Annotated in this window: 34 protein-coding genes and 4 pseudogenes (1 of these 38 running past the window's edge); 25 read left to right on the forward strand and 13 right to left on the reverse strand. The window is 57.5% G+C overall.

Features of this window, described 5'->3' with window-relative positions; genetic code table 11:
* Window positions 1-25 precede the first annotated feature (25 nt).
* The 3 genes and pseudogenes from AC0V60_RS15080 to AC0V60_RS15090 all read left to right on the forward strand — a co-directional run bounded on the left by AC0V60_RS15080 (window position 26) and on the right by AC0V60_RS15090 (window position 2,862).
* Window positions 26-1,272: pseudogene (locus tag AC0V60_RS15080) on the forward strand (IS3 family transposase).
* Between the two features lie 143 nt (window positions 1,273-1,415).
* Window positions 1,416-2,492 (forward strand): MarR family transcriptional regulator, encoded by a 1,077-nt coding sequence (locus AC0V60_RS15085; protein WP_486179247.1) that lies wholly within the window; start codon window positions 1,416-1,418, stop codon window positions 2,490-2,492.
* A gap of 28 nt (window positions 2,493-2,520) precedes the next feature.
* A complete protein-coding gene (locus AC0V60_RS15090) occupies window positions 2,521-2,862 on the forward strand; it encodes a helix-turn-helix domain-containing protein (RefSeq protein WP_486179248.1) in 342 nt (113 codons plus the stop codon).
* A gap of 259 nt (window positions 2,863-3,121) precedes the next feature.
* Here AC0V60_RS15090 and AC0V60_RS15095 read toward each other — a convergent pair.
* The 3 genes and pseudogenes from AC0V60_RS15095 to radC all read right to left on the reverse strand — a co-directional run bounded on the left by AC0V60_RS15095 (window position 3,122) and on the right by radC (window position 5,659).
* Window positions 3,122-4,015, reverse strand: a pseudogene (locus tag AC0V60_RS15095) (IS5 family transposase).
* Between the two features lie 22 nt (window positions 4,016-4,037).
* Window positions 4,038-4,804 (reverse strand): IS5 family transposase gene (locus AC0V60_RS15100; RefSeq protein ID WP_486179515.1). Its coding sequence is split into 2 segments (ribosomal slippage): window positions 4,038-4,483 and window positions 4,483-4,804, totalling 768 coding nucleotides; the frame shifts between segments, so codons are not numbered across the junction.
* Between the two features lie 84 nt (window positions 4,805-4,888).
* The gene (radC, locus tag AC0V60_RS15105; protein WP_486179249.1) at window positions 4,889-5,659 is read right to left on the reverse strand and encodes a RadC family protein; all 771 of its coding nucleotides are present in this window, start codon (window positions 5,657-5,659) and stop codon (window positions 4,889-4,891) included.
* Window positions 5,660-6,107: 448 nt separating this feature from the next.
* Here radC and AC0V60_RS15110 point away from each other — a divergent pair.
* Window positions 6,108-6,865, forward strand: a pseudogene (locus AC0V60_RS15110) (IS5 family transposase).
* Window positions 6,866-7,248: 383 nt separating this feature from the next.
* Window positions 7,249-7,818, forward strand: coding sequence for a hypothetical protein (locus tag AC0V60_RS15115; protein WP_486179250.1), 570 nt, complete (start codon window positions 7,249-7,251; stop codon window positions 7,816-7,818).
* A gap of 620 nt (window positions 7,819-8,438) precedes the next feature.
* Here AC0V60_RS15115 and AC0V60_RS15120 read toward each other — a convergent pair.
* Window positions 8,439-8,684, reverse strand: coding sequence for a hypothetical protein (locus AC0V60_RS15120; RefSeq protein WP_486179251.1), 246 nt, complete (start codon window positions 8,682-8,684; stop codon window positions 8,439-8,441).
* Between the two features lie 381 nt (window positions 8,685-9,065).
* Between AC0V60_RS15120 and AC0V60_RS15125 the strand changes: the two genes are divergently transcribed.
* A protein-coding gene (locus tag AC0V60_RS15125; protein ID WP_486179252.1) for an IS5 family transposase occupies window positions 9,066-9,820 on the forward strand; the annotation gives its coding sequence in 2 pieces (ribosomal slippage) (window positions 9,066-9,384 and window positions 9,384-9,820; 756 coding nt in all).
* 618 nt (window positions 9,821-10,438) lie between these two features.
* Here the strand turns inward: AC0V60_RS15125 and AC0V60_RS15130 are convergent.
* Entirely contained in the window at window positions 10,439-10,954 is a 516-nt protein-coding gene (locus AC0V60_RS15130; protein WP_486179253.1) for a toxin-activating lysine-acyltransferase, read from the reverse strand.
* A gap of 20 nt (window positions 10,955-10,974) precedes the next feature.
* Window positions 10,975-32,046: a tandem-95 repeat protein gene (locus tag AC0V60_RS15135; RefSeq protein WP_486179254.1), complete on the reverse strand. Its 21,072-nt coding sequence runs from the start codon at window positions 32,044-32,046 to the stop codon at window positions 10,975-10,977.
* Here AC0V60_RS15135 and AC0V60_RS15140 point away from each other — a divergent pair.
* Complete coding sequence (locus AC0V60_RS15140) at window positions 32,038-32,259, forward strand: hypothetical protein (RefSeq protein ID WP_486179255.1); 222 nt, start codon at window positions 32,038-32,040, stop codon at window positions 32,257-32,259. The genes AC0V60_RS15135 and AC0V60_RS15140 overlap by 9 nt on opposite strands.
* Window positions 32,260-32,480: 221 nt before the next feature.
* Here AC0V60_RS15140 and AC0V60_RS15145 read toward each other — a convergent pair.
* The 7 genes and pseudogenes from AC0V60_RS15145 to AC0V60_RS15175 form a co-directional block, all read right to left on the reverse strand.
* Window positions 32,481-34,274: pseudogene (locus AC0V60_RS15145) on the reverse strand (Tle-like phospholipase domain-containing protein); the annotation flags it as partial.
* Window positions 34,275-34,289: 15 nt separating this feature from the next.
* Window positions 34,290-35,678 (reverse strand): hypothetical protein, encoded by a 1,389-nt coding sequence (locus AC0V60_RS15150; RefSeq protein WP_486179256.1) that lies wholly within the window; start codon window positions 35,676-35,678, stop codon window positions 34,290-34,292.
* A gap of 6 nt (window positions 35,679-35,684) precedes the next feature.
* Window positions 35,685-36,305 (reverse strand): toxin-activating lysine-acyltransferase, encoded by a 621-nt coding sequence (locus tag AC0V60_RS15155; protein ID WP_486179257.1) that lies wholly within the window; start codon window positions 36,303-36,305, stop codon window positions 35,685-35,687.
* A 298-nt stretch (window positions 36,306-36,603) separates the two neighbouring features.
* Entirely contained in the window at window positions 36,604-38,166 is a 1,563-nt protein-coding gene (locus AC0V60_RS15160) for an HlyD family type I secretion periplasmic adaptor subunit (protein WP_486179258.1), read from the reverse strand.
* Window positions 38,166-40,346, reverse strand: a complete 2,181-nt coding sequence (locus AC0V60_RS15165) for a type I secretion system permease/ATPase (protein WP_486179259.1) — start codon at window positions 40,344-40,346, stop codon at window positions 38,166-38,168. The genes AC0V60_RS15160 and AC0V60_RS15165 overlap by 1 nt, the downstream gene beginning before the upstream one ends.
* Window positions 40,347-40,545: 199 nt before the next feature.
* Window positions 40,546-40,761 carry a helix-turn-helix transcriptional regulator gene (locus AC0V60_RS15170; protein ID WP_486179260.1) on the reverse strand — a complete coding sequence of 72 codons (216 nt, stop codon included), beginning with the start codon at window positions 40,759-40,761 and terminating at the stop codon, window positions 40,546-40,548.
* Entirely contained in the window at window positions 40,745-41,245 is a 501-nt protein-coding gene (locus AC0V60_RS15175) for a hypothetical protein (protein ID WP_486179261.1), read from the reverse strand. The genes AC0V60_RS15170 and AC0V60_RS15175 overlap by 17 nt, the downstream gene beginning before the upstream one ends.
* A 368-nt stretch (window positions 41,246-41,613) precedes the next feature.
* On the opposite strand from AC0V60_RS15175, the gene AC0V60_RS15180 reads away from it, so the two are divergent.
* The 18 genes in view from AC0V60_RS15180 to AC0V60_RS15265 are tightly spaced (at most 34 nt apart) and all read left to right on the forward strand, a layout consistent with a single transcriptional unit that may run on beyond the window.
* Window positions 41,614-41,946: a hypothetical protein gene (locus AC0V60_RS15180; RefSeq protein ID WP_486179262.1), complete on the forward strand. Its 333-nt coding sequence runs from the start codon at window positions 41,614-41,616 to the stop codon at window positions 41,944-41,946.
* 34 nt (window positions 41,947-41,980) lie between these two features.
* Window positions 41,981-42,268, forward strand: coding sequence for a type IV conjugative transfer system protein TraL (traL, locus tag AC0V60_RS15185; protein ID WP_486179263.1), 288 nt, complete (start codon window positions 41,981-41,983; stop codon window positions 42,266-42,268).
* A gap of 12 nt (window positions 42,269-42,280) precedes the next feature.
* The gene (locus tag AC0V60_RS15190) at window positions 42,281-42,850 is read left to right on the forward strand and encodes a type IV conjugative transfer system protein TraE (protein ID WP_486179264.1); all 570 of its coding nucleotides are present in this window, start codon (window positions 42,281-42,283) and stop codon (window positions 42,848-42,850) included.
* A complete protein-coding gene (locus AC0V60_RS15195) occupies window positions 42,847-43,662 on the forward strand; it encodes a type-F conjugative transfer system secretin TraK (protein WP_486179265.1) in 816 nt (271 codons plus the stop codon). Before AC0V60_RS15190 ends, AC0V60_RS15195 begins: the two co-directional genes overlap by 4 nt.
* A complete protein-coding gene (locus AC0V60_RS15200) occupies window positions 43,662-44,984 on the forward strand; it encodes a TrbI/VirB10 family protein (RefSeq protein WP_486179266.1) in 1,323 nt (440 codons plus the stop codon). The genes AC0V60_RS15195 and AC0V60_RS15200 overlap by 1 nt, the downstream gene beginning before the upstream one ends.
* Window positions 44,981-45,850, forward strand: coding sequence for a DsbC family protein (locus tag AC0V60_RS15205; protein ID WP_486179267.1), 870 nt, complete (start codon window positions 44,981-44,983; stop codon window positions 45,848-45,850). Before AC0V60_RS15200 ends, AC0V60_RS15205 begins: the two co-directional genes overlap by 4 nt.
* On the forward strand, window positions 45,847-46,485 hold the full coding sequence (locus AC0V60_RS15210; RefSeq protein ID WP_486179268.1) for a hypothetical protein: 639 nt from the start codon (window positions 45,847-45,849) through the stop codon (window positions 46,483-46,485). The genes AC0V60_RS15205 and AC0V60_RS15210 overlap by 4 nt, the downstream gene beginning before the upstream one ends.
* On the forward strand, window positions 46,415-48,958 hold the full coding sequence (gene traC, locus AC0V60_RS15215) for a type IV secretion system protein TraC (protein WP_486179269.1): 2,544 nt from the start codon (window positions 46,415-46,417) through the stop codon (window positions 48,956-48,958). Before AC0V60_RS15210 ends, traC begins: the two co-directional genes overlap by 71 nt.
* Window positions 48,955-49,335 (forward strand): hypothetical protein, encoded by a 381-nt coding sequence (locus tag AC0V60_RS15220; protein ID WP_486179270.1) that lies wholly within the window; start codon window positions 48,955-48,957, stop codon window positions 49,333-49,335. The genes traC and AC0V60_RS15220 overlap by 4 nt, the downstream gene beginning before the upstream one ends.
* Complete coding sequence (locus AC0V60_RS15225) at window positions 49,328-49,714, forward strand: type-F conjugative transfer system protein TrbI (protein WP_486179271.1); 387 nt, start codon at window positions 49,328-49,330, stop codon at window positions 49,712-49,714. The genes AC0V60_RS15220 and AC0V60_RS15225 overlap by 8 nt, the downstream gene beginning before the upstream one ends.
* A complete protein-coding gene (locus AC0V60_RS15230; RefSeq protein ID WP_486179272.1) occupies window positions 49,711-50,232 on the forward strand; it encodes a S26 family signal peptidase in 522 nt (173 codons plus the stop codon). The genes AC0V60_RS15225 and AC0V60_RS15230 overlap by 4 nt, the downstream gene beginning before the upstream one ends.
* Entirely contained in the window at window positions 50,229-50,864 is a 636-nt protein-coding gene (gene traW / locus AC0V60_RS15235) for a type-F conjugative transfer system protein TraW (protein ID WP_486179273.1), read from the forward strand. Before AC0V60_RS15230 ends, traW begins: the two co-directional genes overlap by 4 nt.
* Entirely contained in the window at window positions 50,861-51,874 is a 1,014-nt protein-coding gene (traU, locus tag AC0V60_RS15240; RefSeq protein WP_486179274.1) for a conjugal transfer pilus assembly protein TraU, read from the forward strand. Before traW ends, traU begins: the two co-directional genes overlap by 4 nt.
* Window positions 51,871-52,620 (forward strand): type-F conjugative transfer system pilin assembly protein TrbC, encoded by a 750-nt coding sequence (gene trbC / locus AC0V60_RS15245; RefSeq protein WP_486179275.1) that lies wholly within the window; start codon window positions 51,871-51,873, stop codon window positions 52,618-52,620. Before traU ends, trbC begins: the two co-directional genes overlap by 4 nt.
* Window positions 52,617-54,338 carry a conjugal transfer protein TraN gene (locus AC0V60_RS15250; RefSeq protein ID WP_486179276.1) on the forward strand — a complete coding sequence of 574 codons (1,722 nt, stop codon included), beginning with the start codon at window positions 52,617-52,619 and terminating at the stop codon, window positions 54,336-54,338. The genes trbC and AC0V60_RS15250 overlap by 4 nt, the downstream gene beginning before the upstream one ends.
* Complete coding sequence (locus AC0V60_RS15255) at window positions 54,335-55,150, forward strand: conjugal transfer protein TraF (protein ID WP_486179277.1); 816 nt, start codon at window positions 54,335-54,337, stop codon at window positions 55,148-55,150. Before AC0V60_RS15250 ends, AC0V60_RS15255 begins: the two co-directional genes overlap by 4 nt.
* Window positions 55,140-56,588: a conjugal transfer protein TraH gene (locus tag AC0V60_RS15260; protein ID WP_486179278.1), complete on the forward strand. Its 1,449-nt coding sequence runs from the start codon at window positions 55,140-55,142 to the stop codon at window positions 56,586-56,588. The genes AC0V60_RS15255 and AC0V60_RS15260 overlap by 11 nt, the downstream gene beginning before the upstream one ends.
* 12 nt (window positions 56,589-56,600) lie before the next feature.
* Window positions 56,601-57,671, forward strand: the beginning of a protein-coding gene (locus tag AC0V60_RS15265) for a conjugal transfer protein TraG N-terminal domain-containing protein (RefSeq protein WP_486179279.1). It continues 1,632 nt past the right edge of the window; 1,071 of the gene's 2,703 nt are visible here — the first part of the coding sequence; its start codon is at window positions 56,601-56,603; its stop codon lies off the right edge, out of view.

The following is a 57,671-nucleotide window of genomic DNA, read 5'->3' on the forward strand; positions in this document are numbered from 1 at the left end:
TTTACGGCTTGAAAGGAGCTGATGGATGGCACGGAAGAGATACACACCAGAACAGGTTATCGGGATGCTGCGTGAGACCGAGGTTCGGCTGTCGCAAGGAGAGAAGGTTGGTGCGATCTGCCGGTCGCTCGGCGTGTCGGAGCAGAGCGACTACCGCTGGCGGCGTGAGTACGGCGGCTAAAGGTCAGTCAGGCGAGACGGTTGAAGGACCTTGAGAAGGAGAACCAGCGGCTCAGGAAGGCGGTGTCTGATCTGACGCTGGACGCTCTGACCCTGAAGGAGGTTGCCGAGGGAAAGTACTGAGCCCTTTACGACGACGGCTGGCCATCGACCACGTGCAGGAAGTGCTGGGCGTATCCCAGCGCCGGGCTTGCCGGGTCGTTGGTCAGCACCGTTCGACCCAGCGCAAGCTGCCAACGCCTCCGGTCGATGAGAAGCTGTTGACAACTGCGATCGTCCGGCTGGCTCAGCAATATGGCCGGTACGGCTATCGCCGGATCACGGCGTTGCTGCGCAATGAAGGTTGGTTGGTGAACGCCAAGCGGGCCGAGCGCATATGGCGCCGTGAAGGGCTCAAGGTGCCGCAGAAGCAGCCCAAGCGCGGGCGGCTTTGGTTTAACGAGGGGTCATGTGTATGACTTAGGCCGCAATATCCCGGTCACGTCTGGAGCTATGAGTTGGGCGCGCTGCGCTTGCCCTTCTCCGCTTCGCTCCGAATCCGTCATGGACCGCACGCATGATGGCAAGGCATTCCGCATGCTCACAGTGATCGACGAGCACTTCAGGCAGTGCTTGGCGATCCATATCCAACGCAAGCTGAAGAGCGATGATGTTCTGGCTGTCCTCACTGAGCTGTTCCAGCGCCGCGGTCCGCCCGATCACATCCGCAGCGACAATGGTGCGGAGTTTACCGCACACGCCCTGCGCGACTGGCTTGGCAGGATCGGTGTAAAGACGCTCTACATCGAGCCGGGATCACCACGGGAGAATGGCTACAACGAAAGCTTCAAAGGCAAGCTTAGAGATGAGCTTCTCAACGGCGAAATCTTCTACAGCCTCAAGAAAGCGGTCATCCTGATCGAGCGCTGGCGCATCCATTACAACACTGTTCGACCCCACTCATCGCTCGGCTACCAGCCGCCCGCACCGCAAACGATCTTGCCTCGCCCTGCTGGACTGCCTTACGCTACGCTTCAGGCCCCCCAGCAGGGCGACCATAACCGCCGGAACTCTAACTTAACCGGTGGATCACCCCGATGCGGCAGGTCATGAGCTTCCATTTGTGAGGGCACGACGTCCAAGATCACGCGAAGTTCAAGCTCAGGCCAGCCAAATCGAGAACTCGATTTCAATATCTTAATTGTCAAAACCTTTGCTTGACCGTTAACAGTTTTTAGCAAAGCAGGGGCGAATTGATGAAAAAAGATAACGAGGGCCCAAGAGGTTCCGGCTTTAACAGACTTGATCCGGATGATGTTATTGCTCCACTCGTCGACCCGGCATTTTCCGCTTCGATGGCGAGTTTCCCGGGACCTGCGACAAACACGGTTGGTCTTCCGACTACTGTTACGGTCGTTGCTGACGACTTTCGTACACGAGCTCAAATACAAGCAGACCTCCAAAGTGCTGGGTTTAGGGTCAAGGATGGCGGACAGCTTTCAAGCTTCATAAATGAAGCGGATCGTGATCTTGGTGATATGGTCATCGTCGAGTGTTTGCGAGCTGATGATCGGTCGCTCGGTGCATTAAGTCTCATTGATCAGCGCCTTGAGCGCCAAGGTGGGCATTTGATTGTTTCAACAGACCTTGAGGCTCTTGATAATGTTTTCTCTCTTGTCGGACTTCCAGAATCGCAAATCCTTGTCACGCCAAGCCGATCGGAGAGGATAATAGCTGTTGGAAGGACTATGGCCAATCTGACGGAAGATTGTGTTCGTGAAATTACGGCGCAAGATCGCCTAGCATTACTTTACCTGTCGCGTCAGGTGGAGAGCATTGCGAGCAAACTAGAAGATCTGTCCGCTCAAAAGTCTCAAAACTCATTCCGAAGAAATGAAGAGCGTTCGTATAATACGCAGAACGTCGAGGGAGAGCAGCGTTCGAACGACCATGGACCTTGTGAGATACCAATTCCGGGAGTAGTGCGACTAGCCATCTCCGCCCGCAAAGCTCGAACAAAATTCTTCGATGCTGAGCTCTTTTCCGATCCCGCATGGGACATGCTTCTAGACCTTGCCTTAGCGCACGGCGAAGGCCGAAAAGTTTCAGTGACGAGCTTATGCATTGCTGCACAAGTGCCCGCGACGACTGCGCTTCGCTGGGTCAAGGAGATGGTCCAAAATGGAATTTTCGAGCGGGATGCCGATCCAGCGGATGGAAGACGTACATTTATTAACTTGAGTCAAACATCTTTCGAAGGGCTATGTTCGTACTTTAGTGAATTTTCGAAGATGGTGTTATTGCAACATGACTTGATCGACAATCGAGGCTAGCATGCGAGTGACGACAAGGTCATCAGAATTGGAACAATTCGACGATCTCAATGGATTTCATAACTATGTCCCCCGGTTCTTAGCTGTGGGGGATGTAATGTTGGATTTTCTGGTTTGGGACGGGAGTGTTGCAAACGAAAGGCTTTGTCTTAGCAATGTAGAATTCGAGCTACTTTGGTTTCTCTCAACGCATCCTGGAACCGCCTTTTCGAAAGAGCAGATCGTTGAAACTGCTTGGCCAATTTCTGGCGAGGATCGTTTAAACAGCGTCTCGGCGCACGTTGCCGGGATCAGAGGGAAACTCGCCAAGTTTGGATTGGCTAGTTTGTTAGCGAGCCACAGCGCCTTGGGTTACTATTTGAAGGTCTAGAAGCTCCATGCTGCTTGTTGTCGTATGGTGCGTTTGGGTGTCATCCGGGTAAAGCCAATTGTCCTTCCTTTCTCAAACCAAACTCAGGCTTCCACCATAGGTCACTTGGGTGGATTTGGTTCATCGCTAAGCCTCCCATTGAACTAACAAACCCTTATAATCTTGTACGGGTCTGCAGCCAAATAATCGGTATCCGCCTTCGCTTTCATTAAACTTAATCAAAGGCGTTAGCCATAGCTGATATTTCATCAGAGGCCTCCTAGTCCCTATTGACATAAGCTTTTATCCATAGGCGAGCGCTGGCGAGGTTGAGGAAGCTTTCAAAGGATAGTGCAGTCTTGTCGTAGCGAGTGGCGATCCGGCGTGATTGTTTGAGTTTGTTGAACATTCGTTCGACGCGATTGCGGTCACGATAGCGGCGATAGTCGGGATGTTCTGGCACTTTGCGGTTAGCCTTAGGCGGGATGATCGGCAGGATACCGTGCATCAACAGGCTTTCACGGAACCTGTCACTATCATAGCCCTTATCCGCCAAGAGCGCCTTGGGTGTTGGGATGGGTAAGGCCATTAGCGGCTCAGCAGCCGTATGATCCGAAGCTTCACCGCCGCTTAAGAGGAAGCCAAGAGGCATTCCTTGATTGTCACATCGGGCGTGGATTTTGCTCGTAAAACCGCGTCTCCTTTAGGGTGATCCCCCGGATCACCCGTCGTCCACGCCGTGATCGATCAAGAGCTTCCTAATAGGTCCCCCTTTAGCGCCCGCAGCCTGTGAGTGACCCCGGACACTGGTGCTGTCGATCATGTGCTGCCAGTCGTCGGTTAGCCCCAGATCGACCAGTGTTTGCAATAGAGCATCCCATACGCCTTGCTCAGCCCATCGCCGGAAGCGGACATAAACAGAGTTCCACTTGCCATAGCGCTCATGCATATCGCGCCACGGGCAACCGACGCGCAGCACGTACAGCATGCCATTGAGAAAGCGTCTGTTATCCTCTGCCGGTCGCGCCCAGCGACCCCGCTCAGGTGGCAACAGCGGACCAATCAGCGCCCACTCTTCCTCCGTCAAATCACCGCGCGCAATAACCGCCCTCGCAAAAGGCAGCCTTGAATCAATGAATGACCCGCTTGGGAATCCCAAACGCGCTTTTGTCAACAGGACCTAGATCGAAAGAAAACTAGGCCCTGTTGACAAACTGATTGGTCCAGAGGCGCGCAGCGGCGATGTGTATGAAGCCGAGATAGCTTGCTGATGTTTTGTCGTATCGGGTTGCGAGGCGGCGAGAGCATTTGAGCTTGGCGAAGCATCTCTCGATGCGGTTTCTGAGGGCGTAAGTGACGGTGTCGTGCGGGATGGGTTCTTTGCGATTGGTCTTGGCCGGGATCACGGCTGTTCCGCCGCGCTCGTTGATCGTGTTGCGGATGTGGTCGCTGTCATAGCCCCGGTCGGCCAAGAACACGCGCGCGGTTGGCAGATCATCATCGACCAAAACGTCGAAGCCCTTGAAGTCGGAGACTTCACCGCCGGTCACTTCCGCCCGGACAGGGAGGCCGTGAGCGTTGGTAATGAGGTGGATTTTGGACGTGAAGCCACCTTTTGAACGGCCAAAACCCTGTCTTTGAGTCCCCCTTTTGCGCCCGCTGCCAAATGGTGCGCGCGGATCACGGTGCTGTCGATCATCTGGACGCTGTCTGGCGCTGCGCCGCTATCGTTGAGGGCATCGAGCACCAGCTCCCACAGCCCAGCCAAGGTCCATCGACGGAACTGGCGATAGACGCTCGACCACTTGCCGAACTCTTCAGGCAAATCGCGCCAGGCAGCACCCGTGCGGGCAATCCAGAATATCCCATCGAGAACAAGCCGATGGTTCGAGGCAGGCCGACCGCCTTGCCCACGCACCGCCATCAAAAAGGGTTCAAAGAACGCCCACTCGGCATCCTCCATCAGCAACCGCGCCAAGATAACCTCCGCAAAAGCTATCTTGAATCACATCTCGCCGCGCTTGTGAATCCAGTTTGTCAACAGGGCCTAGATTAGTCCATTCTTGCGGAAGCTAGTATGCTCGTTTTTGCAGATAATGATGTGATCATGCAGCTCAATCCCTATGATCCTACAAGCTTCCGATATCTTGTTGGTTACACGAATATCCTCGGTGCTTGGATGAGGACTTCCGCCCGGATGATTGTGAATTAAGATCAGGCCAGCCGCCTCTACTTCTATTGCCTTGCGAGCGATTTGTCGCAGGTCTACCGAGGCCACAGATGTCAACCCCTCAGATGCGTGAAAATCCTCTATCAAACGGCCCCTCCGGTCCAGGAATAATATTCTCAGTCTTTCGGCTGCCAAGTGAGCCATATCGCTCGAAAGATAGTCTAAGAGGTCTTGCCAAGTGGATAGAACAGGCCGTGCCGTGGTTAAGCTACCGTCAAAACGAGACGCAGCAATTTTCGCGATTCTCAAAGACGCGATACAAACTGGGCCGATGCCTCTAACACTTTCCAGCGCTTCGCCGTCGGCGGAAAGGACGCGAGAGAGCGTCCCGAACTTGTCGAGGAGGTCTGAAGCCATAGACCGAGTATCTCCTGCCATTGCCCCAGCAGAAAGTAGATACTCTAAAATCTCGCCATCGGACAGCATGTCTGACTGTTTACCGAGAATCTTCTGGCGCAGTAGAGACCGTCTTTTTAAAGTATCGGCGCCGGAATGAAGAGATTCCTCTACAATCAGTCGGGCTTGATCCCCGCGAAGCTCACTTTCATTTTGCTGCCCTCTAGATGTCACGTTGGTAGAGGATCGCACCGTTTCATCCTTATTTACTTGCCTTAGATAAGATACTTCAAGAGCGCACGACTCTATATCATTCTTTCTTCAGATTGGGTTAAACGCAGCGGTCTAGGATACCACTAGCCCTTTAAGTTTCTGCCATTAAAATCTCTTTATCCCACATTATCTCTACGTTTCAGACCGCGATGATTGAACTAATGGATCTACCCCGAGGTCGGTCCAAACAGTCTGCCGCGCGGATAATCAATGATAAAATCACCCTAGAAGCTCGCAACCGTTCATCCGAAAGTACACACTCACCTCAATATCGACCGCGACCTCAAGGAAATGGAGACTTGCATTATCAACTGCGCAGCCGCCCTGGCTGTGTAGGCGGCGTGGACAAATTGGTTGACGTAGCGCTGGCTGATTGATTCAAGGCTGCCTTTTGGAGGCAGGCTTGAGCCGAGGCGATCTGACAGAGGTGGAATGGCGTGTTTTGAGGGATTTGCTTCCGATTGAGGCATCGAACCGTGGGCGTGGCAGACGACCTGAACATAACCGCTCCATCATCAACGGCATGCTTTGGCGGCTTCGCTGTGGCACGCCCTGGCGCGATGTCCCGCCCAAGTACGGCAATTGGAACACGATCTATCGGCGGTTCAGGCGGTGGAGTGAGGCCGGGGTCTGGGAGGCCGTGTCCGTCACGCTGGCCGAGATCATGGCAGACAGCGGCCACTACAGCATCGATAGCACCACGGTTCGCGCCCATGTTTCGGCAGCGGGCGGAAAAGGGGGACTCGTCGAAGAGCTCTTGGCCGCTCGCGGGGCGGGTTCACCAGTAAACTTCACTGTCTGGCTGATCGACGAGGACGGCCACTCGCCTTCCACCTGACAGTCGGCGAAGCGGCGGATTGCAAGGCCTATGACACGCTGATCGCCCTGCCAGAGCGAGTGCCGCAGGCGTTCTTGGCCGACAAGGGATACGATGCCGATGCCATCCGGGCCGATCTTGCCAAGAGGAACATCGAAGCCGTTATTCCGGGACGTTCAAACCGCCGGGTGAGGATCGAATATGACCGGTCACTCTACAAGAAACGCAACCAGATTGAGCGCTTCTTCGGTCTTCTGAAAATCAACCGCGCCATCGCAACCCGATACGACCAACTCGCAGAAAGCTTCCTCTCCATGGTCCACATCGCATCAGCCAGATACTGGCTCAAATTTGTCCACGCCGCCTAGCCAACAAAGCTGCGGTGCATCAACCGCGCTGCATAATGTCAAATCACCGTCGATATCGCGCTTACGGGGACGTTCTGCAAAGAAGATCTTTCGGTTGGGCGGTGGGTACCTGCTAATTCCGAGTTGCTGTCAGCCTTGCACCTTTCATTAGTCGATCTCGAGAACTTGTAGACTTTTGCCCAAATCAGACCGGCAAAGGGGGAGTGGCGAACGCAGTCAGTCAAGTCTCGTTACTCTGACAACACCGCTGGTTTAATAGCGGGCACGTCGCAGGGGATTGTTAGAACTGTGCCCAGATGAACAGTCGATAAACTCGCAATCCTCCTTGATCAATTGTTTCGCTCGCATACAAGCAAGAGGCTAGTAAAGGGGAGCAACCAAGAATGAAGAAATTAACTACCGCAATCGCAATCTGCCTTTGCCCGACAATTGCGATGGCACAGGACGAAAGCGAACCTCCAGTCGAGTCTGTTGACGCTAGTACTGAAGTAACTGAGATCGGCGCAAACACGCCAGCCGATACTGTAGTTGAATTGGCTGAACCAAAGTCCGTTATCCTTCCAACAGACACGCTTATCCGTGTGGCCCCTGTTGAAGAGATTTCTTCTAAGAAGATGCGGGAAGGCACAACCAGAGACTTTCGGGTTGCCGAGGAAGTGCGCCGGGATGGCGTCACTATTGTCCCTCTCAACACTCCTGTAGTTGGCACAGTGACATGGCGAACAGGTAAGGGAATCTTTGGCAAGTCGGCCAAGTTTGAAATCACATTTACGAGTATGGAGCTCGAAGGCCAGACCTACGGGCTCACTGGCAAGCACCGTCAGGAGGGCCGTGGCAACACAGCGGCAGCGCTTCTTGTATCGGGCATCATCACAGGCAAGTCAGCGGTCATGCTTGCCGACCAAGTCGTTGAGGCACGCTTGGCCGAAGATATTAGCGTAACGGTTGACTAACCAAACCTCTGTTTCGATCCGCGCGAAACGCACCGCGAGAGCCCTGTCAGTTCATTCTGGCGGGGCTCCTCTTACGTCCAGATAGCATTTGACTGTGCCGAAGTAAGCTCACTCCAAACACTATGCTTTCTGTATGAAATCGATAGCCTATAGATTTTCTTAAGTGGCCAAGTTCTCCCTTCAAGTTAGATACTTGCGTAGTCTAAACGGGAAGGGACGACTAAATGAAGCTGTTACTAACGTCATTGGCGCTTTCGGCTACGACACTTCTTCCGGCAGCAGGCCCAATGTGTGGCACTGCTTACGCAGCCGAGGCGTGCTGCAAGGTTTGCAAAAAGGGAAAGGCCTGCGGCGATAGCTGCATTGCTCGGGATCGAAACTGCACCAAGCCTAAAGGCTGCGCTTGCAACGGGTGAAGTCTCGAAATGCGTAGACAAGATTCGTTGAAGCTCGAATTTGGGGCGTTACTGATTGCTTGGCTCGTTTCTGTTGGCTGGTCTCTTTGGGGTGTCTTGACTTACATTACTTCGAACTGAGTATTCGTGACATGAATCGGGGCCGAGAGGCACCGTTGCTAGAGTGCCAGGTGCGACGCTATTGGAGCAAGCTCGAGAACACTTTTAATCAATCACCGAGGTAGTGCAGACACGCGATGATCCTGACAAAGCCAAGCCGTATGCTTCTATGCAGGCGAGCGTGACTTCACGGCCCTGCGCGGTCAATCGCGCTTCAGGCCGATCTCGTACGGTCGCTCGTAACCGAGTTGCTATTGACTCCAATTCCGACACCGCTTTAGAAATCGTTGAGTTGGTTTCGCCCGTGTCTTCGTTAAACACATTGCTAATGACCCGCGAAATCATCTTCATATTTGCCCCCATATCGTACTTTGCCAACAGGCAGATCACTACTACGCTTGGCTAAATCCGAGAGCTCTCAACCTGTGGAATTGTTTATGAAGTCTCGGGGAGGCGAATGTGTACTTAAGAAAACTTCTACCCCCTGTTTATTCAACCTCTTCGTTACTGAAAAAGTTGAGATTAGGAGCTTTATTCTCTTTAAATCAAATATTTAATTATCACGATTAACTTGTGTTAATCGATGGGATAGAACCAATTTGGAGGTTTTTTGATTCGTTCAATGACGATGAATCAGTCTCTCTAGCTTTTTGACTAGACTCAGGACCTATTAAATCGTTTGCCAAGGGCGTGATTGGCTGATTCAAGGGCAGTATCGAGGAGGCGCTGTCGATGGATGTACCGTTTTTGCTGAGCAAGGTGCAGATGCGCCGGATCGAGCCATTTGTCCCGCTGTCGCATGGTATTCCCCGGGTCGATGACCGGCGTATCGTGTCAGGCATCATCTACGTCATCAAGCACGGACTGATGTGGCGCGATGCACCGGTTGGCTACGGTCCGCTCAAGACGATCTACAACCGCTTTATCCGCTGGAGCAAAATGGGCGTGTTCAATCGCATCTTCGCGGAGCTGGCAGACCGGGCGGGAGAGCCCGAGCACGTCATGATCGACGCCACCCATCTCAAAGCCCACCGCACCGCGGTCAGTCTATTAAAAGGGGGGCTCTTCCCCGACGTATCGGGCGCGCCAAGGGCGGGTTGAACTCCAAGCTTCATGCCGTTTGCGATGGGCTGGGCAGACCGATCATCCTGCTCCTCACCGAAGGTCAGATGAGTGACCACAAGGGCGCGGTCCTGCTGCTTGACAGCCTGTCGCGCGCCAAGGTGCTGCTCGGCGACAAGGGCTATGACAGCGATGCTTTTCGCGCCGCTCTGGCCGAACGCGGCATCACCGCCTGCATCCCGCCCCTCAGGCATCGCAAGATCCAGCATCACTACGACAAGGACCTCTATCGCCAGCGCCACAAGATCGAGAACCTCTTCGCCCGCATCAAGGACTGGCGACGTGTCGCAACCCGTTACGACCGATGCGCACACACATTCATGTCCGCCATCTCCATCGCCGCAACCGTCTGCTACTGGTTGTGACCAATGAGTCCTGACCCTAGGTGTCCGTCGTCAGAACATTTAGCACAGGTTGCAGCTTAGATTAGCGGAGCGTTTGTCTCGTCTTGTTGGTTTGTTTTAGGCGGCTAGCTTGAGGCGCCATAAAGCAGGCCTAAGAAAGGCACGGAAGATTGCTCAAACAGAAAACGATGATCTTAAACGACTTCAGTCTACTCGTTCGCAATGCCATCCTGCACGCGATCTCTAGGGAGAAAGAGTGCAAAAACCAGAGTCAGACAGCAAATCTTGAGCTGACTTAATTCCCGGCTTGTTTGGACCTCTGTCAATTGGGATAAACCTCCCAGTTGTTTCGCCGCCTACGGGTGGAGAATAGACCCAAATCGTTCCTCCCAAGTCCTTCGCTGCAAGCTTCAGTAAACGCCTTGCCTTTTTGCAATCCCGATCAACGAGCTTGCCTTCGACAAATGCGATACCTAGTTCCATTTGAGCCTTTTTTTCCGGCTTCCGCCCGATCATATATCGGAGCAAATGCTGCGGGGAGGTCCTGCCGTGCGATGCCTAGACCATTAGAACTACATCCGAGCGCGGAGGAAAGCGCGATCATTGTGAGCGTAATCCTCTTCCACATGATTAGTACTCCTAAGGTTTGCCATTGTTTGCGCTCATCGCCTTGGCGGCAGCTTGAAGCAATTGATACGCATTTGCCTCCACCTTTTGAACTGATCGCTCACCCGTCACCGGATCGGTTTGATGAAAACTGAAAGCTTGGTCACGAAGAGGCCCTGAAACCAAATCGGCGATCATAATTTCCCGATGCTTGTTTTGCTCGTTTGCAAATGGCGCGACTAAATCGGCGAACCATATTTGATCCCCGCAATCCCATTCCTCGACTGTCAACCGATTGCGTGGTTCTAACATCCCTTGGTCAAGTCTTACTGCAGCCTGCTCATTGCATTTGGCCCAAAGAGCTAAACCGATGGGCTTTTCGTTGTCTCGGATGATATAGTACTGCTGCTTCAGCAATGCCGGCATGCATAGCCATTCAAGTGCATCTATTGGTAATGCTCTGTGAATGGCTGACTGGGTCATCAGCCAGGCCATCTCACCTAGAATATGAGAAACAGTGGTGGAGTTACGGCCGTCATAATTCTTCAAGTTTCCTAGCCATTTTGCTATCAAGCATAAAGTTGCATGATGTCAGGCATGTACATTCCTAGTCGATCAGTTTCCGCAGCTTCGTTTACACCAAAGGCGTTCATCTCTTGGCGGATCATCATCAGCTTGCGCGCTAGCTCGGCTTCGGAGTTTGCTGGTCCATTGCTGTCGCTAGCATTGGTCAGAGAATCTTCTCGGATGAAGGCAATGCCATCTTGCGTGATGGAAGGATGGTCTGCTGCCCATCGCTGCTCGATAACAGTGTCGTCGAAGCGGCTTTGTGCCGCCAGTTCACCACCCCGTGGATCAAGCATCAAGCGCTCATGAGGCAGAGCTTGAGTGGACTGTGCTCCCACTGTTCCAACCAGACCGGACTGCTCGCGTTGGAGCGCAATATCGATGCCTTGTTCAGGTTGGGACAAGCGATCAAAGAGGTTGGAGTTGGTGCCACCTAGATCACCGCGCAGCGAAGCGAATACCTCGTCAATTGATGGGAACTCTTCTCGCAACTGAGGTCCAGAAGCGGAGCGGAAGAATAGATCAGAGGAGAACTCCAGACCTGCAAATCCAATCGAAGCCAGATCAAAAGCGGAGCTTTGTGCAGGGCTACCTTCTGCCGGACGATAGGCCAGCGACACATCCGCTGCTGTGCTGGTGGTGCCATTGCTTCGGGTAAAGCTGGTGGTTGCTGTAACCGCGTTGCGGTCGAGCTTGACCCGGTCCTCAATACCTGTGGCTGCAAGAGAGATCGAGACAATGCCCGCTTCCTCAAGCGTCATCAGCTCGCCTGTGTCGGTGCGGCCATTGCCATTGCGGTCTTGCCACACGCGAAGCTCACCAAAGCGCGCATCTTGGCTATCCACCACACCGTCGTCATTGCTGTCCATATTGGCAAGGCCCTGGAGGCCGGTGCGTGCCTGCTCATTTTCAGAGGCCAGCGTCAGCTCAGAAGCCTCGGTGATCAGCCCATCATTGTTGCGGTCAATCACAAGGAAGCCGTCATCGCCTGAAAGCCAGCCGGTCGCGTCCGCCCTGCCATCGCCCGCATAGTCGAAGCTTGCAGAGGAGCGCTTCATGCGCACCATCTCAACACCGTCACCATCAAGATCGAGCACGACTGGCGCAAAGCGGCCATAATCACCCTTCTTGGTGGTAATCACCGTGTTTGCGCCAAGTTGGCCTGCAAGGCTGCTGACATCTGAGCGGCGACGCTTGCGGTCCACCGCAGCAACGCCGCCTGAGATATGGATGCGGTATTTCTTGGCCTTGCGGTCGAAGGCGTAGCTGGTCGTATCAAGCTCTGGCAGGTTGCCCGCTGCTGAGAAATACGTGAGCGCCGCATCGGCAAACTCGCGCGTTTGGCCGTTGATGAGCGTGAAACTGCCCGTATTGGCGATAGCGACTTCGCCAAACTCAATTGCGCCCTCAACCGGGGTTCCATCAAGATTGACAGACGCAATGCCCACTTCGCGCAATGTTGCGGTTTCGCCTGCGTCAATTGCGCCGTCTCCATCGGCATCGTTCCAGACGCCGAATTCGTCATAACGCTCATCATCGGAGTTAAGGACACCATCGCCATTGCTATCGAAGACACGCAGCCCATCGAGGTCGGTGGCCGCGTCTTCTACGTCATCAATGAAGCTAATTTCCTGGATGCCAGAGACAACGCCGTTGCCGTCGCGATCAAGGAATAGGAAGGCGTCATTGGTGCCGATCCAACTTGTGTTGTCGGCAAGTCCGTCATTATCAAGGTCAAACAGAGCATTGCTGTCATCTGCGCTGACCGTCTGGACGCCGTCGCCCGCGAGATCGAGGATGATGGGCGAGGCAATATTGAGCGTATCGCCGCCTTTGAATTGCAAGCGCTCGATTGAGACAAGCAAGTCAGCACCGTCGTCACCATCAACCGCGGTGTCCTGATCAACGATAAGAGAGACATTGAAGAAGCCGCCGCTGGTGAAGAGCTGATAGTCCTCAATATCGCCAAGCATATGTGCGGTGTCGAAGCCGAAGCCGCCATAGAGGTCATCATTGCCCTGACCACCATAAAGGTCATCATTGCCCCACAGGCCAAAGATGCGGTCATTGCCATCGCCGCCTGCCAGGTCATCGCTCGCAAAGCCGCCAACAATGAGGTCATTGCCGCCCGCGCCAAAGATGCGATTGCGGCCAAAGAGCGAACCGAACAGGCGATTGCGGCGATCATCGCCCTGACGAAAGCCGTCAAAGGCATCGGAATCGTCAATGTTGATCGTCACGGTAGCGGTGGAGGTGAACTCCCCATCGGTCACAGTGTAGGTGAAGCTTGCTTCGCCAGTGTAAACTGCATCGGGGATATAGATGATGTTGCCATCGCCATCCACGCTCACCTCACCAATGCTGGCGTCTTGAACGCTGACCAGAGTGAGAGCATCGCCTTCTGCATCCACATCGTTCTCGAACAGCGTGTTCGGATCGATGGCAAGTGTGCGGTTGGCAGTGGTGACGAACACGCCGTCATCTTCTGCAACGGGAGCCGTATTACCGCCGATCACGGTGAGGACAAAGCTGTCGCTTGCGCTTGCCTGACCGTCGGAAGCTGTCACGGTGATCGCATAGTCACCGGCCTCTGCTGGAGCACTGTCCGAGGCAAGAATGCCGCCTATAAAGGTCAGCCAGCTTGGCAGGGGTGAGCCATCGGAGAGGCCTGCACTAAAGGTCAGTGCATCGCCATCGACATCGGCGAAGGTGCCGTTTGTAAAGTCGATTGTGAGCGCATCGCCCACATTGGCTTCCACGTCGGCTGTGGCTTGAACCAGCGTAGGCGCATCATTCACGGGATCGATGGTGAGGGTGAAAGTGTCAGAGACACTAGACTCGCTATCGCTTGCAGTCACAGTGAGATCGATGGTCCCGTTGAAGTCTTGTGGCGGGGTGCCGGTGAAGGTCACACCATCGAAGTTCAGCCAATTTGGCAACGCAGTGCCGTCCGAAAGCGTGGCGCTCAGCGTCAGACCATCGCCATCGACATCGGCGAAGGCATCGGCCGGAAGCGCGAGTGAAATCGCCGTATCCTCTTCCGAAGACACATCGGCCAGCGCCTGCGTCAAGACTGGCGCATCATTGACCGGATCGATGGTGAGCGTAAAGGCAGCATCCGCAGCCAGCTCACCGTCGCTTGCGGTCACAAGAAGGCTTAGCGTGCCATTGAAATCCTGAGGTGGCGTTCCGGTGAAGGTGGTTCCATCGAAACTCAGCCAATCGGGAAGATCATTTCCATCGGACAGCGCCGCGTTAAGCGTAAGCGCTGGGCCATCCACATCCGCGAAAGTCTCTGAAGGCACAGCAACGCTAATCGCAGTGTCCTCGGCAAAGGACACATTGGGTAGCGCCTGCACCAAGGTCGGCGCATCGTTCACCGGGTCGATGGTTAGTATGAAGGTGTCAGAGGCGCTTAGCGCACCATCAGACGCAGTAACTGTTAGATCGAAGGCTCCGTTGAAATCCTGCGGCGGAGTGCCGGTGAAGGCGTTGCTATCGAAGCTCAGCCAATCGGGAAGCGGGCTGCCGTCAGACAGGGTCGCTGTCAGCGTCAGAACATCGCCGTCAATATCGACGAAGGTGTTCGCCGGAAGCGCGATGGAAATGCCTGTGTCCTCCGGTGAGAACGCATTGGCAATACCTTGCAAGAGCTCCGGTGCATCATTCACCGAAGCGATCTGCAGAGTGAAGTTGTCGGAAACAGACAGCTCACCATCGGACGCAGTGACGGTAAGGCCAATGAGACCGAAGAAGTTGTCAGGCGGAGTGCCTGTAAACTCTACGCCGTCAAAGCTGATCCAATCGGGAAGCTCGCTTCCATCTGAAAGGGTTGCCGTAAGGGTTAGCGCATCCCCGTCCACATCAGCGAAAGTCTCAGCCGGGATCGCGAAAGCGAAGGCGGTGTCTTCGGCAGTGTTTGCATCCTCAATTGCCTGCACGAGGATCGGCGCATCATTCACCGGATCGATGGTGAGCGTGAAGCTGTCGCTAACCGACAATTCGCCATCGCTTGCGGTGACAGTGAGACTCAGCGAGCCGCTTAAGTCTTGCGGCGGTGTGCCGGTAAAGGCCGTGCCATCAAAGCTCAGCCATGCAGGCAATTCGCTGCCATCGCTTAGCGTTGCCGTGAGCGCCAGAGCATCGCCGTCCACATCAGTGAAGGTGTCGGTGGGCACCTCGATATTGATGCTTGCGTCCTCTTGCGAGGTCACATCGCTGAGCGCTTGCACCAGAACCGGCGCATCATTCACCGGATCGATGCTGAGGGTGAAGCTGTCTTCAGCGGTGAACTCGCCATCGCTTGCGGTGACGGTAAGCTCCAGATTGCCGTTGAAGTCTTGGGGCGGTGTGCCTTCGAAGGTCGCTCCATCGAAGCTGAGCCAATCTGGCAGCGCGCTGCCATCGGAAAGCGTCGCGGTGAGCGTCAGAGCATCGCCATCGACATCCACAAAGGCATCGGCTGGCAGCGCGAAGTTGACGCTCGCGTCTTCATCATACGACACATCGGACAGCATCTGCACCAACATCGGCGCATCATTTACCGGATCGATGGTAAGCGCGAAGGTGTCGTTTGCGGAGAACTCGCCGTCACTCGCAGACACTGTGATATTGAGCGTGCCATTGAAATGCTGCGGCGGGGTGCCTGTGAGGTTGACGCCGTCGAACATCATCCAATCGGGAAGCGGTGAGCCGTCCTCTAGCGTGGCTGAGAAAGCGAGCGGGCTGCTGTCCACGTCTGAGAAATTGCCGGTCTCAATCGCGAAACTGAAGGCTGTGTCCTCTGTGGAAGTGAGATCAGAAAGCTCGGCATCGAGCACCGGCGCATCGTTTACGGCCGCCACAAAGACGCTAACCTGAGCGGTCGATTCCACCGTGCCGTCAGAGACGGTGTACTCAAACCGGATCTGGCCGCTTTCGTTGGCTGGCGGGGTGAGCGTGATTGTCCCGTCATCCTCGATCACAGCGCTCGCGCCCTCGGTGATCGCGGTCACCGAAGTGATGGTGATCGTGTCGCCATCAGGGTCGATATCGTTGGCAAGGAAGGCAGACGGCGCAAGGTTGAGCGCCACGTCCTCATCACTCGCAAAGCTATCGCCAACGACGCGCGCGGCATCGTTTACCGGCGTCACTTCGATGGTCACCGTGCCCGTGACAGGGTTAGTGTCGCCATCGGTGACGAGGTACTCAAAGCTCGCCGTGCCGAAGAAATCGGGGTTCGGCGTGAAGGTGACCACACCATCCACGAGCGAAACCGCGCCGCCCACAGCATTCTCAACTGCGACCAATGTGAGTTCGGTCGAGTCCACATCAGTGTCGTTGCCGATCAGGTCAGCTGCTGCGAGCTCCAGCGGCGTGTCTTCCGCAATGGTGAAGCTGTCCGCGACCGTTTCCGGCGCATCGGCGATATCGCTAATCTCAACCGTGACCGTGGCGAAGTCTTCGGAGATCGCGCCTTTGTCATCGCGGGCCCGGTAACGCACGGTGATCGTGCCGTTGTAGTTCAGCGGCGGGGTCAGCAGCAGATTGCCGCCATCAAGCTCAATTGTGCCAATGTCGGTTTCAAACTCGGCAAATTCGAGGACGTCCCCTTCAGGATCGCTGTCATTGCCGAAGACGTCAGCCGCGCGGATGACAAAGACCTTGTCCTCATCGCCGATGAATGGCCCTTCGTCATCGACCACCACAGGCGCATCGTTGATGGGCGCGACTTCGATGGACGCGGTGGCCTCGTCCTCAAACTCGCCATCGCTCACCCAATATTTGAACGAGGCAGGCCCGTTGTAATCGGGCGCCGGGGTGAAGACGATATTGCCATCATCATCAAAGGCAACGCTGCCCTGCTCGGGGAATTCGTCGAGACGCGAGACAAACAATGTGTCGCCGTTCGGATCGGTATCATTGGCGAGCAATTCGGCCTGCGTGATCACCAGCGGCGTATCTTCAAGCCCATCGAAGGTCTCACCGCGCGCCACAGGGGGATCGTTTGCCGGAAGCACCGTGACGTTCACCGACGCGGTGCCCACAAGGCCTGTGCCCTCTTCAACCACGGAATAGCTGAAGCTGGCCGCGCCTTCGAAGTCTGCATCGGACGTAAAGCGGATGAACTGCGCGCCATCGATAATTTCAAGCGCGGCAGTGCCGTTTGCGCCTTGGTCAATGCCAGCGAAGGCAAAGTTGTCGCCTTCGGGGTCAAAGTCATTGGCAAGGAGCGAGGCTGCTGAAATCAGGATATCGTCGCCGGAGCGCACGGTTGCATTGTCGCTTTGTGGACGCGGCGCGTCGTTGACCGGGAGAACCTCGATAGAGACGGTCGCAAAGTCAAAGCCGCCATTGCCGTCTGACAGACGATAGCGGAAGGCCGCAGAGCCATTGTAGTCCGCATCGGGGCGGAAGGTGACGAAGCCAGCGGCCTCAATCGTGGCGGTTCCATTGCCTCCATCGATCTCTTCAAAGCCATTGATGGTGAGGGTGTCACCGTCAATGTCGCTGTCATTGGCAAGCAGCCATGCGAACGGAATTGAGACCGAGCCGTCTTCATTGACGACGTAGCCGTCATCATCGTCCTGAGCCACCGGCGCATCGTTTACGGGCCGCACGTTGACTTCGACCACTGCGGACGAAATCCGGCCTGTGCCATCGGTCATGCGGTAGCGGAAGAAGGCATCGCCGTTGAAATCTTGCTCGCCCAGGAATGTGATGGTGTCATCATCGTTGAGCGTGACGGAACCGCCGGAAATGGCCTCGATCGAGACAACGCTAAGCACCGCATCATCGGCGGAGACGTCGTTTACAAGGAGGTCGGAAGCAGCGAAGGTGAAGGGCACATCTTCATCGACAAGGCGCACAATGTCGCCTTCTGCCTGCAACCGGCTCGCGCCTGCATTGCTGTCGATTGTCTCGCGGTCCCAAACGGTGCCATCGCCGAAGATCAGCGTTTCAATGCCGGTGCCATCGCCGATGAAGTGGTCGGTGATCCGCACTTTGTCAGAGCCGATGCCCTCGGCTTGCTCAAGCTCAACAATGAGATCATCGCCATCGGCATAGATGCTGACCGCATCAGGCGCGAAATCGCCGACAATCTCGAGCACGTCTGTGTCGGTGAGCGAGGTCGCCTCGTTGATGATGTCCGAGCCGCTGCTGCGCGCGAGGATATAGCGGTCTGAGCCACCAGCGCCTGCGAGCGTGTCATCGCCGAGCGATCCGTCGAGGAGGTTGTCGCCTACATCGCCGGCAATGTTATCGCCAAAGCGCGAACCACGTACGTTTTCAAAATTGCTGACGGTATCGCCAGCTGCATCGCCCGCAGAGCCTGTGCCAGCACCCAGATCGATCGCAATGCCGCCGACGCTATCGTTGTAGTCGAGCGTGTCGATCCCATCGCCGCCATCGAGCGCGTCTGCACCGCCGAGGCCTGCGATGACGTTGTCTTCGCCGTCGCCTGTGATGGTGTCATCGTGGGCAGAGCCAATGATGTTCTCAACATTGGTGATCTGGTCGCCTTCAGCGTCGCCGCCGCTTGCTGTGCCAGCGCCAAGATCGATGGTTATGCCAGTTTCAGAGAGCCAGTAGCGCGCCGTATCGACACCTTCGCCGCCATCGATAATATCGCCATCGCGGCCACCTTCGATGAGGTCATCGCCGCCGCCTGCAAGGATCGTATCCGCGCCGCGTCCACCATTCAGGAAGTTGGCTTGATCATCGCCCGTAAGGCTGTCTGCGCCCACGGTCCCAATGAGGTTTTCGATGGAAACAAGCGTGTCGCCCTCAGCATCCCCGCCGCTAACGGTGCCTGCCGCTAGATCGATGATGACAGGATCGAGCGAGTCTGAGTAGTCCGCCGTATCGCTGCCCTCGCCGCCGTCGATGCTGTCTGCGCCCTGTGCGCCGACGATCGTGTCATTGCCCTCACCGCCGGAGAGCTCATCATCGCCATCGCGACCATCGATGAAGTCATCGCCTGCGCTGCCGGAAATCGTGTTGAAATCATCAGTGCCGAACAATTGGTCAGAGCCTTGCCCGCCAATGAGACCCTCAATAGAAATCAGCTCATCGCCTTGCGCAAAGCCGCCTTGGCCAATGCGTGAGTTGATATCGACGCGCAGAGCCACTTCGGAATCGCTGAAGTCGGCAATGTCAAAGCCTTCGCCGCCATCGAGGATATCCGCGCCATCGCCGCCGCGAAGAATATCATCGCCCTCGCGCCCAAAGAGGTCATCCACGCCGCCAAGGCCGATGAGCGTCTCGCCTTCAGCGGAACCGATCAGCAGATCACGCTGCTCTGTGCCCTCGATGATGAGATCACGGTTGTCGCGCACGGTAGTGAAGGCATTGGCCGTGTCGGTGAGGCCCGTGGCGTCGGACAAGGTATAACCGAGCGTCAGATCGCCGGAGAATGCCGGATCGATTTCGATGACGATAAAGTCATCATCATAGAAAGACGCGGTGCCTTCGTTGCTCGTGAGCGTGTCGAGGATTTCGAGATTGTCTGCGCCGAACCGGTGCACAAAGCCGCCGCTTTGCAGCCAAGAGGATTGATCGATATCGAAATCATTGGCCGTGAGGTCTGAGACGCGGATGACAACAGGGCGACCAAGGCCGCTTTCGATATCGTCATCATCGCCCGCCGTTGGTGCGTCATCGACAGGCGCAAAGCTCACATCAATGCGGCCCTCATCGGTGAAGACGCCGTCGCTGATCGTGTAAAGCAGGGTGCCGCTGCCTGGCAAATCAGCGATAGGCTCGATCACAAGATCGCCATTATCGTTGAAGTAGAAGTCTTTGAGTTCCCTGGCCGACGCGCCAAGGCTACTCACCCGGACAAGCTCAATCGCATCGCCATTGGGGTCAAAGTCGTTGGCAAGAAGCTGCTCGCGCGTGATGATCAGAGGCTGATCTTCAATGCCGGTGAACACATCATCGACCGCGACCGGCGCAACATTGCCGGTGGGTCGGAAATAGACGCTTACATTGCCATCATCGACGAGGCCTTCGGGGTCAGAGATGACATAGCGGAAGGTGCCAAAGCCCCAGTAGTTTTCGTCAGGCGTGAAGTAGATGAGGCCATCATCGCGCAGTTCAACATCGCCGTTGACGCCGCCTATGACCATTTCGATGGAAACAGGATCGCCTTCGATGTCGAAGTCGTTTGCCAAGATAGTCGCCGGATCGATCACGAGGACCTGATCCTGGCTCGTGATCAAAGCCGAAAGGCCGCCGATACCAAAGGGTCGCTCATCGCGGGCAACGGGCGCGTCGTTGATCGGATCGACCGTGATCGTGACCGCCTGGCTTGTGACGCCGCCTTCATTGTCGTCCACCACATAGGTAAAGCCTGCAAGGCCGAAGAAATTGCGGTCAGGCGTAAAGAGGATCGTGTTATTTTCAAACAGCTCAACATCGCCGCCGATGGCATTGCGCACCGCTGAGATTACGACGGGCGTTCCGTCTGGATCAAAGTCATTATCGGTGAGCAAATCGCCGGAGATAAAGAGCGGACTGTCTTCATCAATCACAAAGCTATCAGCCTGCGTCACCGGCACATCGTTGACGGGGTTTACGAAGAGACTTGCGGTCGCGCTGTCCGTGCCGCCCGCGCCATCATCGATGAAATAGGTGAAGGTGGCCGAGCCGAAGAAATCGCCAATCGGCGTGATCAGGACAGAGCCATCATCGTTGAGCACAGCATCGACATTGCCATCACCTGAAACACCGCTGATCGTCAGCGTGTCGCCATCGATATCGCTGTCATTGTCAAGGAGCGCCAGAACCTGCGCACGGTCAAGCGTAACGGCCACGCCTTCATCGGTGGTGAGACCTGTGGCGTCATTTCGCGCAATTGGCGCGTCGTTCACGGCGAGCACATCGATAGTAACGAGCGCCTCATCGCGGCCACCATCGGGCGTGTTCGCGACATAAGCGAAGGTCGCCTCGCCGTTGAACTCAGCAAATGGGGTGAAGGTGATATCGCCGCTGGTCGAGAGCGACACGGTGCCGTTGACCGCATCTTTCACCTGTGCGACTTCGAACCGGTCGCCGTCCACATCGTTTGCAAGCAGGTCGCGGTCGCGGATGATGAGTGTCTCGTCTTCGTTGACCGTGATGCCCACATCATCATTGGCAATCGCCACAGGGCGCACGCGAATAGAAACGCTCGCCTCTGTGACGCCCTGACGGCCATCGGTAACCAGGTACGCGACAGACGCAAAGCCGGTGAAGTCCGGATCAGCGGTGAACTCAATTGTGCCATCAGGCAGAAGCGCCGCGCTGCCGCCGTTAACTTCGCCAACGCTCTGGATCGACAGCGGATCGCCATCTGCGTCAAAGTCGTTGCTAAGGAGGCTCTCGCTGTCGATCGCAAGGACAGTACCTTGGACTACATCGCGGAAGCCATCAGGGCTAACCACAGGCGCATTGTTTCCAACGAGCGCTTCGATTGTGGCGAAATCCCAGACAACGCCATCATCGGCAAATTCGATAAACTCGATCCGGTCTTCGCCTTCAGACGTCAGATTGATGACTGTTATCGAATCCTGAGGCGAGCCGATGAAGTTGATCGCAACGCCGGTGGAGGCATAGAACAGGCGCGACAAACGCACATCGGTGGAGCTGTAGCCCTCGATGATAATGCGATCCGTGCCGCCACCATTATCCTCGATCCGGTCGTTTCCATCGCCGGCTAAGTAGAGATAGGTGTCGTCTCCAAGCAGACCAAAGAGTGCGTCATCACCTGCGCCGCCCGCAAGCGTGTCGTTGCTTGAGAAGCCGTAGATTTGCGCAGCGCTTGGCGCGTCGAAGCTAGCGATCAATTCGGCGCGCAGGTCTTCAGGTGTAATGCTGGTACCATCGTTGAACTCGATGAAGTCCACGCCCTCATCGCCATCCGACAATGCGCCCACCAGCACAGCGGTGTCACCGGTCGCAAAGGAAATTATGAGATCATCACCAGCAGGCGGGCTACGGAAGAGATTGGTGATGTCAGCAGCGCTAAAGTCGCGGACGATCACGCGGTCAGCTGTGCCGCCTGTATCAACGATCCGGTCGGTCCCATCGCCTGCATCGAAGAGGTATGTGTCATTGCCCGCGCCGCCTGCGAGAATGTCCGCCCCGGCATCGCCGGTGAGCGTGTTATCAAGGCTGGTGCCTTCGATGAAATCATCGCCAATTGTGGCCAGATCAAGCAGAGCCCGGCTGATCAAATCGGCTTGTGTGAGCACCTCGCCTGTGTCTTCAAAAACCACCTGCTCGATACCATTGCTAACGGCATTGGTCGAATAAGCGCGGTTGATGAGGATGCCATCGCCGCCGCCAAAATCGAGCCGGATGCGCGAGCGGTCGCCATCCCAATCGCGCACGCGCAGGTCGGACGCGGAATAGCCGCTGATGCGGATTACATCCTCGCCGTCGCGATCATCGACTATATCGAAGCCATCTCCTGCGGCGTAGAGGTAGGTGTCATCGTCTCTACCTCCTGTCAGCAGATCATCGCCCAGCCCGCCGCGCAATGTGCCGCTGGAAAAGCTGTCATTGTCTTCGCCGGTGAATATCTGATCATTGCCATCGCCGCCTTCGAGGTAGCTCTCAAATTGCTCTGGCGCGATAGTGAGTGCTTCAATTTCATCGGCGGTAAAGATGGTGCCATCAGCCAGGCGAATTTCGCTGAAAAGGCGCGGTCCGCTGCGTTGATCGACAAGTTTGATGCTCTCACCGGTCGCATTGATCGTAACGATAAGGTCAGACTGATCATCGGACGCTGTGAACGCTACTTCGTTAAGCGAGGTAATGCCGGTGAGTTGCAGCCTGTTGTTCTGATCACTGAAGAAGTAATAATCGGCATAGGCAAAGTCATTGCCTGACCCCGCACCAAACTCAACCGTCACATTGGTTTGAGAGAGCAGGATGCCGTCATCTCCGCCGAGCCCATTTACCGTCTCACCGGCGCGCGCCACAAGATTGTCATCGCCTGCGGTCGCATCAGGGCGAAGCCCATAAATATCGAGGTCAATCAGACGGTCTTCTGGCGCGACAAAGCCGGATTCGTCGCGCTGAACAAGCGGGCCGACTTCAATCAGCAGGGAGTCCCAATCAAACCCAAAAGTGTTGTTATCATCCGGGTCAAGATCATTCCAAACGCGGAAGCTATCAAAGGCGATTGGAGTTTCGCTTGACGGTACGTCGGGCGCAAAGTCGCGATTAAGATCATAGGCCCATTGGTCTGGTAGGCCATCGCCATCGCTGTCTTGGATCACGATTGGGTCGAACAGGCTTGCCTCAATCGGTGGAGCGCCAGGATCGCCGCTAAGAATGATAATACTATCATCGGCTCCGGGGACAATCTGGTAGAGGTAACGCCCAGTCAAAGGGTCGATCCGGCGCAGAATCCGGCCCTCGCCGGGCACCTCGATGAAATCGTCGCTACTAACAGAGCCAAGGCCCACATCAAATTGCCAATCAACTTCACCGTCACCATCAACATCTGGGTTCTGGAAGTTAGGCACGCCATCGCCGTCAGTATCAAGCGAGGCGAGGTCTGGATTGCCGTCCTGATCAGTATCTAAAGCAAACCAAGCTATCCCGCCGCTGAATAAATCAATTGGAAGCGAACCGAATGTACCATCCGCCTCTGAAACATACTCGTCCGGAATGTCATCTCCGTCGATATCGTAGATGTACAGGTAATCGCCATTTGACAGCTCGAATTCGAACTCATCGAAGATGCCATTGAGGTCATTGTCATAGGCGTAAATGTCGAAGTTGCCGTCGCCGTTGCTATCAAGCGCAGCAAAATCAAGAACGGGTGTCTGCCAGTCGGAGCTCCCATCGCCATCGAGGTCTGCATCGATCCAATTGGGAGTGCCATCAAGATCGGTATCCAGAGCGTCCAGAAGATCGAACACAGCAGGGTCAACGGCGTCTGGCGCAAGCCAGTCTGGCGCGCCGAGATCGGTGACGGCCACATCAACCCAGGGCGATGGCGTTTCACCGGACAAATCACCCAACTGGCCGACCAGCCGGACCGCTGAGCCGGTGAGTAGGTTGCGAACAATCAAATCATCGGGCGCGCTGGTGTCTTGGACAAACTCAAAATCGCTGAGCGATTCGCCACCGCGCAAATACAACGTGTTCGGCGACCATCCTGAATCGAGTGCAGTTCCATTCGCAATCAGGGCTGAAATATTGGCATCTTCAAAATAGTCGTTGCCGGTATTCTCGCCAAAGGAAAGCGTAACACTGCCGTTAAGGGAGCGGAAACGCTCACTCAGAAGTGTGTTGTTCACTGTTTCAAGGCTTCCAGAAATCTCAACCAGCGGATCGGGTGCAGTGATCGAACCGAACAAAGTGGTGCCGTCGCTGTAACGGATTGCGCCAAGGTCCTGACTGCCAACGATGATGCCGTCACCGCCAGCATTAAAGTCGATCTGCACATTGTCGGTGCCATCATTGAGCCATGTGACAACGGCAGCGCTCGGATCAAACCCATCGCCAAGCTCGACCACATATTGCGAGCCTTCATAAAGCCAATTGAGACCGTCTCCGACCTCTAGGATAACGGTGTCGTAACCGAAGTTCTGCGTGGCCCCGTCACCCCCTCCGAAGTCGGGCGCGGTGCCATTGCCAAAGATAACGTCATCGCCCTTGCCGGGGCGAAATGTGTCGAGCGACGTGAAAAAGCCAAAGTCTGAATCGAAGGATGCCTGTCCAATAAGGTAATCCACACCCGGAGTGCCATCGACAATGCCGTCAGTGTTGCGGCGATCAATCTCCACGCCATTTTCGTCGCGGAAGAACAGATTTGGGCGGCCTTTAATCGTCAGCTCTTCGCCCGTGATCGCACGAATGACGGTGTAAACCTCGCCCTCGCGGTATTCAGTAAACTCGCGTACATCGTTTGCCTCCAGCCCACTCAACTGAATGGTAATCCGCGCGTTATCTTGCTCAAGCTCCAGCGTATCGCTGCCTTGGCCTGCGCTCATGCGGACGAGCACGAAATCGAAACGGCTGCGATAGGTATCGTTGCCCGTTCCGCCATCAAGATAGGCACCTGAAATAGTGTCAGAGCCAAACCCATCGATCACATCATCGCCAGCGGTGCGTTCCTCATCATAAACACGCTGTTGAAGATCGCTTTGAGAGATCTCCAATCCGTCGGCAAAGATGATACGTTCGATCCAGTGACCGCCGCGCTCGTCGCGTTGAACTCTACCGGGGTTAAAGCGATCGGGCGCATCGACCTCAAGCGGGTCAAATGGCGTGCCATCAATGATCAGCGTTTCGCCCGTATCATTGATTGTAATGACAATCGAAAGCGGGTCAGCCACGCTTCTGGCGACGCTTATCTCGTCAGGATTGATGCCCTCAAGGACCAACGTGTCAACAGGATCGGGCGTCCCGAAAGGAGCGAACACATCGTATTCCTGTTCGCGGATGATGTCGTTCCCATTACCTCTGCGGAAGCGATAGGTGTTGGCATCTGGCGAGCCAATAAGAATGTCATCGCCAAGCCCGCCATCGAGCTCTGTGCGGCGGTCGAGAATGTCGTCGCCATCGGTCGGAACAGGGCGGAACGGAGAAGAGGCGTTGATCTCATCTGCGGTGATGATCTGACCATCGGTGAACTCGATCTGGTCAATTCGCGAGGAGGTGACACCCTGTCCACGAATGACAATCCGGTCATCAGTTCCAGCGAATTCGATCATCCATGTGAATGTGCTGGCATTGCTATCGAACCGGCTGAACGTCAGGTCTTCGGGCGCATAACCCTCAATGCGCAGCACATCGAGCCCGCCACCACGAGGCGAAATCACATCACGGCCATCGCCTCTGCGGAAAACGAACACATCGGGGGCGTCATTACCGACGATGATGTCATCACCAAGCCCACCATCAAAAGTCGCGCCATTGTCTCGATCGTTATCGAGACCACGGATAAGATCATCACCGTCGGTCGAGGGAGCCGCCACAAACCGGGTCAGCAAATCGTCAAGACTTAGAACCTCACCGTCCGCGAATTCGAATTCTTCGATTGTGTCCGCAAAGACAGTAAGCGCGCCGCGAATGACGGTTTCGCCCGGCCTGTCGGCAAAGCTAATCGCAAGGTCGCCTGAGCCCGGATTGGGCCTGCGCACGACCAGTTGATCGGCTGTGCCCGCAGTAAAGCGAATGCGGTCCGTACCACTGCTGTCTGAGATAATATCGAGGCCGGGATCCTCGCCGATGATGTAGAAATCGTCGCCGGAAAGCCCCAGAAGCTCGTCATTGCCCGCCCCGCCTTCGAGCCGGTCAGCGCGGTTTGCAAAGCCTTCAATGATGTCGTCATTGACAGTCTGTTTGCCCGAAAGAACGAAGCTGCGAATGTCTTCAAACTCAAATTCGAAACCATCCGAAAGGACAATAGCCTCAACAGCGCTTGTTGGATTAAAGCCATCTCGGATAAGCAGGCTGTCTTCCAGCCCATCAAAGCGAATAAGAAGCCCCTCATCGACCTGAGAGAAGCGCAACATATCTGCCGAAATGCCCTCACCCAGCTCAACCCGGTCAACCCCAGCGCTGTCTTCAATCGCATCAAGGCCATCGCCAATATTGAAACGATAGGTGTCGTTACCTGCCTTGCCGATGAGAAGGTCGCTGCCAAGCCCGCCCGCAATCACATCATCAGTGTTGTCAAAGCCGATGAGTTGATCATCGCCATCAGTGCCTCGAAGGAGTGCGGTGCGAATTTCGGCTTGGCCCCAAATGGTACCATCGAAGAAATCGAACTCTTCAATCTGCCGATTGCCAAGGCCATCGACAATAGTGAGCTGCTCGCCCGAGCTTGGAATGGTGACCACCAAATTGGTACCATCGGCGCGGAAAACGACGTCCTCTGGATCAACAAGGCGACCAAAGACAACGCGGTCTACAGCGCCCGCTTCGGATGCTGAGTCGAGTTTCTCGGTGATCGTATCGAAGCCGTATTCGACACCAAACAAATATGTGTCGCTAAACAAACCGCCATTGAGCTGGTCATCGCCTTGGCGTCCATCGAGGATGTTGGGCCTATCATCAATCGCATTGAGGATATTGTCACCGCGCGTTCCGCCTGCGATCTGAAGGTGCTCTTCAACGTCCTCAATGGTAAGCGCATTGCCATCAGCAAAGACGAAATTCTCAACGCCCGAAAGGACCGAGCCAAACTGGTCGAGTACGCGCAGAGTGTCGGTAAAGCCCTCGATTGAGATGAAGAGGTCATTGCCTTCTTTGGTGAAACGCACATCAGCAAACTGCACATTGGCGCCAAACTCAATCGTATCGCCAGCACGGTAAGACCCTGCATCGATCCGGTCATTGATGACGTCCTGGCCATAGCCGATATCGAAGATGTAGGTATCGCCGTCCGACGAACCGATGAGAATGTCATTGCCGCCGCGCCCATCGATGCGCTCGGCATAGTGGGTGCCGATGAGGGTATCATCGCCCGAGGTGCCGATAAGGTCGATATCGTCCGCGCCCAAATCGCGCCAATCAACCGTAAGGCCGTTAAACCGCAGCTCTTCGATGACGGTATCGCCGAGGCGATCATATTGCCCCTCAAGAATGACACTCTCACCTGTTGAGCGAAGGGTCAGTGTGAGGTCATTAGCCTGACGGCTGAATTCTACATCGATCAGGTCAATGCCTTGAAGGTCAAGCCGATCAAATCCGGCCGGAAGGAAGGGATGGTTGCCCGCACCGGTGTCAAAAACCGTGTCGTTGCCATAGCCTTCGCGGAAAATGTAAGTGTCGTTGAAGAGGCCGCCTTCGAGGCGGTCATCACCAGCACCGCCATCAAGCGTATCTGACCAATCAAAGCCGATGATCGTGTCATCGCCGTCAGTCCGCTCAAGCGCCAGAACTTCGCGCCCGAGACGGTCCTGATCCCATACCGTGCCATCGCCGAACTGGATAAGGTCAACATTGTCGCGCCAAATGGTGAAGAATACGAAGGTGACTTCAAACTGGTTCTTGAGCGTAACAGTCTCACCGGTATCTTTGATCCGCAATGAGACCGTCGGGGAGCCCGGATCGCGCAGGATTTCGATATCGGCTGCGTTTATGTCGCGAAGCTGCAGCCTGTTGACGGTTTCCGTAACGCCAATACCCACCTCGAAAGAGCGGTCCTGAAGCACGTCATCGCCATATCCGCGCGCGAAGATGTAAGTGTCTGCCCCGTCTTGGCCAACGAGCAAGTCATTGCCTGCGCCGCCATCAAGCGTTTCTGCTTCATCAAACGCCCAGATCGCATCTTCGCCATCGGTTCTTGCCTCGGCCACAACGCGGTCGCGGATACCTTGTTCACCGAGGAAAGTGCCATCCTCAAAGGCTAGGATTTCAATCCGGTTGGGTTTGAGCGTCGTGATGAAGGCATCTTGTTGGAAGAATTGGCCTTCGATGGTGAGAATATCGCCGGTGCGCGCGCCATCTTCGTCGAGAAGGTGAATGATGAGATCGTTTGACGAGCCAATGCGCTCAAAGCTCAAAAGATCTGCATCGATCCCATCACCAAATACCACCAAATCCATTGCTTCGCGGAATGGATTGTTTTCAGCATCAATGATCCGGTCTTCGCCATAACCATAGTCGAAGATGTAAAGATCACCGTCCCCGCCACCGCGAAGAATGTCATTACCAGCTCCGCCATCGAGTACATCGATCGCATCAGTGCCAAACACAACATCGGCGCTGTCGAGAGGATGACTGGCCGCATACGCCATATCGACAAAGTCCCACGCGGTCCCGTCGGCAAAGTTGATCTCAACAATCTCGGTGTTGTCTGAGAAGTCTCCGCCAAGGAATGAGGGCCAGCGACCTTCAAACTGGTTTTTGATCGTAATGATGTTGTTAGTGCCGAACTCTTGGATAATGAGATCAGCACCGTCTTTAGTCACAAAAACGTCATCCGGCGTCAAATGCGCAAAGCGTAGATAGTCGGAAGCACCCGGCTGAAGGATGGGCTCCACATCCTCGATCAGCACTTCGCCAAAATCGCGCCCGATGATATACACATCGCTGCCTAAACCGCCGCGCGCGCTCGCCGCGCCATCTGCGATATAGATCAAGTCATCGCCGCGCGTGCCAACCACGTCTTCGCTGCCAGTCTCGGCAATCAGAACGCGCTCTTCATCGATCGAAAGCGCCTCGGCGACCTGGAGGAAACTTGCATCAACCGGCGAGTTTTCAAAGCCCGCAACGATCATCTGCATGAGGAAGGCTTGGCTGCGCGGACCGTTGCCGTTGCGTTTGAAGTCCGGATAGACCGTTTGTAGCACCCGGTCCCATTCGCGCAGGTAATCGACCGTCTGATCCGCGCCCGCTGGCGCATCTGCCAGAATCGCGGTGAAGAGCGGGATCAGCTCGCGGTTTGAGGTCGCCTGGAAGGTGTCGGTGGCGGCATCATACTGGACGCCCTCAAAATATGGCGCGAGCCCGCCTTGCGAGGCAATCCGCACCGCCATCGCGCGGCCAATCGCGAGGTAGGATTCCGCCAGCGTCCCGGCAAATTCCTTCGTATCATCGATATCGAAGTCGTAAGAAAGCGTGTTGTCAGACGCGCTTTGCGCCACGAACAGCTCTGGCCGGAAGGTCTCGCCGCCGCTTGCAAAAGCGTATTGAATTTCGTCAAGCGACATGATCTCAACGCGCACGACGCTGTCATCGCTGTTGTCGGCATCGGGCAGATTTTCGAGGTCAAGCTCGAACCCGCGAAGGCCGAAGGAATTGGGGCCAAAGCGCTCTTGGCTTTCAAGCGCCTGTTCAAACACACTTGCCCAGACCGCAAAGAGCCCATTGCCATCGTCAATCCAAATCGAATAATCGACGACCACGCCGTCGCGGATGTTGAAGGCCGCGCGGTCAAATCCTGCATCGGGGATGGGATCGGCGAAATCCTCCATGCGCCACGCAGTGCCCTCAGCGGAGCTTTGCCCCATGATATCTTCAAGGCTCGCCCGCGCGATGACTGAACCATCGGTGCTAAGCACGTCATTGCCGCTTGCAAGCGTCCAGAACTCGCCCTGCCCATCGCTTTGGCGAATGGCGTAATCAAGGACGGTCGCAGCGCCGTTTGTGCTGACCAGGTAGGCGGTTTCAAGACGGTTTTCGGGCGTGAACTCACGAGAAGACGGAGTCCACCCTTGGATCGCCTGCCAACTCGCGCCGCCGGTCGCGGTTTGCGCAAGCACATCCTCAAACGAGGCGCGCGCAATCACAGAGCCATCGCTGGCGAGCACATCAGCGCCGCTATTCAGCGTCCAGAAACCGCCGCTCTCGTCTTCATTGTAGACCGCAAAATCTACAAGCGCTCCATCCGCTCCAACGAGCGTAGCGCCAAGCTCGGCTGAGTCCGCATGACTGCGCGCCCAAGCCCCCAGCACGCCGCGCGCCTGATCGCGCAGCACGTCCAAATCGGGCACAGTCATGCCCGCAGCCGTGTTCTCAATCAGCTGGGCAAGCTCCAGATCATTGCTCGCCGCAACAGCCAAATCGGTCGTGATCCCATAGCCAAAGGCATTGAGCGGCAGGCCATTCGTGCCCTCAGGCGCAAAGGACGCTACGCGGGCATCGCCCTGATACTGCGTATCGCTTGGATCGACCTCAAAGATCAGCTCGCCAAGACCGCCCGTGGTGCCATCAGAACGCGCAAAGAAGCTCTCAGCGCGAATTTCTGTACCGTTGGCAGTGATAAGATTGGTCGGCTGCGCGTTTAGCGAGAAGGCGGTGATATCAAAGGCAGCAAGCGCATGAAGTTCGCCTGCATCGGTGATCCCGTTTTCATTGGCGTCGCGCCAGATTTGCAAATCGCCAAAGCCCACATCATTGGCATCGACGATATTGTCGCCATTGGTGTCCCAATCGGTAAGCTCGGTGAAGCCAGAGAGGCCGGGGCCACCAAAGAGCTCGGAGGCCGTGATATTCCCATCGCCATCCGCGTCATGAACTAGGAAGCCGTCTTCGCCGCTGAGCCAACCGGAGAGCTCTCCAAACAGGTCGCCGTCATTGTCCCAATATACTGCACCAATACCTTTCGAGACAAAGCCATCGCCGTTGAGATCAAGGACAAGGGGATCGTCAGCGGGGCGCCAATTCAGGTTTTTAGCAAAGCGACTGCCAGCGCGCGCAAAGTCACCAACAAACCGGAAGAGCGCTTTGAGGAATAGCTCCTCTTCGCCGTCGCCAAAAATGGAAAACCTGATGCCAAGATCACCGTCATCCCAGTTATCTACGATCTGGGCGATCTGGAGTATTTCATCGTTGCTTGCGTTTGGGTCTAGATCGGCCCCGGGACGTGTAGATGCATCGATGAGCAGATCGCCATCTTTTGTAAGGCCGTAGGTAACCCATGGCAGGAAGAAGTCCCGAGCAGTGCCTTTCTCAAGTGATCGACCAAAGTACTGTTCATTGGTTCCGCCTACTACAGGGGCACCGAAAAGCTGGAGCCGATCATTCTGTCCAGCATCCATGATGATCGAGCCTGCGGACCACCAGAACGTATCATCGCTCCCTTCGCCGGTGGCGGCAGCGCCCCGCCCATCGAGCCCATCTCCCCAAAGCTCACCTCCAAAGGAGCTGTTGTAAAGAAGGTCAGATCCCTCGCCACCAACGACCCGAGAGCCTGCCCCGGCATTGGCAAATATCGCGTCGTCTCCATCCCCACCGATGAGCTCGACTCTCTTATCGAAGCCAATGTCGAAATTGCTTTCCCTAAGGAATTCGAGCTCCACAGGCTCTTCTGAACCAAAAAGGGCCTCGTAGGCGTTTTTGTAGGCGTCGATGACTCTAGCTAAGAAACCAGGTTCATCAAAAAGATCTCCTTCTAGCCTTTCCTGGAAGGGTCCTGTCGCAGCGGTCGGCAATGCCGCAAAATCGATACCAGCCAGAAGGACGTCGCTACCTCCTCCCCCAAGCACCCTTTCGGCATTGAGCACCTCAAGCAAGAGCACTTCATCAAAAACATTGTCGATTCCTATCAGATCGGTCAGGCTGGAGCCGAACCCATCTTCCACCCAGGTCACAAGATTTTGAGATAGATCGACTGAGATGTCTTCGTCCCATTGGGTCAAGTCTATCGTATCGAAGCCACCGGCTTCCTGGTCTCCAAGGTCGATGTAGTTGACACGTTCAACTTCAGAGTCTGCAGTGATTATCAGGGTATCGTTGCCTGCCCCGGCTTCGACTGCTGCCAGCTCAATCGATTCAAGGGTGTCGCCATCGAAGCCGCCTGTCTGGCCGTCTCGACCGATCGCCTCTTCGCTGATCTGAATCCCAAAGTCTGACGCTTGGCCTGCGCTCGAGTTAGAATCCCCGATCCGGATCTCAGCGTCACCTGAGAAGTATCGGTAGACAATGGTATCAGTGCCGCCGCCAAATGGTAAGCTTGGTCCGCTGCGACCGCCGTCTATTACGTCCGTTCCGTCACCGATCTCGGCTACAAACGTATCGTTGCCTCTCCCTCCATAGAGCTCGTCATCTCCAGCGCCCCCTCGAGGCGATCTTCATCTCGACCGCCTTCAATAAAGTCGGCACCACCTTCGCCAATCAGAAGATCATCGCCAGCTCCGCCAAAAAGATAGTCTTTCAGGTCGCCACCGGTGAATTCATCGCGTCGATTGCCTCCAATGAATATTCCGAATCCACTGTCCAACTCAAAGTCAGAGTCGCCGCCCGCAATACTGCCGAACACCAAGGTTGCATCTGTGCCCTCGACAGAGGCTGCATCGTATAACTCGTTAATCTCAACAGTATTAGCAAACCCGTTCAAAGTGCTGTTGAGACCCAGCCTCAAAACCGACAAGGCCAAATCAAGGCGCGCAGTCTGATCTTCCGTGAGATCGTGTTGCCTCTCCTCAGGCGTAGTCAGCGCTTGAAAGGATATGGCGATGGAGTGGTCGTCTGTACCAAAAATGGAGTCCGTCAGAGTCGTGCTTTTATCATAGCCAACGCTCGTCAGATTACGGGGATCGTCTCCGTTTAATCGTGCCGCAATCTTTCGTGCGGTGATCATCCCCAAATCAATCACGGCGCGACGGATTGGATCGGCCTCAAGAAGAGATTCTCTTACATTATTGGCCCCACCTCCACTTGTGCTGCCGACCGTCGCGCCGCTGACCGAAATGCCATCTTCAACCTCTTCATCAATGCTTTCGACGCCTTCGTCGCTATTGTCCGTCTTATCGAAAGACCGAGCAAAATCCTCACCGAACTCCTTATGAAGGTTTAGCACGCGCCAGAAGTTTCCATGGCTTGCGAGTTTATAATCTAGCCGCTCTTCATTATCGCCCTCGAATGATTCGAGAGCAGTGAGATCTTCATCGATGACCCGCGTCAGAAGATCGGGTTGTTGCTGAAGCGTCCGAAAAACCTCAACTGCGCCTGAATCTAGGCTCGGATGGTTCTCCCAGCCCAGAACCGCCAAAACCATTGGTGAAATATGGTGAAGACGACGAGTCTCTCGATTATCTGGCCCCTCTCCTGTTTCTGGATCGGTCTGAAAACTGAGTATTATCGTATCCCAAGTCGTGAACGCATAGCTGTCCTGGCTGTCCGAATCCCCAAGATCGATCCTGATGTAGTTCCCAGGTGCGACTTGGTAATCTTCAAAGGTCTCAAAAGGCTGAAAGAGATCCAGTATCTCACCCTGAACGCGGAATATCCGCATATGCTCAGTTATGTTGCCATTGAAGAGCTCGATATATTCCGCGCCATCAAGGCCTCTATCCCCACTGCCTGGCACGACATTGGACAGATAACGGTCAAAGAGAATGGCATCGTCAGCCGATCCTTCTACCTCAAAGTCACCAGCGATAGCAGTCGCGACGTCCCGAATTTCGTGAATGTACTGCGCCGGGTCAAAAATTACTGCCGGCGCATCAAAATATGCGCTCGCGATGCCCGATAACGCCCCACCAAGGCTATGACCTGTAAACGAGATATTTTCAGTGGTTGCACCCGTTTCGGCGAGCACCCTTTCAACATATTCGATCGTATCTCGAGTTTGTTCACCCACGCCCGCTCCGCCAAGCAGTGCCGGGGCGAGGGTCGGGTTGTATTCTGCATCGCCCTCATTGGCCCGCCAGTCATCAGTGCCACGAAACGCGACAACATACTGTCCATTTTTTCTAAAAAGAGTAGCGGCGAAGCCAGAGTCCAGATCAACTTCGTCAAATCCTTCGACCTGGGTCCAACCTTCGAACCCTGCCATGTCCAACGTTTGAGGCTGCGAACTTTCCTCTCGATAGTAATAATAGGCCTGAGTGGCCATCAGTACATATTCGCTGACACTTATCTGCATCGCAACAATCCCACCCTAAAAGTGATTGGCTTCACCATCACCCATAAAGGTAATGGTGCGAGTCTGGACTGAATACCATTGCCCTGACTCTTTGTTTTTAAATATCGAATTGAATGAAAACGCGCCCGACGGGTGATCTGGCTGGTAAAGAATATCATGACCATCCAAGCGCATCTTGTAACCATCACGAGACACAAGCCCCATCTCCTGCAGCTTAATTGGGCCATATCTGGCTTCTTCTGGGCGCTTCTCACCAGAGCGCCAATCGTGATAGACCCGGCCCCATCGATTGTAGATCAGCACACCTGCCAATGACTGGGCCGCGTCAAATCGGCCTTCGACGATGTCAAACGAACGCAATTGCGCCAGTCTATCCCGGCAATTGGCTCGCTGACGCTGGCTAACTCCCCAGCTCTCTTTTGCAGCCTCGGTCTTGAAACCATCGGGCTCAGGGCGATCATACTGCAGGCTTGCAACTAGCGGTCGTCCCCCGAGGATATCGTTGAGCTCCCCGCCGACGCATTCATGAGAGACGTAGTCCGCGCTTGGCCCAGCTACACGAGATGAACTCTCGTCAAATGCAGCAATGTTGGCATCAGAAAATGCGCCTTCTTCATCATAAACGAAGTCCCGCTCTAAGTCGGGACGATCTCTCATGAATTGACGCGCATAGGCATTCAGATCGACTATTGGCACTTCAAAGAATGCGACAAACTGATTGCCCGGTCCGTAGTACCGATTTCCTCGGTTGTACTGCCAACCCTTTCCGCGATTCTCAGGTTCGACCCAAGGGTTTGGAGCGTAGGGCGTCGCATGAGGTTGCCCTAACACATCCTCGAAATCATCAGGATGAGACCCCAAGGGCAAAAGATGCACTTGGCTGCTCTTTATCGCTAGTCGCGCTTCAGGCTGATCGTAGTAAGTTGGCGAAACATAGGCTTCGATACGCGACGCATCAGGATATGCGTCAGACCAGATCACGTATGGCATGGCATCAATCGTTTGGGGCGACTCCCAGCCTTGCTGATACCCTTCGCCCTCTTTGTACGCCCGATAGCGCTGGCAAACATCTGGGATGCGCACGAGAACCTGGCTCCCGTCGCCCATCTCTTGAGCAATCGTCATTGGATGCTGAGCACGAACGCTAAAGCCAGTGGATTGCCCGAGACTGCCGCCAGAGAATGAACGAATGGGGCAATAGACCATCTGCTCAAGCTTGATAGCCTCGCCCTGATAGTCGCCCTCAAACGAATAACGGTACCACATGGAATCGGAACTGCTCGCGGCAGAAATGGCTTCGGCAGCGCGCTCTTCGGGCGTAGTGGGCGTAGGCCCACAGGCCGACAGAACCGACAATGCCAAAATACCAGCCAACTTAAACAATAGAGATTGCAGCTCGGTCACGCGAGCCTACCCCTCAGCCTTCATCTTCATCTTCTCCAGCACTTCCGGATCAACACTGCGCGCCACAATCGGGTGGATCGCAATCGGCTTATCGCCAGCGATCTGCTTGAAGTTGGCAAGCACGGCTGTTGCCAGCTGGCGGTTGGGGGCGATGAGATCGAGGAGCCAGACTTTCTCGCCGCTTGCCCAATCATCTGCGCCAAGACGCGTTGGGAAGGCGCCGCCCTTGATCTGCTCGCGGATTTTGGCGTCCACCTCGTCCGAAACGCTCGCCCAAATCGCAATGCCCGCGGTGGTCGTATTGTCGACGCCCGCATCATCACCCTCTTTCTTCTTCGCAGACGCAATCGCCAAGCGGTCGCGCAACAGCGGCTCGATCACGAGGTGATTGAGATCGGAAAGCGACTGCCCCTTGTAACGCGGCAAATTCATCATCGCGAGGACGGTTTGCCCGACGCTGACTTGAACACGCTCGCGCAATTCGGCGAGCTTCTCGCGCATTTCAGGAGAAATTTCAGCCTGCTCTTTTTTGCCCCCAGCTGCGGGAGCCGCTTCGCTCTTTGCAGCTTTGCCGTTAGCTTTCCCATTTGCCTTGCCGCTTGCCGCAGACTTACCCTTAGTACTCATTTCGACCCCTCATTGAAGAGTTCGGACAAAGTCACTTCGCACAACCTTGCCGAATGCTCAAAAATCCATTCAATGAGATCACACGAACAGTCCCGCCGAGCACCATGCACCCTGCGGTTAATCAAGTCGAACGATGGAAAACCCCAACCCTCAATTTGCGCCCTTCTTCAACGACACGCAGCATTTGACAAATCAATGGCCAAAACTTGCGAGGTTCGTTGATCCCTTGAACTTGCAACCAACATCCTTTTCAAATCATTGTCAATTGCGCATTTCAGTTTTTACAGTTTATATTTCTTTATCTTTCCCGTCCCGCTTCGTTGACTGCTTGGGAGATGGGTGAGAGCAAGTATTGGATGATACGTCTTTGGCCGGTTTTAATCTCGGCCTGCACGCTCATGCCCGGTTGGACGCTGTCACACAGCGCATGGCGCTCCGGGTTATCGGCCTCGCAGGAAAGCTCGATCTTAGCCGCGTATACAAGGCCGGGTTGGATCGGCCGACCGTTCTCATCGCGCACGCTTCCCGCTGGTTGCTGCGATTGGTCGATGGCATCGCGGCTGATGTTGGTGACGGTCCCTTCGATGAGGCCATAATCGGTGAAGTTGAACGCCTCCAATTTGACCGCAACACGCTGGCCCACTTTGATAAAGCCGATGTCCTTGTTCTGGACGAAGGCCTCAACCGTTATCCCGCCATTGCAGCTGGCCGCATCGCTTGCATCGCCTGAGGTGTGTTTTTGTGCCGCGTCGCCCGAGCCGGAAAACCGGTTCCCACTTTTCCTTGGCGACGCTTGGCAAGGCACGATCACCATCAGCGGCTCGGCAGGCTGGACCACGCCGCCAACGGTGCTGACCGCAAGTTGCTGGACCACGCCATCAACGGGGCTGCGGAGCTCTTGGAAACGGCGCATGCGTTCGGCTTTGCGCAGTTCCTCATTGGCCATGGTCGCTCGGTCGTTTGCCTCAGCAAGGTCGGTGACCGCTGTGCGCCCAAAGCCAGCCTTCAGGCTCTGCAACTCAGCATTTAACCGCCCAATCGCTGCTTCAGCGCGCTGTTTATTGGCCTGTTGCACCTCGATATTGCGCAAGTGCTCGGCCCGAAGTTGCTCATATTCAAGCAGTTGGAGCTTCGAGAAATACCCGCGCTCGGCAAGCTCGGCGCGCGCGCCCAATTGCTGGTCGATAAAGGGTAAAGCTTCTTCAAGCTTTGCTATCTCAGCATTGGCAGCCGCGAGCTCGGCCTGAGATTCAGCGCGCTGCTGGGTGAGCGCGTCTCTTTGCGCATCGTATTGCGCGGTGGCGTTAGTGACGAACGCCTCTTCGGTGCGGACGATATCGGGCGGTGTGCCCTTGGGCGGAACAAAGCGCGCGCGCCGTCCTTGGAGGTGAGCAAGAAGCGCATCATTACGCGCCTGAATAATCCGCGCTGAGAGCAGCGTTTGCGTGCTTTGCGCCTCGTCTGCATTGGCCAGCGTTGGGTCTAACTCGATGAGAAGCTCGCCAGCCTTCACAAACTGACCGTTTTTCACGTGGATCTGGCGTACCGAGCCGATTTCGATGGGCTGCACGACTTTCACATTGTCACCGGGCACCGTCTTGCCCGCAGCGGTTGCTACCACATCGATTTTGCCAAAGAACGCCCAGATCAAGGCCAGCACAAAAAGCGTGCAAATAATGAGCATCAGCCAGCGCATGCCGGGGCTTGCAGGCTTCTCCATAATTTCGAGGGCTGCGGGGAGGAACTCGTGCTCTTCCTTGGGCTTGAAGGCTTTGTCGGCCTCACTTTGCCCGCGCCATGCCTTGCCAAAAACGCCGAGATGTTTGGCGATTGTCGGGAAACGGTCAGACAAAGCCCCCATCAGACGCCTGCCATACCGGTTTGCTTAGTGTGCAGTTGTGCGTAGCGCCCGCCTGCTTTGAGGAGTTCTTCGTGGCTGCCCATTTCGGTGATCTCGCCTGCTTCCACTGTAATGATGCGGTCGCACGGACGCACAGCAGACAGGCGGTGCGCGATGATCATCACGGTGCGCCCTTCGGCAATGCGCGCCAAATTGTTCTGGATGATCTCTTCACTCTCCGCATCAAGCGCACTTGTCGCCTCGTCGAGGATGAGAATACTGGGATCAGTGATCAGCGCGCGGGCGATAGCAAGGCGTTGACGCTGTCCGCCGGAAAGGTTGGCCCCGCGCTCTTCGATTATGGTGTCGTAGCCTTGGGCGAGCGTCAGGATAAACTCATGCGCGCCCGCCAATTCAGCCGCTGCAATCACCCGCTCCATATCGATGGTTGGATTAGCTAGCGCGATGTTCTCGCGCACGGTGCGGTTGAACAGGATGTTCTCCTGCAGGACCACGCCCACCTGACGCCTCAACCATGCTGGATCGACGAGCGCTAGGTCAGTGCCATCGACAAGCACGCGGCCTTGTTCCGGCACGTAAAGCCGTTGCACCAATTTCGTCAAAGTGGATTTGCCAGAACCCGATGGCCCCACGATCCCGAGCATTTCACCTGCCGCAATCTCTAGGTTGACCCCGCGTAAGGCCTCTGGCGCATCGGCGCGGTAGCGAAAGCGGACTTTATCGAACTCCACCTGTCCCTTAATCGGCGGGAGGCTCGCGCGGTTGGGGTTGTGCTCGGGCTCTGCAGGCGCGTTCAAGATGTCACCCAGGCGGTCCACCGAGATACGCACCTGCTGGAAATCCTGCCACAGCTGAGAGAGCCTCAGGATGGGCTGCGCCACACGGCCCGAAAGCATGTTGAACGCCACCAGTGCGCCCACCGTCAAAGACCCCGCAATCACCGCCTGGGCGCCAAAAAACAGGATCGCAACCGTAGTGAGCTTGCTCACCAACTGGATCAAATGGCTGCCCCAGTTGGATAAGACCGTCACATCCCAACCGGTCTTGATATAACCCGCGAACTGTTTCTCCCACCGGTCACGCATGCGCGGTTCAACTGCCATGGACTTAAGAGTGCCGATGCCGGTCACCGTCTCCACGAGGAACGCCTGGTTCTCCGCGCCGCGCTTGAATTTCTCATCCAGCCGCGCGCGCAGGGGCGGGGTGATAAACACAGAGATCGCGATGTAGACCGGTATCGTCAGCGCAACGATCAGAGTCAGCATCGGCGAGTACAAATACATCACCACAAAGAACACGATGGTGAAGAACAGGTCGATCACCACCGTCACCGCGTTCGAGGTGAGGAAATTGCGAATGTTCTCCAACTCGCGCACACGCGCAACGCTATCGCCCACGCGCCGCGCCTCGAAATAAGAGAGCGGCAGGGCAACCAAATGCTTGAACAGGGACGCCGACAGCTCCGCATCCACCCGGTTCGACGTATGGGCGAAGAGCCAATTCCTTAGAGCCGACAACATGGTCTCAAACACCAGAACGGTCGCAAGACCAATCGCGAGCACTTCCAACGTTGTCATCGACTGATGCACGAGCACCTTGTCGATAACAAGCTGAAAGAAAATGGGCGAGGCGAGACCCACCAATTGCAGAAAGAAGCTGCCGACCAGTACATCGCGCAAGGCTCTGCGATACTTAACAAGAGCGGGGATAAACCAACTGATATCAAAGGCGCGCTTTTCGCCCGCGATCTTCTCGCGGCTTGTCATCAGCAAGAGGTCAACCTTGCTGCCATTTAGCTCAAATTCCTCCAGAACCTGATCTTCAGACCATACCTCCGGGCGCTCGCTCTCGGGCCGCAAAACCATATGGCGCACACCTGCATCGCCGCTAGTGTCAATCTTGAGAAGCACCGCGCAGCCGCCTTCGTTCAGCCGAACCAAAGCAGGCAGAGGGTGTTTTGAAAGCTCCGATAGGGCGGCGCTCTTACGCCGCGCGATCAGGTCCAGTTTCTTGGCAATACGCACCAGATCATCAAATGTGTAAGGCCTGTCGCCTTGCCCGCGATCATGGTGGATTTGCGCAGGGTCCGCCGCTTGCCCAAGAAACTGGGCAAGTAAAATAAAGCTCAACAGCGCCGCATCGGCGGGAGCCGCCAAAGAATTTTCTACTGATGATGTCATGAATTGCGCTCGACCCTGAGTGCTTCAATAGGGCTTTTTACTTAACAGGCAAGTCTTGCCAGACAACAGCCGAAAAATTTGCTGCGGAAAACGAACTCTCCAAAAGCAAACAAACGACCGGATTTAGGTCGATAGCTGAATGGCGGCTTTTGTTCAGAGAATGCAAGATAGCTGATGTCCTCCTGCCGGCCCGGCATACTCAGCCTAGCCTTTCAAGAACCCATTTCTCGACCTCCTCCTCCGCCCATGCGACCGAGTGTCCACCAAGCTGCACCGGCTTCGGAAACTTGCCTTCGCTCATCCACCGATAGATCGTCGAACGGCCGAGCCCGACGCGGTGCTGCACTTCGGGCAAGCGAATAAGCCGCGTCACCCGGCGGGTTTCGGCGTCTTTCTTGTCAATCTCGTTGCCCATGTTGGCCTCCTTCGGCATCGGCGAAAACATCGCCAAGCAGTGCGTCCTTACGTTCAAGCTCATCGATGTGATCGGATAGCAGGCGGGCGACACGGTGAGCGGTGCCCTTGGCCCAGCGCGGCTTAACGTCGTGCACTTGATTGCCAAGTACGCGCTCCAGAGCGGTAGGCAGTTCACCAGAGAAGTCTTCAAAGAACTGCGCGAGGTCAGACTGCAGCCAATCGATCGCGTGATCGCCGCTGCTGACAAGAAACAACAGCAAGTGCGCATGCGGCGCTACATCGCACGCAGCAAGAATACGCAAGGCCTCGCCGAGGCTTGCCGAGCGTTCGCCCGCAAGGACACGGCGCAGGGCATCCTTATGGATCTGTGCATCAAACGCGATGGCGCAACGCGCCTTACCGCTGGATTCAACCGCAGCCAGCAGAAGCTTGGCGAGGTCGGCCCGAACCTGTTGTTCGGCAAAGAGCGCCATGTCAGTCATCGACGAATCCTTATGTCTAGTGGTGATCGAATCACCGGCTAGCTCGAAAGGAAACCTGTAGGAAAACGAAAAGAACAAATAGAGAACATAAAGGAAGTCGCGAATCAGCTTCCTTCAATGATTTGCGCGACTTTCGGTCGGTCTCGCGCATAATCCAGCAGGTCCCGAGCAGAACTCGGTAGAGTTGGCGCGGTCAAGGGCTCAGCCTGCTCGGATCCCGTCTCCAAGCCTTCTCAATGTCGCTTTTTGCTTGGCTAAGCAGGTCCAAACGCATTTCCCGATTTCCTACAGGTCGGTTCTGGAGAGAGGAAAGAACATACAGCGAACGCATCGCTGACTAATGTTCCATCTTCTCGAAAGGTTCCCCCATGACCACCAAGACTGCCCCTCCGGCCCAGCGCCGCACGCAAGGCCGCATTCCGGCTCGCGACTATATCCTTCCTGCCTGCGCGGCTCTGGCCTGCGCCGGCGCTGCCATCGCTGGCGCCGACACCACCTTTGATCCTGCCCTCAACCAGTTCACCGACTTCCTCGAAGGCTCGGGCGGCAAGATTATCACTGTGCTAAGCCTCGCCGCTGGCCTGATTGGGCTTGCCTCGGGCCGCTTCTCGCTCGGCCAGATCGCCGTGCCGGTTGGCGTCGGTATCGGCGTCGGCACCGGCGTGCCGATCGTCACCTCGGTCGTGACCGCGGTCATCTGACCCCCGGACCCGGTCACAACAGGAGGGCGGCATCATGGCCGACAGGTATCTTGTTCCACGGCGGCTCGACGATCCGGAGCTAATCGGTTTCTGGACCATCGACGAGTTTGCGGGGATTCTTATTCCCTTCGCTTGGGGCATTCTCGCGCAGCACATTTTAATCGGTATCGGCTTGGCCGCCGGAGCTTGGCTCGCCTTGCGGAAGGCAAAGGCTCGCGGTGCCGGTTCGGCACTGGTGCACGCTGCGTACTGGTACCTGCCCGGGAGCTTCCTGGGGCTGAAAGCCACGCCGCCCTCCCACTGCCGCCTGCTGGCGGGCTGAGGGAGGCAAACCATGCAAGCAGAATTCGCGCACGAACAGGCGCAGGGCTTCCTCCGGCAGCGCAACCGCTTCGCCGTTTTGGCAGGCGTCCTCGGGCTGACCACGCTGGGCAGTCTCGGCGCTGTCCTGGCGAGCGACGAGCAGGTCGTTCTCGTGCCGATTACAGCCGAGCGGATCAGCGTTTCGAGCGGCGGTATCAACGCGCCCTATCTCGAGCTTGTCACCCGCGACACGGCGCTGATGCTCCTTAACCGGGCACCTGAGAGCCTCGACTACTGGATGGCCAACATCCTGAAGCTTGCCGATCCCGCCGCGCACGGCGCCCTGAAGGCCGAGCTCGTCCAAATCGTCGAGGAGCAGCGCGGCTCGGACATCTCCCAAGCCTTCGTGATCGCTCAAATACACGTCGACCCCGGGGGCCTCACATCCACGGTCGAAGGCACGCTCAAGACCTTCGTCGGCGCGCAAGTGATCGCGAGCCAACGCCGCTCCTTCCGTTTCCGTTGGTCGCAGCGCGGTCTCAGCCTCGCGCTGGCCGGCTTCGAACAACTTCCCACTGACAAAGAGGAACCCGGGCAATGAGCCTTCTCCCATCTCCCCTGGCCGCCGCGCTTGCCGGAACCGGCCTTGCCTGTTTCGCGATTGGCGCCGCACGGCGCCCTGATCCCCGGCTCAAGCTGAGCGGTCTTGCCGTGCTTGCTTTCGCACTTGCGCCGGTACCGGCGCATGCCGACCAGTTCGTCGAAGCAGCCGACAACGCGACCATCGATTGTGAGCTCGCCCGCGGTGAACTCACCCGGATCGCGCTCATCGATGACGGCTTTGCCAATGTCTCGAAGATCGCGAGCGGCTTTCCCTATAACGACTTCCAGGTGACGCATGAGCCGGTGCGCGGAGACATCTACATCTCCGTGCCCCCACAGTTCGCCGCGGCCCGCGTCAGCTTCTTTGCGACCAGCAAAGCAGGCTATGTCTATAAATTCGCCTGCCGCCTCGGTGGTCAGGAGGCGACCCAGCTCTTCATCACCAATCCCGCGCTTGCCAAAAGCGAGGCGGCAGAATGGGAGGCCGAAACCGGCCCCGAAGATGCTGCGATCCGCCTGATCGAAGCGATGGCAAACGATGCCGTTCTGCCCGGCTTTTCCGCGCGCGCCGAAATCTCCGCGCTGCGCCGCACGGGCGGGATCGAGGTTCAGCTGGTGGCCGAATACCAGGGCGACGAACTCACCGGCCAGCGCTTCCTCGTTCGAAATCTCGGCAAGGAAAGCCTTGCCCTTGCTGATGAGCGCGAAGCGCCTGCAGGCGCGCTTGCGTTTGCTTATGGCCGCGAAAGCCTCGCCCCCGGTGAAGCCACCAGCGCCTTCCTCGTCTTCACCAAGGGAGGGCTCAAGTGATGGCAGACGCACCAGCAAGGTCGGAAAGCCCCAAGGCCAAGCCTGTGCCAGGCTCGCCGCAAGCCCGCGAAAGCGGGCGACGCAATCTCAATTCGCAGATTGCACAGCGCCAGAAACTGCTGCTTGCAGGGATTGGGGCCATCGCGCTTATCGGCGGCGGCATGTTCATCTTCAGCGATGACGGTGACGACGCTGGCTCAGATGCGAATGGCGCCGCGACGATCGACACCGGCAGCCTCGTCAATCGCAACCTGTCACAGCGCGAGTTCGTCGCGAGCTACGGCAACCGGCTCGTTGCGCAGGGCAAGGCGATCAAGGATCTAAAAGAAGCCCAGCTGCCGCGCGTGCAGGTTGAGGAGGAACTCGAAGCGCTGCGCAGCGAGAACGCGCAGATGCGCTCCGACGGCCAGGCGGCGATCGATGCCATCTCGGCCGAGAACGCCGCGTTACGCTCGCAGCTGAGCCAGCCGTCGAAACCCGCGTCAGAACCTTTACCCGTGCCCCCACCGCCGGCCTATGGGCCCGGGGTCAGCTACGCTGCGGCAATCCAGTCGCCGCAGCCCGGGGCACCGGCACCAGGTGGCGAGCTCAGCCTGATAAGTTTCACAGGTGATGCAGGCAAGGACGGCAAGCCGCGAGCTACCGAGATGGCGCCGGCCCTGCTGCTCGAAGCGAGCCGCGACTACCTGCCGCCCAACAGCTACGCGCCGGCAACGGTCATCGTCGGGGTCGATGCATCGACTGGCGTTGCGAGCCAGAGCGATCCGCTTCCCGTCGTCCTCAGGATCACCGGCCCGGCCCGCTCGGTCATGCGCGGCAACAAGCTGCTCACCACGGACATCACCGGCTGTCTCGTGAATGGTGCCGCGCGCGGCGATCTCTCGGCCGAGAAGGTCTACGTCAAGCTGGTGCGTATGACCTGCGCGCAGCCGGGCGGACGGTTTGCGGTAAGCGAAGTCAAAGGCTTCATCTCCTTTGCCGGCAAGTCGGGAGTACGCGGCCGCGTGGTCAGCCGTGAAGGCAGCCTCGTCAGTCAGGCGCTGCTCGCCGGGATTGTGGGCGGCTTCGGCCGCGGCTTTTCCGCCAATGCCAACGGCATCTTCACCGGACAAGTTGGCAGTGACGGCCAGCGCGAGGCGCTGTCCCCAACCGACATTCTTGCTGGCGGGTTCGGGCAAGGCGCGGGCGACGCTGCCGACACCGTCTCCCGCTACCTCATCGAACGCGCGGAACAATATCAACCAGTCGTCGAGATGCCGACCGGCATCGAGGTCGAGATCGTCTTTCTTGACGGCGTCCATGTCAGGAGCTCCTCCCAATGAATTACAATGATCACCGGCCGGGCCTGAAGGCCCGCGCCGCCCACCTCGCTCTTGCCTGCTCGGGTGCGGCCGCCGTGCTTACCCTAGGGGTCTCGGCCGTCACCGCCATGCCCGCATCGGCTGCGGCGCTGGCGAGCGATGTCGCGCAGGCGCTCAAACTGCGGCTGCCCAAAACGCCGATCGATGCGATCGACTGCGACAGGCTCGGCCCCTGGTGCGAAGTCGTCTCGAACGACACGCTGTTCTATATCGACGAAACAGCGCGCTACCTGTTCGTGGGCCGCCTCTACGACATGGAAGAGCGACGCGACGTAACCGCTGCGCGGCTGCTCGAACTCAATCCAGACCTGCTTGCCGCCAGTGCTCCGCGGGCCGGAGGCGAAGCGCGGTCGGGCCGTGAAGGGCGAGCAAAAGCGGCGGCCGCCAATGTTGATCTTTCCACCCTTCCAGCAGCTGGCGCGATCCACTGGGGCAACCCAAAGGGCGAAAAGCTGGTGGTCTTCTCGGACTTTCAATGCGGCTATTGCCAGCGCCTCGCGAGCGAGCTCGCAAAGGCCAAGGTCCATGTCGAAGAGCGACCGATTTCGATCTTCGGCGCAGCGAGCCGCAAGCTCTCCGAAGCCGTGATCTGCGCAAAGGATCCGGTAAAGGCGCTGCATGCGGCCTATGCCGGACAGGCTCCCGCGAGCCGCAAGGCCTGTAGCAAAGCCAAGGCGCTCGATGCCAACGAGGCCTTTGCCAGCGCCAACGGCTTTAACGGTACACCGGTGATCGTGCGCGCCCGCGACGGGGCCGTGATCCATGGCTACCGCGATGCCGCAACAATCCGCCGTTTCGCGGCCGGCGCGAAGGGAAGCGGACAATGAACCGGCTTTCGATCCTTCGCGCCGCCGCGCTGGCAGCGCCGCTGGTCCTCGCCAGCGCATGCACCAGCTTTGCAAGCAATGTGAACGGCAGTTTCGCCTGCCGTGCGCCTGATGGAACCTGCGCGCCCACCTCGGCGATCGATGCCGGGGCGACCGGCATCGACCTGGTCGACGCCAAAGAATTGCACCGCCCTGTGCCCAGAACAGGCGAGGCAGTGCGGCGTCTGCAAGTCGTCATCGCTGCCTACCGCGATGAAGCGGGCCGCGACCATGAAGCGCGGGTTGTGCACCTGACGCTCCCCGAAGGTGTCGGAACGGGCTGGCGCGCACCGCAAGGGCGGAGGGACATTCTGCGCTCATTGGGCGCGACCATTGCCGCAACCCGCGAAGGTAACCCTGCACCTCAAGACAAGCACAACGAAGAATTGCCGGAACAGCTGTTTATCCCCCTGCAGCCCGTTCCGGCGATGCCCGGCGCTAACGCGCCGGAACCCGGGGACCTGGCTCGTTTTTCCCTCCCCGCGAGCCGGTCCCCCACCCTGACGCAGATGAAGGAGAGAGCCAGTGACGCTATCCTTTGCCGCTGCACGCGATGCGCTATCCCGCAAGCTATTTGCCGACACATCGCGACCTGAAAGAGAACGGGCGGAATTCGGGCTCGATATGCTTTCCGACTGGCTCCCTTACCGGGTCTATGACGAAGCTGCGAAGCTCTACCGCAACGCGCGCTCAAAAGGCTTTGTCCTCGAAGTCACTCCGCTGATCGGGGCTGACGAACAGACCGGCGAGATCCTGGGGCAGTTCTTCTCTGAAGGCCTGCCACAGGGTGCCTGCCTCCAGCTACTGAACTTCGCATCTCCGCGGATCGGCAATGTCGTCGCTCCCTGGTTTGCTCCGCGCTACGAGCAAGGCGGCATCTATGAAGCGATCGCGAGAGCGCGGACCAATCGCCTCTATGATCTCGTCTGGAATTCGGGTTCAGCGCATGCGCCTTTCCATGCTCGCAATGTCCGGGTGGTTGTTTCGCTCGGCGTGCCAGTACCCGGCAGCGTCACCGATGCCGAGCTCTCCGAATGCCGCGAAGGGCTGATGGGCATGCTCCATTCGCTCGGGCTTCAGGCGCGGGAACTGCGCCCCAACGGCCTCTTGTCGCTGATCGATGAGCTGACTTCACCCACGACGGCGCACGAGCCGGACACGCATAGATGGAACCCGCACGATACGCTCGATACCCAAGCGATCCGGCGCGATGTCGAACTCGAGGTCGAGGATGATCGCATGATCCTGAGGACCGAGCGGTTCCGCGAGACCGGGCGCGATGCTCACGGCCATCCCGAAGTGGGCGAATGCTATCCCGACCATTTCGATGTGCGCCACTATGCCGTTCGTTCGACTCCCGAACGCTGGGCACCCCGGGAATGCGCCAGGCTTATCGGCGACATGTTCGCCGACAAGCTGCGCTTTCCCTGTCCGACGGCGACCATGCTGTGCCTCGTCTATCCCGACCAGGAAGCCGCCTCAGCACGGGCCGGTTTCAAGTTCATGCGAACAACCAGCCTCAGCCAGACCAAGAGCGCGAGCTTCCTGCCCAAGCTTGCCGAGCAGTCGGCCGAATGGCGCCATGTTCAGGCCGAGCTCCAGGCGGGCAAGAAGCTCGTCAAACTCTTCTACGGGCTCACCAGCATCTCGCCGCTTGGTGAAGGCGATGCGCATGAGCGGGTCATCAAGGCCATCTACAAGGCAGCCGGATGGGACCTTGCCGATGAGCGCTTCCTCCAGCTTCAAGGCCTTGTCGCAGCCTTTCCACTAAGCCTTGCCGACGGGCTTGCCCAAGATATGGCGCGCCTCAAACGCCTCAAGACCATGCTCTCGACCACGGCGGCGCATATCGCGCCCATGCAGGGCGAGTATCTGGGTGGTGCCATCCCGCATTTGCTGCTCGTCGGCCGGCGCGGCCAGCCCTTCTGGTGGTCGCCCTTCGAGAACGATGCGGGCAACCACAATATCGCGATCTGCGGCAAGTCGGGTTCGGGCAAGTCCGTGCTCTTGCAGGAGCTTTGCGCGGCTTTGCGCGGTGCAGGCGCGAAAGTCGTCGTGATCGATGACGGGCGCAGTTTCGAGCATTCAGTCAAGCTCCGGGGCGGGCGCTTCGTCGAGTTCACGCTCGCCTCGGGCTTTTCGCTCAATCCCTTCTCCATGGTCGATGATGCACGCGCGCATGAAGACGAGGATTACCGGCTCGACTGTTTCGCGATGATCAAGGCCATGATCGGCCAGATGGCGCGCCCTAGCTCTGCGCCGAGCGATACCGAGCGCGGCCTGATCGACCAGGCCGTCACCGCGACATGGGACGCGCTGGGCAGCGGCGCATCGGTCGACGATGTCGCGCACGCGCTGCAGGGCTCGGAGAGTGAAGCGGGCCGCGATCTTGCCACCGCGATCGCGCCCTTCTGCCGCGGCGGCAGCTATGGCGGGTTTTTCTCAGGCAAGGCGAGCTTCGCGCTCGACGATGATTTCACCGTCTTCGAGATGAGCGACCTTGCAAGCCGCGAGGAACTCAGAAGCGTGGTTCTCTCGGCGATCATGTTCATGACCGGACAGGCGATGACGCGCTCATCGCGTGCCACCAAGAAGCTGCTGCTGATCGACGAGGCCTGGGCAATGCTTAAAGGCGGCTCGATGGGCGAGTTCGTTGAAAGCTATGCCCGGACGGCGCGCAAATATGGCGGCGCGCTCGCCACCGCCACGCAGTCTCTCAACGACTATTACAAGTCCGATGGCGCGCGCGCCGCGCTCGAGAACAGCGACTGGATGCTGGTGCTCCAGCAGAAGGCCGAGACGATTGCGGATTTCAGGGCGAATGCGCGGCTCGACATGGACGATCGCACCGAGACCCTGATCCGCTCATTGAAGCGATCGGGTACCGAATACAGCGAGATTTTCATTAAAGGGCCTGAGACCGAAGCGGTCGGTCGCCTCGTGCTCGATCCCTTTTCGGCGACGATCTATTCCTCCGATCCGGACACCTATGCCGCGATCCAGGATTACGAGCGGCGCGGGCACTCTCTCTCCGATGCGATCCGCATGGTCGCAGGAGGTGGGCAATGATGGTCTCTCATCTGACCGACCGGGTCGAACCGCCAAATGCCAGAGCGCTCCTGCCCATCATGCAGGGGACATGCTTCGTTCTGATCGAAACGACGCGCTTTGCGGCAACGTCGCTTTGCATCGCGCTTGGCCTGCCGCTCGCTCTGTTCCTGTTTGTCGCAGGCTGGGACTTGCACGCGCTTTTCGCGCAGCTGGGCAATCTTTCGGACCGTTACCTTGAGGCCGACGCCCTGCGCCGCAGCTTGTTCAGCTCGGACCTGCAGATTGGCTTCCTTGTCACGGCCGGAACGGTGACGCTCTTTCGCATGCCCCGTTTTCTGCAGCGGCTGATCGACGACCTCGAGACCCACACTGAGAAGGAGCCACGCCGTGACTGATGCGAGCCAATCGCCAACTTTCAAGCGCGCCCTGCTGGTGCGGATTGTAGCGGTGCTAGCGATCGCCGGTGCACTTCTTTGGGCAGACTGGGTCAGCCGCGAGCTGAGCGAGCCACGCCAGGAAATCGTCACCGTCCGGCTCGCCGAGACCATTGCCGCTTTCGTCGATGCCGAGGCGCGCGGGGCACAGGATCCCGAAGCCAGCCAGGCGCGTGTTCTCGCCTTCCTGAAAGCCTCCGAACGCGCGGTGAAAGAGATGGGCAATGATGGCCGCGTGGTTCTGGTCGGCGAAGCGGTGCTCGCCGGCGGCGTGCCTGACGCCACCGATGAACTCCGCATGCGGATTGCCCGCCAGCTCGGAGAAGGAGGCGAGCAATGACAAGCCTCACCAAACGGATCTTCCAGACACTCAAACGTCCGCTCGTGCTGACCGCGCTGGTCCTGCTTCCCCTCGGATGGAGCGCTGTTGATGCTTTCAGCAAAGATCACGCCTTTCTGATCAATGCGAGCCCGAGCCTGCCCAACTGGGCCTTCTGGCTCGATAAGCATGCACCAATCGAGCGCGGCAGCCTGATCTTTTTCGAGCCACCGCCAAGCGAGCTCGTCGAAGCGCACTTCGGAGGAGGCGCGCAGCTCTTCGGCAAGCGGGTCCTGGGCGTGCCGGGCGATGTCGTCAGCCATCACGGCAAAGTGGTATTCGTCAACGGCCAAAAGGTTGCCACTCGCCTCGACAAAACCCGCCTGAGCATCGCCCTTCACAAAGGCCCCGAAGGTCCAATTCCCGAAGACTGCTTCTACACCGGGACTAACCATCCGCGCGGGCTGGACAGCCGCTACGCCGAGATCGGTCTTGTCTGCCGCGGCCAGATCATCGGCAGCGGGAGGGCAATCCTGTGAGAAAGCTCCTGGCCCCCTCGATCCTGCTCGCAGTTATGCTGTGCCCAGCGCAGGCACTGGCCCGCGACTATGGCCAGCGCGGCACGGTTTTTCCCGTGATCGAGCGCGATCTGCTTGAACAGATCCATTCGCGCCTCACCCAGATGGAACAATCGGGAGAGACCGCACGGCTCAACAACGAACTGAAACGTCGCACAATTGCGCGAGTAAACCGGCCTGATCCGGTCACCGGACTTGTCCGGGCCAGCGAAGCCCGGCGCTGGAGTTTCGATCCGACGATCACGCTCGCTGCCGATATCACCGGCGCGAAAGGCGAACTGATCCATGCCGCAGGAACGCGGGTCAATCCGCTCGACAGCGTGCAGCTGCGCAGCCCCCTTCTGTTTCTCGACGGCGACGATCCCGATCAGCTTGCCTGGGCGCTGAAGCAGGATGCCAATGCCAAGCTCATCCTTGTAAAAGGCGCTCCGCTAGAGCTGATGAAGGCTCGCCAGCGAAGATTTTATTTCGATCAGGGCGGCAAGCTGACAGCAAAGTTCGGCATCCGATCTGTGCCAGCGCGCGTGCGGCAGGACGGACGACTCCTCGAAGTGAGCGAGATCGCGCTCCCGTCCCGGAAGGCCAAGCCATGAGCCGCATCCGCGCTTTCCTGATCCTAGTCGCAGCGACGCTTTCGCTTACCTTCGCCTCGCCGGCATCGGCCGATGCGGGCCCCGGCAAGTGCACCGGGCAGTTCGTCAATCCGATCACCGACATCTGCTGGTCGTGCCTGTTCCCGATCTCGATTGGCGGGCTCGATATCTGGCCCAGCAATCGTCCCGATCCCGACAACCCCGACCTGCCCGTGTGCCTGTGCGGGCTTCGGCCCGGTATCGCGATGGGGTTCTGGGAGCCGGTCCGGCTTGCCGATGTCAGCATGAAGCCGTGGTGTTTCGTGAATCTCGGCGGCACCAAACTCGATCCCGGCTTTGATATCGGCTTCCGTTCGATCTCGGGTCCGTCCGCGATTGGTGGGGCAAGCCAATATTACTCAAGCTGGCACGTCCATTGGTATGCCTACCCGCTGATCTACTGGATGGAGATCGTCGCCGATTTCCTGTGCCTTGAGCCGGGCTCGATCGATATTCTCTATATCTCCGAGATCGATCCGCTGTGGCAGGACAGCGAACTCACCGCGATCATCAATCCCGAGGCGGTGCTCTTCGCCAATCCGTTGGCGCTTGCGGCCTGCGCTGCGGATTGCGCCGCCTCGACCGCCAAACTGCCGATCGACGAGATGTTCTGGTGCGCGGGCTGCCAGGGATCGATGTATCCCATGAACGGCAATGTTTCGGCCTCGATCGGACATGTCCAGGCGTCGCGGCTCGTGCTTTCGCGCTTTGCTTACAAGCTCCACCGCGAACTCGTATCCTGGGGAACGATGGGCTCCAAAGGCCTGTGCGGCAAATACCTGATGCCGGTGATGAGGAAGCAGCAATACCGCTTCCAAGCGACCAATCCCAATCCGGCGACAAGCGGGCGCTATGCCTGCCCGCCAATCGGCACCTCCACCACCCTTCAGGAACCCGGACAGATGATCCCCGCCATCGGCGAAGACATGGGATACCTCGTCTGGCGCAAAAGGAATTGCTGCGCACTATGAACAAGCATCTCATCATTTTGCCCGTTGGCCTCACACTTTCGCTGGGCGGCCTGGCGTTGGCCCAGAGCGTTCCCGACGGCATCGACCTCGACAGGATCCGCGAGCGTGCAGCGCAGCATACCGAAGAAGCGCAAGCGCTCGCAACCAATGTGCGCGAACGTGCCGAAGCCCTGACCGAGGATGCGCAGGCCGTACAAGTTCAGGCGCAGACCAACCGCGCATCCTATGCCGACAGTATAGGTGTCACCGAGACGGACGCCGTACTCGACCTGGACGCGATGATCGCAAATCAGGCCGCAGCCGAGAAGGCAGTGCTTGGCTCAGCTCCGCGCTTCATTGCCTTTGCCAGCCTGTCAATGCCGCCGGCGGCGTTGAAGGCGCTTGTCCATGACATGACGCGGGCCGGCGGCATCACCGTCCTGCGCGGATTTCCGAAAGGGAACAGCGAAGCCTTCAAGAAGCGTTTGGCTGCGATCTGGAGCGATAGCAACGAGGCCGGGTCGCTCGGCATCGATCCGAGACTGTTTCGGGCCTTCCAGATCGAGGCCGCGCCGAGCTTCGTCATGCTGAGCACCGATTTTGCGCCGTGCGACGGGTTCGACTGCACCAGCAACGTGCCGCCGCACGACCGGATCGCGGGCAATATCAGCGTGGCAGAGGTACTCGAGACTTTCGCTTCCGGCCGTGGCCCGGGCGCAGAGCTTGCCCGCCTTCATCAGAACCGCCTGCAAGGAGATCAGCGATGAGACGCCACGCATTCGCAACCGCAGCGGCATTGCTCGCCTGCCTGCTGGCCTTGCCAACAGCAGCACAGCAGCAGGACGCGAGAGCCGATGGCAAAACCTTCGGCGAGAGCCTGCGCGATGATGCGCAGCAAGCCGCGCGGGCCCAGCCAGACGCGGACGGTCTTCCCAATTACGACCGACAAGCGGTGCGAGACCTCGAACGGCTTGCCGAGAATCCTGACCAGATTGAGGCTGCAGCCGGGGCCGCATCGCCCAATCATCAAGGCCATCGCCTGGTGCGCGACAGTCTCGCCAATCGCGCGCGCTTTGAAAGCGACGACATTGAGGCGGTTATCGCCCGCAGTTTGGCAATCAATGAAGCACCTCTCGATTACACCAGTGGTATGTCGATTTCGGGCAGCCAGGGCGAATGCGTGCCGCTGCCACCTGGTTCCGGGTCAGCTGGCACTTACACCGCGACCTGCAACACAGGCACACGGATCGAGCAATCCCAGGGGCAATGCTCTGTCCCGCTCGTCGCCAGCGTAACCCAGCGCCAGCAATGGCATTATCTCTGCAATGAGACGGGCTTTGCTCCGAACGTGCCGCTCTGTAGCGACTTCGACCAAGGACAGTGCCGGATCACAGGCTATCGGCCGGGACCCTGCCTGCAATGGCGTGATGTCGGATCTCGCCGCTTTTGCACCGAGCCCGGTGATCCGATCGCTGAAATTGCCTGTGATGCTCCAGACCCGCGCTATTCCACCTATGCGATCACTACTCAAAACACGGTCGAGACCGCTCGCGATGAAACTCAATGCTTGCCGCTCGCTGAAGACGGCGATTGCACGCTCGAGGCCGAAATCTGCAGTGATCACGATCCCCAAACCCGTATCATCGACGGGGTGGCAGTCACACAAAGCTGCTGGCAATGGGAACGCCAATACAGCTGCACATCACGCGAAGCGGCAAGCGATTGCTCGGACATTGAGCAGCTGGGTACATGCCGCTTTGTTCGCGAAGATTGCATCACCGACGAGACGCCATGTGAAACCTGGGAGCGCATCTATGAATGCCCGGTTCCAGCGACAGAAAACTCGCAGCAATTTGTCTGTGACGGCGATGTCTATTGCATCGACGGGTCCTGCGAGACAATCGAGCGCAACGCAAATGACGAATTCAAGGATGCGGTCACCGCGCTCCATGCGATGGATGAAGCGCGCGGCCAATTCAAACCGGATACTCTGACGCTGTTCCGGGGAACCCGAAACACCTGCTCGTCCAAGGTCTTTGGCGTTCTCAACTGTTGCAAGGGCAAAGGCTTTCCACTGATCCCCGGCATCAGCTTGCTGGTCGCGCTTGGCTGCGACCGCCAAGAAGTTTTGCTCCACGAACGCGATGCTCAAGGCCTGTGCGCCTATGTCGGGACCTATTGCTCGAAGAAATTCCTCGGCGTCTGCCTGACCAAGAGAAAGGCCTATTGCTGCTTTGAGAGCAAGCTCTCGCGCATCCTCCAAGAGCAGGGCCGCCGCCAGCTGCCCAAGCCCTGGGACAAACCCAAGGAAGAGCAATGCGAGGGCTTCACCCTCGACGAGTTCGCGCAGCTGGATCTCAGCCAAATGGATTTCAGCGAAGTCTATGCTGAGTTTACCGAGGCGGCGCGGCTTCCCGACGAGCTCGAGACCAGCGTCCTCATCCAACAAAAGATCGAAGACTATTACGCAAGGAGTGGCCAATGACGCGCCGCCAATTGATAGCCGTCCTGACCGTGTGGCTCGCTGCTCTGTCTTCTTGGCCGGTAGCCGCGCAGCAAACCCAGACAGCAGGGGCGGCCACGACCGCTGACAGCCTCTACTGCGAGCAGCGCCGGCTCGGTTACTGGTTCTATTGCGTCAAGCCGGTCCCGGCAGCCGAACCCGAAAAGGAGCAGCCCGCGAAGGAAGTGCCGGCAACACAGCAGCTCGACGCGATCACCGAAGAATTGCGCGAGTTGAAAGCCCGCGCGATCCTCTATCCGACACCGGAGAACGTCACCGCCTACATCCGTTTTCAGCGGGCGCAACTCGACCGGGCGTCGCTGTTCTCCGATGTCTGGCAGCGCGCCATCTGGCAGGATCCCGAACTCGACTACACGCTTGAGCGCCCGGTCGGCGCGCTTGCCAAGAAGCAATGGCAGGATGCGCGCGCTGCCGACCGCGACGCGGTGATGGCGCGGCTCTCCGAGCGCTACGGCCTGTTCTATTTCTTTGCAAAGACCTGCGGCGCTTGCGAGGTCATGAGCCCAATCGTCAGATCGGTCGCGGATCGCTGGCGCATAACGGTGCGGGCGATCTCAACCGACGGCGGACCCTCGCGGCACTTCCCTGACTACAAGGTCGAAAGCGGCCAGCGTCCGCGCATGGGTCTCGAGCCCGGGATCACGCCGGCTCTGGTGCTGTGGGACAGCGTCGCGAAGCGCCCGATCCCGATTGGTTATGGCGTGCTCTCGGCCGACGAACTCCAGGACCGCATCTACCTCCTCACCGCAAAGGAAGCCGGACATGATTACTAGCATTCGCAATGCGGCGCTCACCCTAAGCGCAGCCAGCATGGCCGCATCACCGCTCGCAGCCCCAGCCTCAGCCAATGTTGGCGACAGCATGGACCGATTCATGGACGACATGGGGGCGGCGGCGAATGTCACCGGCCCGACCGCTTTTGAAGGCCAGTCCGCAGGCTATTACAGCCTTGGCAATGTCTGGACGCGCTTCCCCCAAAAGACGACCAACATCGCCAATCTCCAACTCCCGAGAGCACGGGCAGGCTGCGGCGGGATCGACATCTTTGCCGGCTCCTTTTCCTTTATCAATGCAAGCGAGATGGTCGCGCTCATGAAGGCGGTCGCAAACAATGCGGTCGGTTTCGCCTTCAGCCTGGCAATCGATACCGTCTGCCCCGAGTGCAACAAAATTATGCAGGAGTTCAGCCAGAAAGCGCAGCTGATGAACAATCTCTCGATCAACTCCTGCGAGATGGCGCAGGGGCTGGTCGGCGGCATCTGGCCCAAGGGCGATTTGGCCGACAAGGCGATCTGCGAGGCGATCGGTAATTCGGAAGGTATCTTCACGGATTACGCCGCGGCCAAGCATGGCTGCGGCACAAGGGGCCAACGCGCTTCAACGAACGACAGCGCCGGCACTGACTATGCTGACGTCAATCCCGGCGTCGCGCGCAACTACACCTGGCACGTCCTCAAAAAGAGCGCCTTCTTTAACCCCGGCGGGACCTTCGACCGTGACCTCGCCGAATATGCGATGACGCTCATCGGCACGGTGATCTATGTTCCACCAAGCGATGACGAGTCGGGCAAGTTTGTGCCGTTCGCAGGCGATGCCTCATCAACCCTGGTAACCGCGCTGCTTGACGGGACACAGGGTCAGTCAGTGCGGGTGTTCCGATGCGATGAGCCCGACCAGTGCCTCGATCCGACCTTCCAGCAGATGAGCCTGACGAGCGCGAAAGCCATCCGGCCTCGTGTGGCGCGGCTCATTGGTAGCATGGTCGAGGCGATCCGCAGCGATACCGCGATTGGGAACGAAGAGAAGGAGCTCCTGCAGGTAGCCTCGGTCCCGCTCTACAAGATCCTGACAGTTCAGGCCGCTTACGGACGCGGCATGCCCACTGATGATCGCGACACGCTTGCAGAGATAGCCAGCATCGATCTTCTCTATGCCATACTCGAAAGGATAACGGCCGAGGCTGGCCGGTCGATGGCAAGCTTCATCGCGGCCGATGAAGCCAAGCTCGCCATCTGGCGCGCTCAGGTCGCCGAAGTACGTTCAAGCCTCTCACAGCGACAGACAACCGGCCAAGCGCGGGTCTCCGCGATCATGCAGATCATCGAGAAGACAGCGATGATCGAGAACAAGCTTGCCGCGTCGATGTCGCCGTCGATGGCCGCTGCGCTCGACTGGTCACGCGGGATGCAGTCCCGTTCGATCATTCCATAGGTAGCAGGCGGAATGGTCGAGATCTTCACGATTGGCGGCGGCGAATACATCGTCAATGTCCTCAACGCTGTCGCCGCATGGACCGGCGCTGGCGGCTACAAGAGCCTGATCCAGGTCGCGCTCGTAATGGGCATGGCACTGGCCGTCATCGTGGTGGCGTTTAACCAGGACTGGCGCGCATGGCTCAATTGGTTCCTCGGCGCGACGCTCATCTATATGTGCCTGATGGTTCCGCGGATGGACGTGCAGGTGACCGACCGCGTCAATCCCAGCCTGGCACCGGCAACTGTCGCCAATGTTCCGCTCGGGCTCGCCCTGATGGCGAGTTTCACCAGTCAGGCGGGCGATTATCTGACCCGCTCGGCCGAGCTCGTCTTTGGCCTGCCCGACGATCTCAACTATTCCAAGAACGGCATGATTTACGGCGCGCGCCTCTTTGAGGCGACAAAATCGCTGCGCATCGCCGATCCTGAGTTCGCCACCAATTTCGACGAACACGTGCAGCAATGCGTGTTCTATGACCTATTGCTCGGCCGCTACTCGATGAAGGAGCTCTCCGAGAGCGACGACATCTGGGCGAGCATTGCCCCGGGGAGCGCGGCACGAGCGCAGCAATTCCTCACCCGACAAGTCGACGACAGCGTCACCGCTTCGATTATCACCTGCCGCGAAGCCTACACCGCACTTTCGGGTCAATGGGCGAACATGATCGACGAGATGACGCTGCTGGCAGGACGCCAGCTCTATCCGCGCCAGAGCGAAGCGTTTGCCAAGGCCAAATTGATGGCGGACCTTCCAGTCGCTTACCAATATCTCACCGGCATCTCTCGCAGCGCGAGCGACATCTTTCGCCAGGTGTTGACCATAAACGCGATGAACCAGGCAATGCATGGCTTTGCCGGATCGAGCGGGACGAGCAGTGTGGATGTGTTTGCGCAGACCAGAGCCGATATCCAGACAGAGCGCACCTATTCCTCGATTGCGCATAACGCCATGAAATGGGTCCCTATCCTCAATGTCGTACTGACCGTGGTGTTCTACGCCCTTTTTCCGGTGCTCTTCCCGCTGTTCCTGATGCCCAAG

The organism is Erythrobacter sp. S259 (genome assembly GCF_057364965.1).

What these genes read in the sequence shown, in the direction of transcription:
- AC0V60_RS15160 (WP_486179258.1), bottom strand. Translation starts at nt 38,166, where the DNA reads ATGGGGGCTTTGTCTGACCGTTTCCCGACAATCGCCAAACATCTCGGC.
- AC0V60_RS15085 (WP_486179247.1), top strand. Translation starts at nt 1,416, where the DNA reads ATGAAAAAAGATAACGAGGGCCCAAGAGGTTCCGGCTTTAACAGACTT.
- AC0V60_RS15165 (WP_486179259.1), bottom strand. Translation starts at nt 40,346, where the DNA reads ATGACATCATCAGTAGAAAATTCTTTGGCGGCTCCCGCCGATGCGGCG.
- AC0V60_RS15260 (WP_486179278.1), top strand. Translation starts at nt 55,140, where the DNA reads ATGATTACTAGCATTCGCAATGCGGCGCTCACCCTAAGCGCAGCCAGC.
- AC0V60_RS15120 (WP_486179251.1), bottom strand. Translation starts at nt 8,684, where the DNA reads ATGAAGATGATTTCGCGGGTCATTAGCAATGTGTTTAACGAAGACACG.
- AC0V60_RS15210 (WP_486179268.1), top strand. Translation starts at nt 45,847, where the DNA reads ATGAACCGGCTTTCGATCCTTCGCGCCGCCGCGCTGGCAGCGCCGCTG.
- AC0V60_RS15190 (WP_486179264.1), top strand. Translation starts at nt 42,281, where the DNA reads ATGCAAGCAGAATTCGCGCACGAACAGGCGCAGGGCTTCCTCCGGCAG.
- AC0V60_RS15175 (WP_486179261.1), bottom strand. Translation starts at nt 41,245, where the DNA reads ATGACTGACATGGCGCTCTTTGCCGAACAACAGGTTCGGGCCGACCTC.
- AC0V60_RS15230 (WP_486179272.1), top strand. Translation starts at nt 49,711, where the DNA reads ATGACAAGCCTCACCAAACGGATCTTCCAGACACTCAAACGTCCGCTC.
- AC0V60_RS15220 (WP_486179270.1), top strand. Translation starts at nt 48,955, where the DNA reads ATGATGGTCTCTCATCTGACCGACCGGGTCGAACCGCCAAATGCCAGA.
- AC0V60_RS15180 (WP_486179262.1), top strand. Translation starts at nt 41,614, where the DNA reads ATGACCACCAAGACTGCCCCTCCGGCCCAGCGCCGCACGCAAGGCCGC.
- AC0V60_RS15200 (WP_486179266.1), top strand. Translation starts at nt 43,662, where the DNA reads ATGGCAGACGCACCAGCAAGGTCGGAAAGCCCCAAGGCCAAGCCTGTG.
- AC0V60_RS15255 (WP_486179277.1), top strand. Translation starts at nt 54,335, where the DNA reads ATGACGCGCCGCCAATTGATAGCCGTCCTGACCGTGTGGCTCGCTGCT.
- traL (WP_486179263.1), top strand. Translation starts at nt 41,981, where the DNA reads ATGGCCGACAGGTATCTTGTTCCACGGCGGCTCGACGATCCGGAGCTA.
- trbC (WP_486179275.1), top strand. Translation starts at nt 51,871, where the DNA reads ATGAACAAGCATCTCATCATTTTGCCCGTTGGCCTCACACTTTCGCTG.
- AC0V60_RS15170 (WP_486179260.1), bottom strand. Translation starts at nt 40,761, where the DNA reads ATGGGCAACGAGATTGACAAGAAAGACGCCGAAACCCGCCGGGTGACG.
- AC0V60_RS15115 (WP_486179250.1), top strand. Translation starts at nt 7,249, where the DNA reads ATGAAGAAATTAACTACCGCAATCGCAATCTGCCTTTGCCCGACAATT.
- AC0V60_RS15155 (WP_486179257.1), bottom strand. Translation starts at nt 36,305, where the DNA reads ATGAGTACTAAGGGTAAGTCTGCGGCAAGCGGCAAGGCAAATGGGAAA.
- AC0V60_RS15195 (WP_486179265.1), top strand. Translation starts at nt 42,847, where the DNA reads ATGAGCCTTCTCCCATCTCCCCTGGCCGCCGCGCTTGCCGGAACCGGC.
- AC0V60_RS15250 (WP_486179276.1), top strand. Translation starts at nt 52,617, where the DNA reads ATGAGACGCCACGCATTCGCAACCGCAGCGGCATTGCTCGCCTGCCTG.
- traU (WP_486179274.1), top strand. Translation starts at nt 50,861, where the DNA reads ATGAGCCGCATCCGCGCTTTCCTGATCCTAGTCGCAGCGACGCTTTCG.
- AC0V60_RS15205 (WP_486179267.1), top strand. Translation starts at nt 44,981, where the DNA reads ATGAATTACAATGATCACCGGCCGGGCCTGAAGGCCCGCGCCGCCCAC.